At 39.4% G+C, this 57,671-nt stretch carries 54 protein-coding genes, 2 tRNA genes and 1 other RNA gene (2 of these 57 only partly in view); 33 read left to right on the plus strand and 24 right to left on the minus strand.

Annotation, left to right across the window (positions count from 1 at the left end):
- Positions 1-1,928, minus strand: the 5' portion of a protein-coding gene (locus tag KV40_RS18625) for a filamentous hemagglutinin N-terminal domain-containing protein (protein WP_036484707.1). Its footprint begins 295 nt before the window's first position; only the first 1,928 of its 2,223 coding nucleotides appear in the window; the start codon lies at positions 1,926-1,928; its stop codon lies off the left edge, out of view.
- Positions 1,929-2,194: 266 nt separating this feature from the next.
- On the opposite strand from KV40_RS18625, the gene KV40_RS18630 reads away from it, so the two are divergent.
- Together KV40_RS18630 and KV40_RS18635 are read left to right on the plus strand one after the other, a co-directional pair.
- Positions 2,195-3,532 (plus strand): Glu/Leu/Phe/Val dehydrogenase, encoded by a 1,338-nt coding sequence (locus KV40_RS18630; RefSeq protein ID WP_052055760.1) that lies wholly within the window; start codon positions 2,195-2,197, stop codon positions 3,530-3,532.
- A 79-nt stretch (positions 3,533-3,611) separates the two neighbouring features.
- Complete coding sequence (locus KV40_RS18635) at positions 3,612-4,958, plus strand: FAD-dependent oxidoreductase (RefSeq protein WP_036484710.1); 1,347 nt, start codon at positions 3,612-3,614, stop codon at positions 4,956-4,958.
- Between the two features lie 3 nt (positions 4,959-4,961).
- Here KV40_RS18635 and lepB read toward each other — a convergent pair whose 3' ends face one another.
- Complete coding sequence (gene lepB / locus KV40_RS18640; RefSeq protein WP_036484713.1) at positions 4,962-5,564, minus strand: signal peptidase I; 603 nt, start codon at positions 5,562-5,564, stop codon at positions 4,962-4,964.
- A 291-nt stretch (positions 5,565-5,855) separates the two neighbouring features.
- Here lepB and KV40_RS18645 point away from each other — a divergent pair, with 291 nt between their 5' ends.
- From KV40_RS18645 to KV40_RS18665, 5 genes are all read left to right on the plus strand, one after another.
- Positions 5,856-6,410: a hypothetical protein gene (locus KV40_RS18645; RefSeq protein WP_036484715.1), complete on the plus strand. Its 555-nt coding sequence runs from the start codon at positions 5,856-5,858 to the stop codon at positions 6,408-6,410.
- Between the two features lie 266 nt (positions 6,411-6,676).
- A complete protein-coding gene (locus KV40_RS18650) occupies positions 6,677-7,387 on the plus strand; it encodes a DUF3120 domain-containing protein (protein ID WP_036485035.1) in 711 nt (236 codons plus the stop codon).
- A gap of 169 nt (positions 7,388-7,556) precedes the next feature.
- Positions 7,557-8,411 carry an SIMPL domain-containing protein gene (locus KV40_RS18655; RefSeq protein WP_052055761.1) on the plus strand — a complete coding sequence of 285 codons (855 nt, stop codon included), beginning with the start codon at positions 7,557-7,559 and terminating at the stop codon, positions 8,409-8,411.
- Between the two features lie 131 nt (positions 8,412-8,542).
- Positions 8,543-9,595, plus strand: coding sequence for an ABC transporter permease (locus tag KV40_RS18660; protein WP_036484717.1), 1,053 nt, complete (start codon positions 8,543-8,545; stop codon positions 9,593-9,595).
- 6 nt (positions 9,596-9,601) lie between these two features.
- A complete protein-coding gene (locus KV40_RS18665; RefSeq protein WP_036484719.1) occupies positions 9,602-9,892 on the plus strand; it encodes a hypothetical protein in 291 nt (96 codons plus the stop codon).
- A gap of 61 nt (positions 9,893-9,953) precedes the next feature.
- On the opposite strand, the gene KV40_RS18670 is transcribed toward KV40_RS18665, so the two are convergent.
- Positions 9,954-10,289, minus strand: a complete 336-nt coding sequence (locus KV40_RS18670; protein ID WP_052055762.1) for a hypothetical protein — start codon at positions 10,287-10,289, stop codon at positions 9,954-9,956.
- Positions 10,290-10,467: 178 nt separating this feature from the next.
- Between KV40_RS18670 and KV40_RS18675 the strand changes: the two genes are divergently transcribed.
- The 6 genes from KV40_RS18675 to KV40_RS18700 all read left to right on the plus strand — a co-directional run bounded on the left by KV40_RS18675 (position 10,468) and on the right by KV40_RS18700 (position 14,332).
- Positions 10,468-11,337 (plus strand): Tab2/Atab2 family RNA-binding protein, encoded by an 870-nt coding sequence (locus tag KV40_RS18675; RefSeq protein WP_036484721.1) that lies wholly within the window; start codon positions 10,468-10,470, stop codon positions 11,335-11,337.
- Between the two features lie 197 nt (positions 11,338-11,534).
- Positions 11,535-11,768, plus strand: coding sequence for a hypothetical protein (locus tag KV40_RS18680; protein WP_036484724.1), 234 nt, complete (start codon positions 11,535-11,537; stop codon positions 11,766-11,768).
- 98 nt (positions 11,769-11,866) lie between these two features.
- Positions 11,867-13,375 (plus strand): threonine ammonia-lyase, biosynthetic, encoded by a 1,509-nt coding sequence (gene ilvA, locus KV40_RS18685; RefSeq protein WP_036484726.1) that lies wholly within the window; start codon positions 11,867-11,869, stop codon positions 13,373-13,375.
- Positions 13,376-13,514: 139 nt separating this feature from the next.
- Positions 13,515-13,790, plus strand: coding sequence for a type II toxin-antitoxin system Phd/YefM family antitoxin (locus KV40_RS18690; RefSeq protein ID WP_036485039.1), 276 nt, complete (start codon positions 13,515-13,517; stop codon positions 13,788-13,790).
- A gap of 6 nt (positions 13,791-13,796) precedes the next feature.
- Positions 13,797-14,051: a Txe/YoeB family addiction module toxin gene (locus KV40_RS18695; RefSeq protein WP_036484729.1), complete on the plus strand. Its 255-nt coding sequence runs from the start codon at positions 13,797-13,799 to the stop codon at positions 14,049-14,051.
- On the plus strand, positions 14,033-14,332 hold the full coding sequence (locus tag KV40_RS18700; RefSeq protein WP_156114082.1) for a hypothetical protein: 300 nt from the start codon (positions 14,033-14,035) through the stop codon (positions 14,330-14,332). Before KV40_RS18695 ends, KV40_RS18700 begins: the two co-directional genes overlap by 19 nt.
- Before the next feature lie 379 nt (positions 14,333-14,711).
- On the opposite strand, the gene KV40_RS18705 is transcribed toward KV40_RS18700, so the two are convergent.
- Positions 14,712-16,232: a TM0106 family RecB-like putative nuclease gene (locus KV40_RS18705; RefSeq protein WP_036484734.1), complete on the minus strand. Its 1,521-nt coding sequence runs from the start codon at positions 16,230-16,232 to the stop codon at positions 14,712-14,714.
- A gap of 130 nt (positions 16,233-16,362) precedes the next feature.
- Between KV40_RS18705 and KV40_RS18710 the strand changes: the two genes are divergently transcribed.
- The 3 genes from KV40_RS18710 to KV40_RS18720 all read left to right on the plus strand — a co-directional run bounded on the left by KV40_RS18710 (position 16,363) and on the right by KV40_RS18720 (position 18,522).
- Positions 16,363-17,556: an aminotransferase class V-fold PLP-dependent enzyme gene (locus KV40_RS18710; protein ID WP_036484737.1), complete on the plus strand. Its 1,194-nt coding sequence runs from the start codon at positions 16,363-16,365 to the stop codon at positions 17,554-17,556.
- A 133-nt stretch (positions 17,557-17,689) separates the two neighbouring features.
- On the plus strand, positions 17,690-18,349 hold the full coding sequence (locus KV40_RS18715; RefSeq protein WP_036484739.1) for an HAD family hydrolase: 660 nt from the start codon (positions 17,690-17,692) through the stop codon (positions 18,347-18,349).
- 91 nt (positions 18,350-18,440) lie between these two features.
- Positions 18,441-18,522: transfer RNA gene (locus tag KV40_RS18720), tRNA-Leu, on the plus strand.
- Positions 18,523-18,601: 79 nt separating this feature from the next.
- On the opposite strand, the gene KV40_RS35805 is transcribed toward KV40_RS18720, so the two are convergent.
- Positions 18,602-18,775, minus strand: a complete 174-nt coding sequence (locus KV40_RS35805) for a hypothetical protein (protein WP_172657312.1) — start codon at positions 18,773-18,775, stop codon at positions 18,602-18,604.
- Between the two features lie 165 nt (positions 18,776-18,940).
- Here KV40_RS35805 and KV40_RS18725 point away from each other — a divergent pair, with 165 nt between their 5' ends.
- Complete coding sequence (locus KV40_RS18725; RefSeq protein ID WP_036484741.1) at positions 18,941-19,378, plus strand: DoxX family protein; 438 nt, start codon at positions 18,941-18,943, stop codon at positions 19,376-19,378.
- 57 nt (positions 19,379-19,435) lie between these two features.
- Here KV40_RS18725 and KV40_RS18730 read toward each other — a convergent pair whose 3' ends face one another.
- Positions 19,436-19,831, minus strand: coding sequence for a type II toxin-antitoxin system VapC family toxin (locus KV40_RS18730; protein WP_036484744.1), 396 nt, complete (start codon positions 19,829-19,831; stop codon positions 19,436-19,438).
- Positions 19,828-20,073: a type II toxin-antitoxin system Phd/YefM family antitoxin gene (locus KV40_RS18735; RefSeq protein ID WP_036484746.1), complete on the minus strand. Its 246-nt coding sequence runs from the start codon at positions 20,071-20,073 to the stop codon at positions 19,828-19,830. Before KV40_RS18735 ends, KV40_RS18730 begins: the two co-directional genes overlap by 4 nt.
- 158 nt (positions 20,074-20,231) lie before the next feature.
- Here KV40_RS18735 and KV40_RS18740 point away from each other — a divergent pair, with 158 nt between their 5' ends.
- The 5 genes from KV40_RS18740 (at position 20,232) to KV40_RS18760 (ending at position 25,177) form a co-directional block, all read left to right on the plus strand.
- Positions 20,232-20,876, plus strand: a complete 645-nt coding sequence (locus tag KV40_RS18740) for a class I SAM-dependent methyltransferase (RefSeq protein WP_036484747.1) — start codon at positions 20,232-20,234, stop codon at positions 20,874-20,876.
- Positions 20,877-20,960: 84 nt separating this feature from the next.
- A complete protein-coding gene (locus tag KV40_RS18745) occupies positions 20,961-21,392 on the plus strand; it encodes a nucleoside deaminase (protein ID WP_156114083.1) in 432 nt (143 codons plus the stop codon).
- Positions 21,393-23,039, plus strand: a complete 1,647-nt coding sequence (locus KV40_RS18750; protein ID WP_036484750.1) for an AarF/ABC1/UbiB kinase family protein — start codon at positions 21,393-21,395, stop codon at positions 23,037-23,039.
- A 692-nt stretch (positions 23,040-23,731) separates the two neighbouring features.
- The gene (locus tag KV40_RS18755; protein WP_036485042.1) at positions 23,732-24,520 is read left to right on the plus strand and encodes a DUF1868 domain-containing protein; all 789 of its coding nucleotides are present in this window, start codon (positions 23,732-23,734) and stop codon (positions 24,518-24,520) included.
- 27 nt (positions 24,521-24,547) lie between these two features.
- The gene (locus KV40_RS18760; protein WP_036484751.1) at positions 24,548-25,177 is read left to right on the plus strand and encodes a cobalt-precorrin-8X methylmutase; all 630 of its coding nucleotides are present in this window, start codon (positions 24,548-24,550) and stop codon (positions 25,175-25,177) included.
- Between the two features lie 175 nt (positions 25,178-25,352).
- Here KV40_RS18760 and KV40_RS18765 read toward each other — a convergent pair whose 3' ends face one another.
- Positions 25,353-27,872, minus strand: a complete 2,520-nt coding sequence (locus KV40_RS18765; protein ID WP_036484752.1) for a tetratricopeptide repeat protein — start codon at positions 27,870-27,872, stop codon at positions 25,353-25,355.
- A gap of 318 nt (positions 27,873-28,190) precedes the next feature.
- Between KV40_RS18765 and KV40_RS18770 the strand changes: the two genes are divergently transcribed.
- From KV40_RS18770 to KV40_RS18785, 4 genes are all read left to right on the plus strand, one after another.
- On the plus strand, positions 28,191-28,829 hold the full coding sequence (locus KV40_RS18770) for a peroxiredoxin (RefSeq protein ID WP_036484753.1): 639 nt from the start codon (positions 28,191-28,193) through the stop codon (positions 28,827-28,829).
- Between the two features lie 203 nt (positions 28,830-29,032).
- Positions 29,033-30,007 (plus strand): cysteine synthase A, encoded by a 975-nt coding sequence (locus KV40_RS18775; RefSeq protein WP_036484754.1) that lies wholly within the window; start codon positions 29,033-29,035, stop codon positions 30,005-30,007.
- A gap of 10 nt (positions 30,008-30,017) precedes the next feature.
- On the plus strand, positions 30,018-30,314 hold the full coding sequence (locus tag KV40_RS18780) for a ferredoxin (protein WP_052055763.1): 297 nt from the start codon (positions 30,018-30,020) through the stop codon (positions 30,312-30,314).
- Positions 30,315-30,505: 191 nt separating this feature from the next.
- The gene (locus KV40_RS18785; protein ID WP_052055764.1) at positions 30,506-31,528 is read left to right on the plus strand and encodes a CsgG/HfaB family protein; all 1,023 of its coding nucleotides are present in this window, start codon (positions 30,506-30,508) and stop codon (positions 31,526-31,528) included.
- A gap of 71 nt (positions 31,529-31,599) precedes the next feature.
- On the opposite strand, the gene KV40_RS18790 is transcribed toward KV40_RS18785, so the two are convergent.
- Positions 31,600-32,034, minus strand: coding sequence for a GAF domain-containing protein (locus tag KV40_RS18790; RefSeq protein ID WP_036484756.1), 435 nt, complete (start codon positions 32,032-32,034; stop codon positions 31,600-31,602).
- Positions 32,035-32,121: 87 nt separating this feature from the next.
- Between KV40_RS18790 and ssrA the strand changes: the two genes are divergently transcribed.
- Positions 32,122-32,504, plus strand: a transfer-messenger RNA (tmRNA) gene (ssrA, locus tag KV40_RS33515).
- A gap of 116 nt (positions 32,505-32,620) precedes the next feature.
- On the opposite strand, the gene KV40_RS18795 is transcribed toward ssrA, so the two are convergent.
- Together KV40_RS18795 and KV40_RS18800 are read right to left on the minus strand one after the other, a co-directional pair.
- A complete protein-coding gene (locus KV40_RS18795; protein ID WP_216595639.1) occupies positions 32,621-34,030 on the minus strand; it encodes a hypothetical protein in 1,410 nt (469 codons plus the stop codon).
- Positions 34,031-34,045: 15 nt separating this feature from the next.
- Positions 34,046-35,461: a sodium/proline symporter gene (locus tag KV40_RS18800; protein WP_036484757.1), complete on the minus strand. Its 1,416-nt coding sequence runs from the start codon at positions 35,459-35,461 to the stop codon at positions 34,046-34,048.
- A 192-nt stretch (positions 35,462-35,653) separates the two neighbouring features.
- Between KV40_RS18800 and KV40_RS18805 the strand changes: the two genes are divergently transcribed.
- Positions 35,654-35,833, plus strand: a complete 180-nt coding sequence (locus KV40_RS18805) for a DUF4278 domain-containing protein (RefSeq protein WP_036484760.1) — start codon at positions 35,654-35,656, stop codon at positions 35,831-35,833.
- Positions 35,834-36,028: 195 nt separating this feature from the next.
- Here the strand turns inward: KV40_RS18805 and KV40_RS18810 are convergent.
- The 4 genes from KV40_RS18810 to KV40_RS18825 form a co-directional block, all read right to left on the minus strand.
- Positions 36,029-36,108: transfer RNA gene (locus tag KV40_RS18810), tRNA-Leu, on the minus strand.
- Positions 36,109-36,686: 578 nt separating this feature from the next.
- The gene (polA, locus tag KV40_RS18815) at positions 36,687-39,635 is read right to left on the minus strand and encodes a DNA polymerase I (RefSeq protein WP_052055765.1); all 2,949 of its coding nucleotides are present in this window, start codon (positions 39,633-39,635) and stop codon (positions 36,687-36,689) included.
- A gap of 733 nt (positions 39,636-40,368) precedes the next feature.
- Positions 40,369-41,028 (minus strand): YqiA/YcfP family alpha/beta fold hydrolase, encoded by a 660-nt coding sequence (locus tag KV40_RS18820; protein ID WP_036484765.1) that lies wholly within the window; start codon positions 41,026-41,028, stop codon positions 40,369-40,371.
- Positions 41,029-41,215: 187 nt separating this feature from the next.
- Positions 41,216-42,073: a sulfotransferase gene (locus KV40_RS18825; protein ID WP_036484767.1), complete on the minus strand. Its 858-nt coding sequence runs from the start codon at positions 42,071-42,073 to the stop codon at positions 41,216-41,218.
- 444 nt (positions 42,074-42,517) lie between these two features.
- Here KV40_RS18825 and KV40_RS18830 point away from each other — a divergent pair, with 444 nt between their 5' ends.
- Complete coding sequence (locus KV40_RS18830) at positions 42,518-43,957, plus strand: hypothetical protein (protein WP_036484769.1); 1,440 nt, start codon at positions 42,518-42,520, stop codon at positions 43,955-43,957.
- A gap of 156 nt (positions 43,958-44,113) precedes the next feature.
- Here the strand turns inward: KV40_RS18830 and KV40_RS18835 are convergent, their stop codons facing one another.
- The 5 genes from KV40_RS18835 to KV40_RS18855 form a co-directional block, all read right to left on the minus strand.
- Positions 44,114-45,499: a UDP-glucose/GDP-mannose dehydrogenase family protein gene (locus KV40_RS18835; protein ID WP_036484770.1), complete on the minus strand. Its 1,386-nt coding sequence runs from the start codon at positions 45,497-45,499 to the stop codon at positions 44,114-44,116.
- Between the two features lie 74 nt (positions 45,500-45,573).
- On the minus strand, positions 45,574-46,527 hold the full coding sequence (locus KV40_RS18840) for a UDP-glucuronic acid decarboxylase family protein (protein ID WP_036484771.1): 954 nt from the start codon (positions 46,525-46,527) through the stop codon (positions 45,574-45,576).
- Between the two features lie 121 nt (positions 46,528-46,648).
- Complete coding sequence (gene cofH, locus KV40_RS18845) at positions 46,649-47,815, minus strand: 7,8-didemethyl-8-hydroxy-5-deazariboflavin synthase subunit CofH (protein WP_036484772.1); 1,167 nt, start codon at positions 47,813-47,815, stop codon at positions 46,649-46,651.
- 137 nt (positions 47,816-47,952) lie between these two features.
- Entirely contained in the window at positions 47,953-48,708 is a 756-nt protein-coding gene (locus tag KV40_RS18850; RefSeq protein WP_036484773.1) for a PAP/fibrillin family protein, read from the minus strand.
- Positions 48,709-48,812: 104 nt separating this feature from the next.
- Positions 48,813-49,397 carry a hypothetical protein gene (locus KV40_RS18855; RefSeq protein WP_036484774.1) on the minus strand — a complete coding sequence of 195 codons (585 nt, stop codon included), beginning with the start codon at positions 49,395-49,397 and terminating at the stop codon, positions 48,813-48,815.
- 272 nt (positions 49,398-49,669) lie between these two features.
- On the opposite strand from KV40_RS18855, the gene KV40_RS35050 reads away from it, so the two are divergent.
- Complete coding sequence (locus KV40_RS35050) at positions 49,670-49,834, plus strand: hypothetical protein (RefSeq protein WP_172657313.1); 165 nt, start codon at positions 49,670-49,672, stop codon at positions 49,832-49,834.
- Between the two features lie 61 nt (positions 49,835-49,895).
- On the opposite strand, the gene KV40_RS18860 is transcribed toward KV40_RS35050, so the two are convergent.
- Both KV40_RS18860 and KV40_RS18865 read right to left on the minus strand, forming a co-directional pair.
- Positions 49,896-50,771 carry a ChaN family lipoprotein gene (locus tag KV40_RS18860; RefSeq protein WP_036484775.1) on the minus strand — a complete coding sequence of 292 codons (876 nt, stop codon included), beginning with the start codon at positions 50,769-50,771 and terminating at the stop codon, positions 49,896-49,898.
- 100 nt (positions 50,772-50,871) lie between these two features.
- Complete coding sequence (locus KV40_RS18865; protein WP_036484776.1) at positions 50,872-52,290, minus strand: sugar transferase; 1,419 nt, start codon at positions 52,288-52,290, stop codon at positions 50,872-50,874.
- 113 nt (positions 52,291-52,403) lie between these two features.
- Here KV40_RS18865 and KV40_RS18870 point away from each other — a divergent pair, with 113 nt between their 5' ends.
- Positions 52,404-52,928 (plus strand): PD40 domain-containing protein, encoded by a 525-nt coding sequence (locus KV40_RS18870; RefSeq protein WP_036484778.1) that lies wholly within the window; start codon positions 52,404-52,406, stop codon positions 52,926-52,928.
- Between the two features lie 189 nt (positions 52,929-53,117).
- A complete protein-coding gene (gene gloB / locus KV40_RS18875) occupies positions 53,118-53,891 on the plus strand; it encodes a hydroxyacylglutathione hydrolase (protein ID WP_036484780.1) in 774 nt (257 codons plus the stop codon).
- A 142-nt stretch (positions 53,892-54,033) separates the two neighbouring features.
- Here gloB and hemW read toward each other — a convergent pair whose 3' ends face one another.
- Entirely contained in the window at positions 54,034-55,317 is a 1,284-nt protein-coding gene (gene hemW, locus KV40_RS18880) for a radical SAM family heme chaperone HemW (RefSeq protein ID WP_036484782.1), read from the minus strand.
- A 263-nt stretch (positions 55,318-55,580) separates the two neighbouring features.
- Here hemW and KV40_RS18885 point away from each other — a divergent pair, with 263 nt between their 5' ends.
- Positions 55,581-56,675 carry a PIN/TRAM domain-containing protein gene (locus KV40_RS18885; protein ID WP_036484783.1) on the plus strand — a complete coding sequence of 365 codons (1,095 nt, stop codon included), beginning with the start codon at positions 55,581-55,583 and terminating at the stop codon, positions 56,673-56,675.
- Between the two features lie 233 nt (positions 56,676-56,908).
- Here the strand turns inward: KV40_RS18885 and fni are convergent, their stop codons facing one another.
- Positions 56,909-57,671, minus strand: partial view of a type 2 isopentenyl-diphosphate Delta-isomerase gene (fni, locus tag KV40_RS18890; RefSeq protein ID WP_036484784.1) — the 3' portion only. 266 nt of this gene lie beyond the right edge of the window; the window shows 763 of its 1,029 coding nt (coding positions 267-1,029); the start codon falls outside the window, past its right edge; the stop codon is at positions 56,909-56,911.

Below are 57,671 nucleotides of genomic sequence, written 5' to 3' on the forward strand. Positions count from 1 at the left end.
TCAGCCGTAAGCGGCGATCGCTCTAGTGGTGCGGTGGCAAAATTTGAGTCGGCATCTGGGGTAACTATTTCGACAATTCCATCGGTACCAAAGCTAGAACTAGCGGTAATTTGACTAGTTAAGTCTATAAAATAGCCGCGAGTTTCAATTTCAATATTTCCCCCCGTACCTACTTGGGCATCGGCAGCAATTTTACTTGCGTCTAACAAAACTAAATTATCGGTTACAAGCTCGATATTACCGCCGTTACCGTTACGCTCGGCATTGGTTGATATTTGCGCCTCTTGTTGTAAAATAACCAAATCTTCAGAATTAAGTGCGATCGAACCTCCTTTACCAGAGGCAGTATTAGCCACAATTTCTCCTGCTGTTGTTAGATTGATTCTGGCAGCGTTAATTCTAATATTTCCTGCATTTGCCGCGCCAAAATTGCTGACGGATATTCTGGCGCTATCGGCGATCGATAACTTTGGAGTATTGACTATTAAATCGCCGCTCTTACCGTCTGGCTGTAACTCAAAAGGTACATTTTCACTGCCAGAGGAGGCGAATAAACCACTATTAAATGTTGTTTCGCTATCGCCAATGATGCGAGAACCCGTACCCGATAATTCAACGGATTCTTTAGCATCGATCGCGATTGCACCGCCATTTCCTTGCCCTGCTAAAGCTTGAAGTTGACTACCATTGCGAACTATAAGTTTTCCCGTATTAACTGTTAATTTTCCTCCCATGCCGCTGCCTTGAGTAGATGTAGTGATAAAAGAAGGATTGTTACCAGACAACTCTACAAATTCAGTGGCTTGAATAAAAATATTGCCGCCTTTGCCCAAACTAAGGGTTCCTGAAGAAATTAACGAACCATCAATTACTTTAACTTGTGGTGCTGCAACCAGAATATCCCCACCGTTTCCAGCAATTTCACTACTGTTATTGAGAAAATTCGACCCTACCTGAGTAGCAAGAAAACTGTTCTTTATTTGAATTACATTAGTAGCTAGCAGATCGATTTTGCCACCGCTGCCTTCAGCTAAAGTAAAATTGCTAACTATAGCATCACTCAGGGCGATCGCTTCGCCACGAAGACTGACTACGCCACCCACACCGCTAGTATCGATAATCGATTGACTTAAATCTAATTGTCCGAATTTAGTTACTTCTGCATAATCCAAATTCCAATTTCCATTACTACTCAAAGTTCCGCCCGCAGTCGTTTGGATGGCTGGTGTGGGCTTGCTCAAATTAACTCTTCCCGAAGCCACACTACCAATCTGAATCTTGCCACTAATAACACTAAAGTTAGTTCCTGCTAGAGAGACATCGTTGCCGATTAAAGCTAGATTGTTGCCCGGCGTGACTTCTAGCGCGATCGCACCCCCTTCAGCACTACTGGAGATTGCCCCAGATGCCGAGCCGTACTGCAAACCAACAGGAGCACTTATAGTTAATAACGGAGTGTCAAGAGGTTGTACGGCACTGTATTGGCTGCCATCCTCAAAAATAATGCTTTCACTTGTAGTAGCAATAAACGAACCACCAAGATTTAACTGAGCATTAGCACCAAAAATAATTCCTGCTGGATTGACTATAAATAAACTAGCATTGCCATTAGCTCTAATTAGACCATCAATTTCAGAAATCGAACCGCCAGTAACACGGCTAAAAATATTTTCGATTTCAGTAGAGTTATTAAAATAAGCAGCAGCACCTTCAGAAAGGGAAAATTGCTCGAAACTGTGAAAAAGATTTTGTCCCGTTTTCGCTCCGCCAGTTATGGTAGTTAAACTTTCAGAAACATTGGTTTGAGTATTTGTCGTACCGTCACTGGCTATTTGAGCTAAAATTTCTTTCTCGCCAAGCAAGATTAACGATGTTGCCAGGGCAATTGCCGCGATCGATTCTAAGCGGTTGAAGTTAACAGCCAGCATTGATTGTAAAGATTAATGTCAGCGACCATATTAACCTATTAGTATTGGCTCTGCATTATCTCTGAAGCCATGAAAGAGCGATTTTTATTGTTCGACTGCGAAATCTCAGATATTGAGGTTGAGACAGGAACCCAATTTAAAAACGCGAAAATAAAATGTAGCGAGATATACTGTTTTTGCGTTTTAATAGAAGTATAAGCACCATAATTATTTGAGTCGCCCACATAACCGTCGGAGAAGCAAATATTTACTCTCAGGAGAGACTGATGGTTAATACAATTTCCGTACCCAACACCCAAACTTTTGTCGACAAAAACCAAACTTCGTTGTTTGCCAGCGTCAGTCAAAGATTGGAAAAAGCTTTAAAATACGTAGCAATATCCGAAGATGCGATCGCCCGTCTGCGCTATCCTAAAGCCAGTTTGAGCGTTTCAATTCCCGTGCGCATGGATGATGGTTCGCTCAGGGTATTTTCTGGCTATCGGGTTCGTTACGACGATACCAGAGGTCCTGGTAAGGGAGGAGTACGCTACCATCCCAAGGTTAGTCTAGATGAGGTGCAGTCATTGGCATTTTGGATGACTTTTAAATGTGCGTTGTTAGATTTGCCCTTTGGTGGCGCAAAAGGCGGCGTAACGGTCAATCCTAAAGAACTATCCAAATCCGAACTAGAAAGATTGAGTAGGGGTTATATCGATGCGATCGCCGATTTTATCGGTGTCGATGTAGATATACTCGCTCCCGATGTCTACACCAACTCAACCATTATGGGTTGGATGATGGATGAATACAGCACTATCAAACGTCACCTCTGTCGGGGAGTGGTAACGGGTAAACCATTGACTATAGGTGGCAGTCAGGGCAGAGATACGGCAACTGCTACAGGTGCGTTCCACGTTATGCAAACCTTTTTACCCAAGTTCGATCGCGTCCCTGAAGAAACTACTGTTGCCATCCAGGGTTTTGGTAATGCAGGTGCCACACTAGCTGAGTTGTTAGCCAAAGCAGGTTATAAAATAGTGGCTGTCAGCGACTCGCAAGGGGGAATCTATGCGCCTCAAGGTTTGGATATTCCTAGCGTTCGCGAACATAAAAACAGCCGCCGTCAAATTAAAGCAGTTTATTGTCAAGATAGCGTTTGCAGCATTGTCGAACATCAGACTATAACCAATCAAGAGTTACTGGCTTTAGATGTAGATGTTTTAATACCCGCAGCTTTAGAAAATCAAATTACGGCAGCTAATGCCGCAGATGTCAAAGCCAAATTTATTTTTGAAGTAGCTAACGGTCCCGTGACTACTGAAGCCGATCGCATCTTGCAAGCAAAAGGTGTTCGTGTCTTTCCCGATATTTTAGTCAATGCTGGCGGCGTAACGGTTAGTTACTTTGAATGGGTGCAAAATCGCAACGGTTGGTATTGGACATTAGAAGAAGTTAACCAGCGTTTGCAAACTAAAATGGAAACTGAAGCCAAAAAAACTTGGGCGATCGCGCAAGACTTACAAATAGATATACGAACCGCTGCTTATATTCACGGCTTAAACCGTTTGGGAGAAGCTTTAGATGCTAAAGGAACTAAAGATTATTTCAGCATTCGAGAGTAAGTATTTTTACAGATAGGTTAAAGAATGTTCGCTTAAATATTTATTAGAATCAAGATAGGTTGAAGTTTAGCAGTCGCTTATGAATAATTCAGAAAATTCCTACGAAGTTGTCATTATCGGTGGAGGAGTTTGCGGAACTGCTTTGCTTTATGTTTTGAGCAACTATACTAACATTAACAACATTGCTTTAATAGAAAAAGAGCCGCAGGTAGCTTTAGTTAATTCTGCCAAACATAATAATAGCCAAACGCTGCATTTTGGCGACATTGAAACTAATTACACTCTTAAAAAAGCTCGTAAAGTAAATAGTGCTGCTAGTTTAGTTAAAAACTATTTATTACAGTGCGATCGTGATAAAAATATTTATACCAAATATCACAAAATGGTTTTGGCAGTAGGTGAAAAACAAATTGCCAACCTAAAAGAAAGGTATCACGAATTCAAACAATTATTTCCCGATTTAAAATTATTAACTAGAGAAGAAATAGCTGCTGTCGAACCAAATGTTTTAACGGCAAGAGATCCAGAAGAAGAAATTTTGGCTTTGTATACTCCTGAAGGTTACACTGTAGACTATCATCAACTGGCAGTATCTTTTTTAGAAAATGCTATTAAAAATCGCCATAAAAATATCGATCTGATGATGGCAACAAAGGTCAAAAAAATCACTAGAACCAATGACCTTTATCAGATCGAAACAGGAAATAAAACTCTAATTGCTAAAACGGTTGCCGTTACTGCAGGGGCGCATAGCTTATTATTTGCCAAATCATTAGGATACGGTTTAAATTACGCTTTACTTAGCGTGGCGGGAAGTTTTTACTTTGCTCCCGAACTTTTAAACGGTAAGGTATATACAGTACAAAGAGAAAAATTACCTTTTGCTGCCATTCATGGCGATCCTGAAGTTGATAATTCAAAAATTACCAGATTTGGTCCTACAGCTAAAGTTTTACCCTTATTAGAACGTCGCAACTATTCTACATTTTTTGAATATTTACAAACCGCAGGCTTGAGTTTTAAAGCTGTTTTGAGTTTTTTAAAGATTCTTTCCGATCCAGTTATTTTTAAATATATTTTACTCAATTTTATTTATGATTTTCCCTTAGTTGGTAATAGATTGTTTATCAAAGAAGTTAAAAAAATTATTCCTGCGATTACGTTAAAGCAATTAAAGTTTGCTAAAGGATACGGTGGTGTTAGACCGCAAATCGTCAATCTCAATAACAAAGCTTTAGAAATGGGCGAAGCTAAAATTACTGGCGATAAAATTATTTTTAATATTACTCCTTCTCCTGGGGCATCGACCTGTTTGCAAAATGCCGTAGACGATACAGAAAAAATAGTTGCTTTTTTAGGAAATAAATATAAGTTCGATCGCGATAAATTAACAGAAGATATTTCTGGTAATGTTACCGTCAGCTAAAAGTTAAATCGAACCAATTCTATCTAAGGGCCAAAAACGAAAGATTGCATGACCGATAATATTTTTAGTCGGTAAAAATCCCCAAACGTGAGAGTCATTACTGTTGTTGCGGTTGTCTCCCATTACAAATAGTTCTCCTTCGGGTACGGTAACGGGAGGAAGTTCGTAAGCTGGTGATTCGGCTATATATTCTTCGGTTAGAGGCTGGTTATTAACTATAACTTTACCGTCTCTTACTGCCACCGTATCTCCTGCTTTAGCGATCGCTCTTTTAATAAAAGCTTGATTTGGTTCATAACCCAGTMCCCTTAATTTCAACGGCGGTTGAAAAACGATAATATCTCCCCTGGCAGGTGTAGTAAACTTATATGCCACCTTTTCGACTACCAGGCGATCGCCACGTTCTAAAGTTGGTAACATTGAATCAGAGGGAATATAGCGAGGTTCGGCAATAAATACCCTAATTAGAAAGGCTAAAACTATAGCTATCCCTATGGTGGTAGCGTTCTCTTTCCAAAGGCTCTTTTTTGATTTCTTTGATGGTGTTTGTGTTTTAGAAGTAGAGTTGTTCTCTACAACTTTGTAGTCTTTATTTTTTGAGGTCATAAATTTTAGACATAGCAGTCTGTTGCTAACTATACCAAAGCTTTATTCAGTTAAGCAGTAAAAACAGTGAAAGCAGAAAGATCGTTCAAACTTTTTCAGCTTCGATCGATACTTTACTTTGTTATCGAAATCGGCTTCGGTATTAATAATATGAGTTGAAACGGCAATAGCTTCCTCATCATATTGGAAGATTTTCTTAGAGAGTAACAGCTATAGTTAGAAATAAAAATCTTTTGGGTATTACTATTTTAAAGAGCGTTAGACGCGTTAGTAATCGGAGAATCAACTAAAATGACTGCTAAAGAAATTAAGCGTGCCGTCGGTACTTTTCCCACACGTACTGAAGCTAGAGAGGCTTTGCTCGAACTGCAAAATGCTGGTTTTAACATGGATAATGTTTCGGCAATTGCTCAAATTAGTGAAAACGATCCTGTAAGTGAAAATGTAGAAATAGAATCGGTTAAAGATCGCACTAAAGGTGGTGCTGGTGTAGGAGCTACTATGGGCGCAGCAACTGGCGGCATTCTGGGTTTAGTTGGTAGCTTGAGCGTTTTGGCTATTCCAGGTGTGGGACCTGCGGTAGAAGTAGGAGTATTGCTAGGTAATGCTTTATTAGGTAGTGGAGTTGGAGCAGCTGGCGGCAGTATTATCGGTGCTTTAATTGGCTGGGGTATACCAGAAGCAGAAGCCGAGCAATATCAAGATCTTTTAATTCGGGGTAGCTATATTGTTTTAGTAGAGGGAACGGAAGCAGAAGTAAACGGAGCTGAAGCGATCCTTAAAAATCGGCGGATTAGAAATTGGGCGGTTTATAGCTCTACAGAAGTGTTTCCTAGAGGATTGTAAGGCATTTCAGTTGGCAGTTTTTTGCTTAAAATGCTGAAAAAACCAAAAAAAATCTAAATAAATCGTAGATTGGATGATTTACAAAGTACACTTCTCATCTATGCGGAATTAGTCACGCTGATGTTTGCTGTCTTAGTTCTTACAGGCGATCCTCTTTTCAAAAAATTGTGGTATCGTGAATTAATGTAAAGATAAGTAACGAAAATTAAGGTATACGTTTGCTTTGCGAGCGTTTGTCTCTTTTAAGTCCAATTATTTATTTGCCAGTGACTTCTTCCACTACCGATTATTCAACTTCTTCTGTGTCTGAAAGCATTTTTAATTTTACCTCCCATCGCGATCGAGACTTAGCATGGCGAGTTTTTGGTGCTGCTTCTTTTTTGGTGTCCGTACCCGTATTTATGCAAGCACCGATAGTTAGATCTTTTCCCGCATTAAGCTTAATTGCGACTCTGCTCTGGTTGGGATTGGGTTGGAGTTTATATTGTCGTTCGCAAACCAGGTATTGGGGAGATATTATCTTAGGGTTTAGCTGGAGTTGGTTGGCAGGTTCGATCTACTGGGGCTGGCTACGTTGGGAACCTTTAGTTCATATTCCTATCGAATCGATTGGCGTACCTTTTGCTCTCTGGGGTATCTGGCGTGGTTGGGGACTAATTGGCAACTACTTTTACTTAGGTTCTCTATTAGGAACTGCAATTACCGATTTATATTTTTATTTGACCGATTTAATTCCTTATTGGCGTAAGTTAATGACGGTAGAACCCGAGTTAGCTTCGCCAATATTTAAATCAGCATTAGTTCAAATTCAAACCCTTTGGGGTGTTAGTTGGGCAATTGTTTTAGTCAATATTTTACTAGCAGTTGGCTTTTGGTCTTTGAGAAAAAAAGAGCTTCACTGGTGGGCATTTTCAGGTGCGGTATTAAGCACGATTTTGGTAGATAGTTTATTTTGGATTGCAGCGTATTTTGCTTAAAAATTGATAGTTAGCTGAAAAAATTGATTGCTCATTGCTCATTGATAAATATTATTTATTATCCATAGCTCGAAAAAAATAAATATTAGTTAATTTCGCGATCGCTTTCAACTATTTTTAGTTAATTTTAAATTAGGTAAAAATAGTTGAGATAACCTAAGCTATTGCCATGAAAGCCACAAATAAAGCAATCTTCAAAGAAACAGATATTAAAGATAAAGAAGACCTTGGCGATCGCACATTAACTAAGCCTTCTGAATTTAAAACGGCGACCGACACCGCTAATTTAGATTTGCTTACTGGAGCAAATTCTACAGATTCTTTATTTAGTAAATTAAACAGCGACCTTTTACTTGGAGATGTAACTTTCACTAAAAAAGATAACTTAAAAATCCTGGAAGTTACTGGAAAGGGAGTTGTTTCTGTTGACACTGATACGGCACAAATTCAATTAGGAATCGAAGCAGAAGGAGCTACAGCAACCAAAGTTCAGCAAAAAGTTGCCAAAAATACTGCAGCAGTAGTGAAGCAACTAGATCTACTAGAAGTAGAGGAACTTCAAACTGTTAGTATTAGCTTGGAACCCAAACTTAAATTTGACAATCAGGGTAATAGTACGGTAGTTGGTTTTACGGGACGAAATATACTGCAATTTGAAATTTCTACCGAACAAGCAGGTGAAACAATTGATGCTGCGCTGAAAGCAGGTGCAAATGTTATCGAAAATATTGATTTTATCGCTCCAGAGAGTGAATTTAACCAAGCTCGTTTGGATGCAATAGAATTAGCTGTTAAAGACGCTCAAAATCAAGCTGTTTCAGTATTCAATACTCTAGATTTAAAGCCTTTAGAAATTGTCGATATTGATGTTATGGGAGTTAGCAGCCCGTCAGCAACTTCATCTTCTCCAGAAATCAATTTTCTAAAAAATGCTGCTGCTTTTGATGTGTCAACTCCCATAATTGGTGGCTCTCAAGAAGTGGTTGCCGAAGTTGCTTTAGACATCAATTATGCTGCGTTATAGTCTGGGATAGACCCAACCCAGCGTGCAAATTTTTTTAAGGTTTTAAATGAAGACAGATTATTACTCTGTCTTCATTTCCTATTGGCGATTAAAATTAAGTCATTCGATTTAAGATTTATTTTGCTCTTTCTATGTCCAATAGCAGAAGTATCAGCAGTTCGTCCGCTCCACTTTCTGGAATCAAAAGTTTGCTGACAGGAGAAACCACCTTATATATCCTCAAGCGACTGCTACAGGCGATAATAACTTTGCTTTTAGCTTCTGCCTTATGTTTTACTATTATTCAGCTAGCACCTGGTGACTACCTCGATACTCTACGCGAAAACCCTCAAATATCGCCAGAAACTATCGAGCAACTAAATCAGCAATTTGGTTTAGATCGACCTCCAATCGTACAATACTGGCGTTGGTTGGTTAATGTGGTAACTCGCTTTGATTTTGGGACCAGTTTTGTTTATTTTCGTCCCGTTTCGTCTTTGTTGCTAACGAGAATCCCTGCTACTTTATTACTCGCCATCTCTTCTATTATTATCACCTGGGCGATCGCCATTCCTTTGGGAATTATTAGTGCAGTCCAACAGAACAGTCTACTAGATAAAGTTTTGCGAGTACTAAGCTATTTCGGTCAGGGTTTTCCTAGCTTTATTACCGCTTTGGCACTACTGATTTTTGCTCAATATACCTCGCCACTTTTTCCTGTAGGAGGTATGACCAGTATTTATCATCAACAACTATCGCTATTTGGTAAAATACTTGACATTGGCTGGCACATGATTTTACCGACGATCGCCTTGAGTATTACTAGTTTTGCAGGATTGCAGCGTCTTACCAGAGGACAGCTACTAGATGTTTTGCGACAGGAATACATTCAAACCGCTCGCGCCAAAGGATTGCCAGAAAATAAAGTTATTTACGTTCATGCTTTGCGTAATGCAATCAATCCCCTGATTACCATTATCGGTTTTGAATTTGCCAGTTTGTTAGGCGGTTCGTTTATTGCTGAGTTTTTCTTTAATTGGCCTGGATTGGGTACTTTGACTCTGCAAGCAGTTACCGCTCAAGACAAGTATTTAGTCATGGCTAGTTTGATGATGGGTGCGGCAATGCTAATTATTGGCAATCTGTTAGCAGATTTACTGCTTAAAGCGGTCGATCCTCGCATTAAACTTGAAGATTTGAAGTAATTAGAAATGTTATTACAAATTAATTATCTGATTCGTTCCAAACAAGACGGTAAATATTTAGTCGCTCGCGTGCCGAGCGATCGCGCCGAGGAAGTCAGTTACTTGCTTTTATTTCAGGCAGATCATGAGGCTTTAAGCTATATCAACACTCATGGTAAATCGATGAGCGATCGCCTAACGGTAGAATCGGTTTCTCCTCCTCAAGTCAAACAAGTTTTACAGCGTTGGGGCTATCAGGGAATTGGCATAGTAAAAGATCCTCTAATTCCAGAGATCCAGTTTATGTTATGCAATTAGAGGATCTTTAATTGTTCGAGCATTTACTAATGAGCAGTGAGCAGTTGAAAATGCTAAATGCTTATACTCTATTAGGATTAAAGAAATTTCTAATTGCCGTAACAAAGTTGCTCGGTCTTTCTTCGATAGCTAATTTATCTTTAGATGGCTGTGGATTTTGGCTGGCATTGCATTTAGTCAAAAATTCTTCTAGCTTCTGTAAATCGCCCAAATTGTTTTGACGTGCTTCGCTAGCGTATCTTGCAAGATCGGTTTTGCCAATATAAGTCAGCCAGTTTTCAAAATCTCCGCTAACCAAGTATCGGCTGCTATCTTCAGGAAATTGCTGACACAATTTAATCAAATCTTCTGCGCTATCAGCGCGTTGTCCGTTGGAAAACCAAAATGGTTCGTTCATAATAAATATTTTTATAAAAAGATTAAAACAGCGATCTTAATCTTGGCATACGTCAGTCATTATTGACATCCATAGAATGATTTAAATGTCAATAGTCGAACAAAATCAAATGAAGGCTTCGCCCTGTTAATATACTCAATACTAGGAAATAACAAGCGATCTAGAGTAATTCATCAACATGAGCAAAACTACTTGGGAACTAGATTTTTATTCCCGTCCAGTTTTAGATGACGAAGGGAAAAAACTCTGGGAAATATTAATTTGCGAGAGTCCGACAGATACAAAGCGATCGCCTGATGACTTATTTAGATACTCCGAATATTGTTCGAGTAAGTCAGTTAACTCAATTCAATTGCGAGAAGCCATTGAAAAAGCGATCTCCGAAGCCGAAACCCCCCCCAAAAAGATCCGTTTCTTTCGCCGCCAAATGAACAACATGATCGTTAAAGCCTGTGAAGATGCCAATCTCGTTCCCGTTCCCAGTCGTCGTACTTATGCTTTGCAAAGCTGGATTGAAGAGAGAATGAATAAGGTATATCCCAAGCAAGAGGGATACGACGAACGAGCGGCTAGTTCCATCTCGGTGCAGTATCCCGCATCTAATGCCGTTCGACTGCCCGACGCAGTAAGAGGTGACAGGGATGATAAATGGATGTTTGTCAGTTTAGAAGCAGTCGCTTTTGACGAGATGAATGAGTGGGACATTGCCTTTGAAGAATCTTTTTCCCTATCTCTAGCCAATATTTCTCCCGATACCAAAATTCCTGGTTTGATTATTTTTTCGCCTCGCGCTATACCCTTAGCTGCCTGGATGTCTGGTTTGGAAATGGGTTTTTTACATCTAGAAACCGATATTCGTCCTCAACTACAGTTAGAAACTGGTTTAAGTGACAGTTGGACATTACTCAATTTAACTAATACTGCCACCGTTGATGAAGGTAAAAAATTTGAAGCAGCAAAGCAACAGGCTAACGGAGTACATTTTTTAGCAGTCCAGTCTTCTCCCGACTCAGAATCCTTTGCAGGTTTTTGGTTGATGAAAGGTTAAGTTACAGTAAATTACAGAGGCATACAATACAATTTGTTTAGCAATCAACTAAATTACTTCAACAGGCGATCGCTAAGCGAGTTGAAAGATAAGTAAGTCTGGCAAACGCGCTTTAATGTTATGACAAATAATCAATAGGATAATTTAGCTATTTTAATACGGCAAAAAGTTTTGAAGAGTTAAACTTTGAATAGCCAATGAGTGCAAAACAGGAGGAAGCTTGGATAGAGAAATGGAACGAACTATACGAAAAAGTAGAGCAGAAGCCAAGTTTGCTCTTTTTAACCTGCGACTGGTACGAAATTAGTTTAGATAAAGCATTAGGCTTCATACAAGAAGAGGCATATCAAGACTATCAAGTAGAATATGAAGAAACTTGGTACAAAGGTAAGAAGGCACTGCGATTTTTTCGTGGAACAATGATTGACTAATCTTTGCAAAATTAAGTTTCGATCGGGCGCGATCGCACATAACGTCCTTTATAGTAAAATTAAATTTCTAGCTTCTATCTTTAAAACCCTTTCCGCCAATGAACTCCGACTATTTGGAGAGAATCCTTACCGCCCGTGTTTATGAAGTAGCGCAAGAATCTCCTCTAGAATACGCACCAAATTTATCGGCGAGACTAGACAACAAACTGTTGCTCAAACGGGAAGATATGCAGTCGGTGTTTTCTTTTAAACTGCGGGGTGCTTACAACAAAATGGCACATTTACCTGCCGATCTTTTAAAACAGGGAGTAATTGCCGCTTCAGCAGGAAACCACGCTCAGGGAGTTGCCCTGGCAGCAAAAAAATTAGGAACTACTGCAATTATTGTCATGCCCGTAACTACACCCCAGGTAAAAGTGAAGGCGGTAATTGCTAGAGGTGGCAACGTAGTTTTACATGGCGATACATACGATCATGCCTGTGCTTACGCCAAACAGCTATGCCAAGAAAAAAATTTAACTTTTATCCATCCTTTTGACGATCCCGACGTAATTGCAGGACAAGGGACAATTGGCATGGAAATCTTACGGCAATATCAAAAACCGATCGAGGCAATTTTTGTCGCTATTGGTGGCGGTGGTTTGATTAGTGGCATTGCGGCTTACATTAAAAGATTGCGTCCAGAAATCAAGATTATTGGTGTCGAACCCGTAGATGCAGATGCTATGTCTCGTTCTCTACAACTAGGACAAAGAATCGGCTTGCCGCAAGTAGGTTTGTTTGCCGATGGTGTAGCGGTAAGAGAAGTAGGAGAAGAAACTTTTCGTCTCTGCCAACAGTATGTAGACGAGATTATTTTGGTAGACACAGATGATACTTGTGCGGCAATTAAAGACGTTTTTGAAGATACTCGTTCTATTTTAGAACCAGCGGGAGCATTGGCGATCGCAGCAGCCAAAGCCTATGTGGAACGAGAGCAAATTAAAAATAAGACTTTAGTGGCAATTGCCTGTGGGGCGAACATGAACTTCGATCGCCTGCGGTTTGTCGCCGAAAGGGCGGAGTTAGGCGAACGACGCGAAGCAATTTTTGCCGTCACCATCCCCGAAGCGCGGGGTAGTTTCCGTAAATTTTGTCAGTGTCTCGGCAAACACAATCTGACTGAGTTTAATTACCGCATTGCCGACGAGCGACAGGCGCATATTTTTGTCGGCGTTCAAATTGAAAACCGTGCTGATGCCGATAGCATTGCCGCTACTTTTGCTGCCAACGATTTTGAGGCGATCGATCTAACCGATGACGAACTAGCTAAAATGCATTTGCGTCACATGGTCGGCGGACGTTCGACTTTAGCAGACAACGAGTTATTATACCGTTTTGAGTTTCCCGAACGACCAGGGGCATTGATTCAGTTTCTCAACCGTATGAGTCCTAATTGGAATATCAGTTTATTCCATTACCGTAACAATGGTGCCGACTACGGACGAATTGCGATTGGCGTACAGGTATCTCCTGAAGAAATTCCTGACTGGCAAACTTTTCTCGATCGCATGGGTTATCGTTATTGGGATGAAAGCCAAAACCCAGCTTACAAATTATTTTTGTAATGTAATTGCGTAATGTCATAAAAAACCATTAAGTAGGGAATGATGGAGGAATTGCTAACTGGCAAGACAAGATTAGTAGATGATTGACTGTTTACGTACTCAAACGGTTACAATAAATAAAATCATCAAAATCATAATTATGGATGCGATTACCTATACTCAAGCCCGTAAAAACTTTACCTCAGTAATGAATCAAGTTTGTGACGATCATAGTCCAATTATTATTACTCGTCAGTCAGAAAGCCCAGTGGTCATGATGTCTCTAGAAGATTACAACGCCATTGAAGAAACCATGTACTTACTGAGAAGCCCTAAAAACGCCCAACGTCTTTATAAAGGATTAGAACAATTAAAAGAAGGTAAATATCAACAACGAGAATTAATTGATGAAGATAAGAATGAGAGTGCTAAGTAAATATCTATGGACATTATGTTTCTAGATGATGCTTGGCAAGACTATTTGTATTGGCAGAAAGCAGATAAAAAAATACTCAAACGCATCAACCAATTAATTAAAGATACACAAAGAACTCCTTTTAAAGGAATCGGTAAACCAGAACCCCTTAAATTTGATATGTCGGGGCTGTGGTCGCGTCGCATCAATCAAGAACATCGCCTAATTTACCAAGTCAAAGACAACTGTATTATTATCGTTCAATGCCGTTATCATTATTAAGCGATCGCCCTTCGCAATGGATGATTGAATTATCAACAATTACAAGTAAACATCCTCTAAATATCATTCATCTATTAGATACGGTTTCAGGTTCTAAAAATATAGAAATTTCGTTGCGGCTTGTAATTGCCAAGTTAGCAAAAGTACACCCGACTCTTTTGCCCGAACAGGGAAGATTTGTACAACCCAAACACAGCAAATTATTCAGCGAGTTATATTTTCTCGTGAGAAAGTATGACGAGCTTTCAGATGATGTGCGAGGTAATATTTTTCAGATATAGCATTACGTATTAAAGTTAGGACATTTTAATTGCTACTTACTACCTACTACCTACTACCTACGAGGTAATAACTGATATGTCCTAACATAACTTTGTACGGCTATATATCTCGATCTTGATGGCGTTGAGCAAGGTTACAGTGATTGGACAACTGTTCGAGAAGACTACAAACAACTGCTAACTGCGGGTAGTAATTACAAAAAATGGCTCGATTTTTTGGCGTTGGTGAATCAAGGTATGATTTTTAAGTAACGAGTTGATTTAATTGAATTGAACAAGCTTAAAGCTTAGAGCTTAGAGCTACGAACAAAAACATTTTGTGTGTCATACATTCAATTACCAACGCCGATTTTTTAAATTAAGTAGCTTGGTATTGCTATCAATAAATTTTTGTCTGCAAAGCTAAAAAATTTACCACCCAGTCTTTAAGCCGATAGGTAGCCAGACAGTCATCTTCGTTGTAACGTAAAATAAGCTCTAACCAAGCGCGATCGCCCGTAGCCAACCAACTATCATACCAACAGACACTAATATCGCCACTAGCTTCAGTGTCACGCCAGTCAAACCCAATCCAGTTGGCTAAAGATTTTAAAGAATAACTTTCTACGGGAAAAACTACCGAGTTCATAATTTGCTGATGTAAATCGACAAAGCGAGACAGTAAAGCTTTAGATTCTGTTTTCGGCGTTCCATATAGTCTCGCCAGACGTTTGACGGTATCTACTTCATATTCGGAATAATGAAAGATCGGTGCATCTGGATATAAAGAGACAAAATCCCAAAACTGCTGCCAAATTTTTCCTTCGTCTTGAGTAGTTTCAGCTAAAAAAGCGTGAAATTGCTGTTGGTTTCGATCGCGATCGACTATTAACACTCCCAATAAATAGTCAATTTGGCGTTCTGGTTCGGCTTCGATATCGAAATACAGTTCGATCTCTGCTGTAGGAAGCAAAAGCTGGTGACGATTGTAGCTAGATTTAACTATCGCTTGCCCTTCGATAATCGCTCTTACCTGTTGTCTTAGGCGATCGGCAATATCGCTACCGACTATCTCTTGAAGTTGATGTTGTGAAACTGTAGCTAAAGATTCTAAATTATTGACCCCAAACTCTTTTAGATCTTGATAGCGTTTGGGAGTAATGCCAGGAACTAGAGATAAATGCTGTTGAGCTTGAGCCGTAGCGTAACAGTAGCTATACCAATGACAGAGATTACATTTTTGTCGGGATATAAATACTTCTGGTTTGGCTTTTTCGGCTAATACTTGCAAACAATCAGCTACGGTCATCTGCATTTTTGGTTGCCAAAACTCTAAACTGACGTTGTATTCATCACCTTGGCGCAAAATTAATCGAGATTCAGTAGGAATCGCTTCTTGTATAGCTGCTAAAATTTGTCCGTTAAAAGCAGCAATTAGCTTATATTCTGGTTTAGGACGACGACCGAGTTTTATATTTACTGGTATATATTGCCAATCACCAAATTTTGAGTATCCAGGCTGTTTGAGCAATAGAGAAGGAGCAGCTAAAAAAGTTAAACTGCCAAATATGCTTTCCCAATCGATAGTGAATCTTGCTTCACGATTGGTTCTAATGGTAATATCCTGCCACTCCAACCAATTAAGAGCCAACATACCACCATAAATACAATCTGCTCCTTGTGCCATTAAAGCAACCGTTTGTTGAAAGTTGAGTTGCCAATTATGCCGCGATACTTCGGGTTGTCGATAGGTTTGCGATCGCGCCGCTAAGATCTGACGTATGTGAGCTTGATTTTCTCTTTTTAGTTTGAGTAAAAATTCTTTTTCGGGATCGCGAACAGCAAAATCGCCATAAATATCTAAAAAAGTACGGCGGCTACAGCGTTTGTAATTGAGCAGAAGATAATCTGTTAGCAGCATTGTTTTACCTATCGATACCAAGCACAATGTTGCCACGTCAATGTTTTATCTTTTACCTGTCGATGATTAACTGCTGTTGTCTTCTCCAAGTCGAGATATACTAACAAGGGTTCGCTACCACGCTACTTTTATGATTAATAGTTTAGCCAAAATAGATTTAAAAAAACACCGAGAGCAATTTCCAGGACTAAAAAATAAATCTTATTTTAATTTTGGCGGTCAGGGTACAATGCCTCAAGCTGCGATCGAGGCGATTTTAGAAACCCATCAATACATTCAGGAAGTAGGACCTTTTTCGGGCAAAATTAATGCCTGGCTGATTCAAAGATCGACATGGTTGCGCGAATCATTAGCTGAGGAATTAGGAACTACAGCCGCAACTATTACCCTTACCGAAAACGTTACCGCAGGCTGTAATATCGCTCTGTGGGGTATCGATTGGCAGCCTGGCGATCGCCTGTTAATGACTGACTGCGAACACCCTGGAGTTATCGCTACGGTTGAAGAAATTGCGCGGCGTTTTCAAGTAGAAGTTGCTATTTGTCCGATTTTAGACACTCTCAACCGAGGTAACGCTACAGAAGTTATCGAGCAGTATTTAACTGCCAATACTCGTTTGGTGGTGTTGAGCCATTTACTGTGGAATACGGGACAGGTATTACCCCTAAAAGAAATAGTCGAAGTTTGTCACAACTATCAGACTAACAATAAACCAATTAGAGTATTAGCAGATGCCGCTCAGTCTGCTGGCTCTTTGGCTTTAAATTTACCAGAATCGGGGGTAGATTATTACGCTTTTACAGGTCATAAATGGTTTTGCGGCGCTGCTGGCGTTGGTGGACTGTATATTAGTGAAGCGGCATTTGACAGCTTACAGCCGACGTTTATTGGCTGGCGCGGGGTAAAACTTGACTCACAAGGACAACCCCAAGCTTGGAAAAGCGACGGACAAAAGTTTGAAGTAGCTACTTCGGCATATCCCGAATATGAAGGATTGCGTTCTGCGATCGCCGTTCATCAAGCCTGGGGTACTACCCAACAGCGTTACCAGACGATCTGCGAACTCAGTCAATACTTGTGGTCGAGTCTACAGCAAATCGACAGAGTTGAATGTTTAAAAGATACCGCTCCCGAAGCAGGATTAGTTTCTTTTCAAATAGCCGACATCAAACATCAACAGCTAGTTGAGACTTTAGAAAAGCAAGGATTTTTCTTAAGAACCATTGCTAAACCCGACTGCATACGTGCCTGCGTTCACTATTTAACTCTACCAGAGGAAATAGAGCGCTTAGTTGAAGCAATAAGTAATTCGCTCTCTCACTAGTCTTCTGTCAACTAATTAATGAAAATCCTATATTGTAACATCCAACAAAAACTTAATCTCTGGCTATTAGGCGATGAATAAACAAGAAAATTGAGTTGTAATCGAAAATGAACTGATATAAATAAAAAATTTAATGATTAAAGCAGTAATTTTTGATTTAGATGGCACCTTAGTTAATTCGGTTGACTACCACGCCCAAGCTTGGGTAGAGGCATTTAAAAAACACGGTTACGATTTTTCTTTTGAAAAGCTACGCCAGCAAATTGGTAAAGGTAGCGAATTTATTATTGGTGAGCTTCTTTCAGAATCAGAGTACGAAAAGTATTACGATGATATTTCTAATTATCGCAAACAATACTACCAGGAAAATCTTTTAGAGAAGGTGCAACCTTTCCCTAAAGTTAGAGAGTTATTTGAGAAGATCGAACAAGACGGCAAAGAAATTGTTTTGGCATCTTCGGCAAGAAAAGAAACTATCGAACATTATAAACAACTACTAAATATTGAAGATCTAATTAAACATGCCACCTCTACAGACGACGTAGAAAAGTCCAAACCAGAACCAGATATTTTTAATGCCGCACTGGATAAATTAACAGGTATGGACAAAGAAGAGGTAATCGTAGTTGGCGACAGTCCTTACGATGCGATCGCCGCCTCTAAAATTCCTCTCTACACTATTGGCGTTCTCTGTGGTGGCTTTGACGAAAAGGAATTAAGAGAAGCAGGATGTTCGGAGATTTTTAAAGATCCAGCAGATATGTTGGCAAATTATTCTAAGCTGCCATTTTAAACCAGTATTTTTGTTTTCTTATTTTGAGCGATCGCTCAGAAAAAGTTTAGCGCGAGACTAAATTATATGATAGATTAGAAATCGCCAGGATGCGGATGTGGTGGAATTGGTAGACACGCACGCTTGAGGGGCGTGTGGCTCACGCCTTGCGAGTTCGATTCTCGCCATCCGCACTTGTCGTTACAGTCGGCAAAACCAAGATATTAGTCGCTAAAAGCAAAGTACACTACGGCACAATTATTCGTTTTTTGCTCAATCTTTGCTATTACTGTTGTTTAACTGACGAACTGTTCCTCCATGTATTTTTGCCATAGTCTCTGCCATCTGTAGCGAGCTAAATTTATTAGCTTTTTCTTTTCCAGGTTGCAGCTTACCTGAAGCGGTTAGATAGTGAGTAAATATACCTACTTTTTTTCTACTATCCACACAAGTTAATCATCTCCTAAGCTCGATAAGAAATTAGTGATGTCATAATTTTATGAGAAACCCTTGCCGTTGAGAATAGTAATGTTAAGTAAATATACTCAGTTTTTATTTTCTTCAACGCTCTGTTTTAAATAAATTTGTATTTCAATTGATTTTTTGACCGTAATGAAAAACTTAATCTTATCTAACAAAGAACTGCTTAGAGTTATTTTGGCTGTTTGCCTTTTAGTGGTTGGAATCTTACACTTTGTCCTACCCGAACCATTCATTAAAATAGTTCCACCCGTTTTTCTCTATCCAGCCGCTATGGTGTATATTAGTGGCTTTTTTGAAATTTTGGGTGCAATAGGGCTATTGTTTCCACCAGTTAGCAGATTAGCAGCCTGGGGTTTGGTGTCATTATTTATTGCGGTTTATCCTGCCAATCTCTACATGGCAATCCATCATATTCATATTCCCAATATTCCCGTTAGTAACACGTTTCAGGCTATTAGACTACCATTACAATTTGTTTTAATTGCCTGGGCTTGGTGGTATACTCGCCCCGATGATAATCCTAACCAGGCTTCGATTATTCCTGGTTATCCCAAGGTTAATGAATGATGTAAAATCGTATTACTAAACTCATCGCCTAGAGTTTTTTAGTAGAGAGAGAGCTTTTTAGTCGAAACCCCATAGTAGATTGAGACTATAACTGCGAAATTGTTCGTCGGCACTAATTAAATAAAAATTTTCTGCGATCGCTTGGGCAATCAAGATGCGATCGAAAGGATCGCGATGATGTAGGGGTAGAGAAAAAACTTTGAAAGTATGATGGTGTTCGATGTTGAGGGGCAAAATTGTAAGCTCCATCATTCTGCTTGGAATATGAATATCTGGCGTTTCTGGCAAAGGTAGTTTACCTAAGCCTGCTTTGATAGAAATTTCCCAAGAACTAGCAGCAGACAAATAAAGCTGATTATTTCTGTTTTTTAACATTGACTGAGCTTGTTTTCCCAATCGTTTGGGTTCTGTTAACGCCCAAAGAGAGATTTGCGTGTCAAGCAAAATTTTCATTCCATTGTACCACCTTCAAAGGCAGATAAAATATCTTCTGGTAAAGGAGCGTTGAAATCTTCAGGAACAGTAAATAGTCCTTCATCTTGACCTAAAACACGGTCTTCAAGTGGTTTCTCAATAGGTACGAGACGTACAATAGGTTTGCCAGCTTTAGCAATAATTATATCTTCACCTAAAACAGCACGAAACAGTAACTGAGACAAATGAGTCTTGGCTTCGTGAATATTAATTTGGGTCATGTCCAAAATATTAAACTAAGCTATTAGCTAAGTCTATGATAATTTCTCGATTTTTCTTTCGGCAGTGGCAATTAAGAGCAATTTCTCGTATAACTCAAAAATATGCTTAATAGTTCGTCATAATCAAATAATAGATAGTTAGACAATTGCCATAAAAAATGATGCTAAGACCAGAGCAAAGGTCTAAATTAGACGATACAAACGACAATGATTTTTATGCCCTTCCTCGCTTTGTCACTCACGTTGATGACAGTTTTATCGATCGCCTGACCGATTTATATCGCCAAAGATTGCAACCTAATACGTGTATTCTAGATTTGATGAGTAGCTGGGTATCTCATCTGCCATCAGAAATGCAGTTCGAGCATGTTGAAGGTCATGGATTAAATAAAGAGGAATTAGCTAAAAATCCTCGTTTAGATAGCTATTTCGTGCAAAATTTAAATAAAAACCCCAAACTACCTTTAGAAGATGCCAGTTTTGATGCGGTCTTAATTGCAGTTTCCGTACAGTATATTCAGTATCCAGAGGCAGTGTTTTCAGAAATACTCCGCATTCTCAAGCCAGGGGGAATTGTTATTATTAGCTTTTCCAATCGCATGTTCTATCAAAAAGCGATCGCTGCTTGGCGAGACAGTACGGAAACTAAACGAATTGGATTAGTAGAGCAATATTTTCGAGCCGCTCCTGGCTTTAGCAATCCAGAAACAGTAGTACATAAGTCATCAGTTCCTAGTCTTTGGCAAATGTTAGGGGTTATGGGCGGCGATCCTTTTTATGCGGTTATTGCCAGCAAAATCTAAATAAAAACCGATTGCCAAAAACTAGTTTAAAATAAGCTAGGATTTAGTAAATTTTTGTAAACATGGAATGAAGCTAGAAAGATCGTGAAACATGAAGATTTTATGCGTATAGCGCTTGAAGAGGCAAAAAAAGGCGATATGCCCTACGGTGCAGTGTTAGTAAAAGACGGAGAGATTATTCTTCAGGGACATAATACTTCCCAAACCGACAATGATGTCTTGGCTCATGCAGAAAGTAATGTTTTGCGAAGCTTTACCAAAAAAAACTCTTATTCATTGGATGCCTTAAAAGGCTATACCCTTTATACTACTTGTGAACCCTGTCCGATGTGTGCTGCGGCTTGCGTTTGGGCGGGTTTATCGGAAATTGTTTTTGGGGCTTCGATAAAAGAATTAATCGGTATTGGGTCAAAACAAATCGATATTGCTTGCGAAGAAATAGTTGCCAAAGGCTTTCAAAACATCAAAGTAACCAAAGGTATTTTAGCTCAAGAGTGTTTGGAACTCTTTAAATAAATGTTTGCTCTTACCAAAAACACTTCTCGCCAGAGAGAAATTGCTGAAGTAGTATTTCGTAACGGTTGGGACTATGCGCGGAGGCTGTTAACTGGCAATAATGCTGACGAGCCTCGTTTACCTTCTCCTGAAGTGCTGCGAAATATCTTAATTGAGTTAGGACCTGTATATGTCAAACTCGGACAGTTACTTTCTACTCGTCCCGATATTTTACCAGGACGCTATGTAGATAAGCTAACCGACCTACAGGCAAATGTTCCTCCCGCACCTTGGATTGAGGTAGAAAATCTCATCCGACAGCAGCTATCTCAACCGATAGAAGCAGTATTTGCATCTATCGATCGCGAACCAGTAGCGGCAGCTTCCATCGGGCAGGTATATCGCGCTACTTTGGTAGGCGGACAACAAGTAGCAATCAAAGTTCAGCGTCCTGGGATCGAAACAGTAGTAGATCGCGATATTTCTTTGATTAAAAGTCTGGCAGAGTTGGTTTCTTTTACCGAATTTGGTAAAGATTTTGATATTGTCGCTCTAGCTAACGAATTTACCGATGCAATTAAGAAAGAGTTGAATTTTACTACTGAAGCCGAACATACAGAACAGTTAAGACGCATTTTGTCAGAGAGCAACTGGTTTGATGCCAGCCAGATCATCGTTCCCAAAGTCTATTTCGATCTAACTACGCCAAAGTTGATGACCCTCGAATGGCTAGAGGGAAAGCCTATTTTACAAGCTAAAATAACGCCGACAGAGAAAAAAGACGAAGCGACCAGACGGGACGAAATTACCACGCTTTTGTTTCGGGCTTTCTTCAAGCAAATTTATATCGATGGTTTTTTTCATGCCGATCCCCATCCAGGAAATGTTTTTTATTTAGAGGATGGACGGGTAGCAATACTCGACTGTGGGATGATTGGCAGATTAGATCCCCGTACCCAACAGATTTTAACCGAAATGCTGCTGGCGATCGTAGATTTGGATGCCAAAAGATGTAGCCAGTTGACTTTAGAATTAGCCGAAGGCGGACAGCCAGTTAGTTTAGAACGCTTGAGCAATGATTACGATCGCATGTTGCGTAAATATTATAATCGCAGCATATCGCAAATAAATTTTAGCCAGGCTTTCTATGAAGTTTTGCAGGTATCGCGCAACAACAAAATTCGCCTGCCCAGCAATATGGGTTTGTATGCCAAAACTCTAGCCAACTTAGAAGGTTTAGCTCGTGGCTTCGATCCAGAGGTTAACTTTCTCGATCAGATTAAACCTTTAATGGTAGATTTATTCCGCCGTCAGCTGTTTGGCGAGCGTCCTTTGGAAACCTTACTGCGTATTGGTTTAGATCTTAAAAGCCTGTCTTTGCGATCGCCCAGGCAAGTAGAATTATTATTAGACCGTTTATCTTCAGAAACACTCAAATGGAATCTAAAAATTCGCGAAATCGATTTGCTGTCTTTAAGTATTGAAGATTCGGCTAACCGACTTTCTTTTAGTATTTTAGTTGGCTCATTAATTATGGGCGCAGCAATTATTTCTACTGGTTCGGCGACGACTCAAGTATCGATTGTCAGCAATGTTTTGTTTGCCGCAGCGAGTTTGTTGGGTTTGTGGTTAGTGTTTAGTATTTTGCGATCGGGAAGGTTGAGATAGAAGACTTTTGGGGTCAGGTGGCAGGGAAAATCCAGCTTCAAAATTAGCTTGCATTTCAGCGATATTATCACCCCAATGCAAGCACATAGCTTGTTAATAGTATCGAGTTCTCTTTGACTCATAGTTTTCTTAGTTCGGTCGCGGATTAAACTCTAACCATCGACCAACTAATTTACCATCGAGTTTTTGGCAACTAGCTATATTTGAAGTTATCCATATTGTTCTCAAATAACCGATGTTTGCTTCAATGCTTAACTGTAACGCTAGAAACTTCTAGAGATTAAAGAAGCCATAAGTCCGAAGGCATACGCTTCGCAATCGCACCAGTTTCAAACGTTTTAAACGCAGCAATCGGGTAAAATAACTTAAATAAACAATATTCTTAAAGAGGAAATCCCATCCCATGACTGCCGTAATCTATTTCACGACTATCTTGCTTCTGTATACAGGTATTGCTCTCGGACTATATTTCGGTCTACGTAAATTTAATATTATTTAACTACTGCACTTACTTAGTATTGAGTTGGGTTAGATTAGCCGATCGACCCAGCTTTTGAGTAATTTAATCGTTCGATTACTGTCTTGCAAGGCACAATAGTATAAGTATAAAAAGCATAATTGACAACAGAGCCAATGGTTCAAACCCTATAAAGTTGTTGATATTGGTTAACTTAACTAAAGAGAGGCTAGTTTTGGACGAGTCATATCAAGATTACATCAATCGGGTAGCTAGGCTAACTCTTCCAGCTACTTGTTCGTTACAGCTGGAGACTATTCAGCAGTCACCCAAATTTGTTGAGGGCAAGGCTACTTCTTTTCCTGGCTACAGTATTATCACCCCTCCAGGTCAAGAAGATGGTGCTAATGAAAGTTTTTACCGACAAATAGAAATCTTACAGCAACAATTATCGTTATCTTTAGAATCAAATTTGTTTGTTCCCCTGCCGCCCGATAGTTTTCACGTCACAATAGCAGATTTAATTTGGGAAAATAATTATCTTCAAGCGGTAGCAGAAAATGCTGATTTTGAATCGCAGTTAAGAAAACAGGTTGAGTTTAGTTTTCAACAATATAAAGACTCAACCTCAGTAAAAACTTCTTCTCAGTGGCAGTTATGGGGAGTTGCAATTCGCCCTCGCGCAATTATGGCTTGTTTGGTACCTAAAGACCGCGATAGCTACCAGCAAATAATTGACTTACGTAGTTCCCTGTATCAAAACTCTGGTTTAATTGGATTGGGAATCGAACAACAATACGATTTTACCGCCCATGTTACTTTAGGCTATTTTGACAAGATTCCCACAAGTTTCAATCGTAGCCAACTGTGTATAATTCTGTCCCAGATGAACGATCGCCTGTTAGATAAGATCGAGCCATCAATTTTTGACATCAAACGGATAGAGCTACGTAAATTCGATACTATGATAGATTACTATCGCGAGTCTGATTGGGCAGCAGTTACCATGAACGGTAAACCTTAAACTAAATAGTTAGCAGCAAAAAAACGGTTGAGATTATCTAAAAACACCTTAAACCATCCCATACTAGAACAAAGTTTTGCCATTATCGATCGCGAAATTGGCAAACACAATCTCAACCCGCAAGAATATGCGATCGCTAGGCGGGTAATTCATGCTACGGCAGATTTTGAATTTCTCAATTTACTAAAATTCAGTCACGGAGCGATCGCCTCTGGTATTGAGGCTATTTCTGGGCAAGCACCGATTGTTACCGATGTAACAATGGTAAAACAGGGAATACAGACTTTGGTTAGCAAGACTTTTAATAATCCGATTGTTAGCGCGATCGAACTAGCACCTACTGCGATCGCCGGTCGAACTCGAACCGAAACTGGTTTACTCAAATGTTGGCAAGAGTATCCCCAAGCTATTTATATTATTGGTAACGCACCTACGGCTCTATTAGCTTTGTGCGAACAATTATCTAACTTACAAACCGTACCGCCACTAATTATTGGCGTACCTGTAGGCTTTGTATCTGTAATAGAGTCCAAACGTACCTTAGCCGAACTAAAAGTTCCTCAGATTCTTACTACAGGTAGAAAAGGCGGTTCTGCCGTTGCTGCTTCCATCCTTAATGCCTTAGTGATTTTAGCTACTGAAACCTTTAAAGGATAAATAATAGAGCTTACTTATCCTTTGGCATTGAGTAAAAGCACTAGAACAAAACTATGCGTCTAGGCATTGTAAGCAATACCGCGATATTTAAGAATGGCTGCTTTGGCATTGACGGTAAAAGAGAATAATGGAGTAGAAGCAGGACAAAATTAAATCAACAGCAAAACAATTTAGTTTAAAAAATGCTGTTAAATACTTCGTTTTGAGCAAGACTCTTAAAATAGGGATCGCTTTGAGCTTGTTGGCGATATTTAGCATCAAGAGCGATCGCCTGCTTTAAATTATCTACTGCCTCTGAGGCTCTATCTAAAGCAGCGTAACAGATTGCTTTGTTGTAGTAAGCTACGGCATAATCAGAACGGATTTTTAAGGCGCGATCGCAACTGGCTATAGCTTCTTCATATTGCTGTTGCTCGATTAAAATTCTGGCTTTATAGTTCCAAGGCTTGATTAATTGGGGATTTAACTCTACCGCTTTATCAAAAGAAGCCAGCGCATCTTCATAGCGTTCTAGCATCTCTAAAGCCATACCGCGATTCATCCAGGCTACAGCACTATCTGGCTGGATTTGTACTGCCCGATCGAAAGATTGGAAAGCTGGTTCGTGTTTAAGCAACATACCTAATGCTACCCCCCGATCTACCCAAGCCTGATAGTATTCGGGATCGCTCGCTACTGCTCGATCGTAACTGGCGATCGCCTCCTGGTAGCGTTTCATTCGACTTAAGGTAATACCGCGATTGCACCAAGCTTCTGGTAAATTTGGTTCGATTCTACCTGCTTTGTTAAAAGCAGAAATTGCTCCTTCATATCTTTGTAACTCTCTCAAGGCAATACCGCGCTGATTCCAGGCAGTGTAGCTGTCTGGCTTGAGTTCTAAAGCGCGATCGAATAGGGCGATCGCTTCTTGATATTCATTTTGCTCTAATAGCTGGTTTCCTTGTTGAATAAACTCATCGGGATCGACAAATAGTTGAGGATGATTTTGTTGCAGTCGTTCTAATGGTTCACTCAAAGTTTGTAAGTTTTGTTGGATTTCTGTTAGGGCAGAGGCAGCAATATCCTGGGGATTAATCTCGGCTAAATCTGCCAGAATTTTTTCTTTTTGAGTTTGAGCATCGGAGTATAGTTGCGAAAACTGCTTGGTATTGTCGGTTTGTAACGTTTCCAAATTTCGCGCTATCGATTCTTGCTGCTGTTGTATTTGCGATCGCGCTGCCGTAAATTGTTCTTTCAGTTCGGTTTGCAATTTTCCTAAATTCTTTAGTATTTCCTCTTTTCGAGCCTTAATTTCCGAGTCTTCTCGATTCAGGCGATCGCTAAATTGCCTTTCTTGTTGCTGTAAATTGGCTAAACTCCGGTCGATCTGGCGAGTGATTTGGGATTGTGAATTTGATAGTTTAGCAGCCAGTTCTGTCCCCAAATTTTCGAGATTTTTGGTTGCGGCTTCTTGCTGTTGACGAACTTTTTGTTCGCTACTAATTTGTAGTTCGGAAAGTTGTCGGGCAAATTTAGATTCTAATTGATTGAGACTTTCTACGAGAGTATCTTTTTGTTGACGTGCTGTTGCTTGCAGTTTTGATAATTGATTGGTAAATTCCGTTTTTGAACTTTGTAGATTTATCCGAAACTGCTGCTTTTGTTCCTGCAAATCGGTTTGTAGTTTGGTAAGCTGAGGTGCTAATTGAGAACTAAACTGTTTGAGTTTTTGTGCTAGTTCATCTTTTTGCTGTCTTGCCGATAATTGCAGTTTGGATAACTGTTCTGTAAAAGTAGTTTGTGCTTGCTGTAGCTCTTGTAAGATAGTAGCTTGCTGTTGACGAACTTCTGTTTGCAAATCGGCAAGTTGAGGCGCGAACTCAGAGGCTTGACTAGTCAGGTTCTCAAGAATAGAATTTTGTTTTTCCTCAGCTGCCTTTTGAAACTGCATGAGTCGTTCGGCAAACTCACTGGCTGATGTTTCTAAATCCCGAACTAATGTTTGTTGTTTTTCTTTAACCTCTGCCTGAATCAAATCGAGCTTGGGAGAAAATTCGGAACTCAAGTTGGCTAAGTTTTGCAGCAGCAGATCTCTTTGTTCTTCAGTATGGGTTTGTAATTCTTTTAACTGGCGATCGCTTTCAGTTTCTAGCTGTGCTAGTGTTTGACGATAAGAGCCAAGTTCGCCGTCGATAGTTGTTAATCCCTGTTGATGAGTTTCAGAGAATTTTGCGAGTAGTTCTGAAATAGCTTCTCGTTCTTGATTTAGTTCTTGGTGAAAATTTTCTACCTCGCCTTCCAACCGAGTATTAGTTTGACGAGCATTTTCTAAAATCTGTTGTAAATCTTTAGTAACGCCGTTGAGTTGAGTCTTAGCGGCATCTAGTTCCTCAAGATTGGTACTAACAAGATGTGCCACCTCTCTAATTACTGCTCTTCGCAACAGCCATAAAGATATAATCGCTCCTGTTAACAATAACGCTAAAGTAACTAAAATAATTAGATTAAATTGAGCTATGGTTCGGCTAAAAAAGCGGTCGGCTTCAGCTTCTATTTGTTCTCTAGTTGGACTGTTTGGTGGTAGTTGTTCTACTTGCGATGTTTGTGCTATTGCAGTGTCGGGAGTGATAGTCCAACCTATAGGTAATAGTAAGGTTAGCAAAATCAGACTATTCTGCGATCGCCAGAGCGAAAATTTGGGATATTTATTACTCATCACAACTACCTCTGTCTATTAATGACATTATTCCAGTATTTACTTCAGGGTAAACAAAATCGCTCTTTCTTTTAGAGTAATATTCTAGTTTTTGTCTTCCTCGTTATTGTCTGGTATATTTATTGATCTGCTCGACTTGAAAACAAAGTTAAGTAGATAAAATCATTAGTAGAAGCTAAATTTTAAATTTTACTGCATCTGTTAAGTATTTTAAATTGCTATATCGGGTTAATAGAAGAATTAAGCCCATAGGCTAGCAACATAGTTTTGTGGGAAAATAAAAGACTGCTTCTCAAATATTAATGGAGGAAACTAATTATGGTTCAACTTAGATTAGGCGATACAGTACCTGATTTTACTCAAGCTTCCAGTATGGGAGATATCTCATTTCACGAATGGGCGGGAGATAGCTGGGTAGTTCTGTTCTCTCACCCGGCAGATTACACTCCAGTTTGCACCACCGAATTGGGTGAAGTAGCAAAATTAAAATCTGAATTTGACAAGCGTAATGTCAAAGTAATTGCCCTAAGCGTTGACGATACCGACTCTCATCAAGGCTGGATTAACGATATTAACGAAACCCAAACTACTAACGTTAACTATCCGATTTTGGCTGATTCGGATAAAAAAGTGTCAGATTTATATGACATGATTCATCCTAATGCTAATGCTAAGGTAACGGTTCGTACCGTTTTTGTAATCGATCCTCAAAAGAAACTGCGTCTAACACTAACTTATCCTCCTAGTACGGGGCGTAATTTTGATGAAGTTTTGCGCGTAATTGATTCTTTGCAGCTAACTGATAACTATCAGGTGGCTACTCCTGCTAACTGGGAAGAAGGAGAAGATGTAGTTGTCGCCCCCACTATTCCTACCGAGGAAGCCAAACAAAAATTTCCCAAAGGTGTTACTGAAATTAAACCTTATCTACGGATGACTCCCCAACCAGACAAGTAACTTTGTTTGTCTGTCAGCAAAAAAAGCGGACAGAATAAATAAGCAATTGGGGTGGGTATTACCTACCCTTTGCTTTTTGGTATTGTTATACAGTATGCGAGCATACATATTATATTTCGATCTTAGCCACACTCAGTCTCTCGCCCTAGTAACCGATCGCCAAATTCAGGTAATCTGAAAATTAAGTAGTTAAATTTTTAGATATGGATATTAAAAACGGTTTTGTTGCCACAGTAGGTAACACGCCTCTGATTCGCCTCAATAGCTTTAGTGAAGAGACGGGATGCGAAATTCTCGGTAAAGCTGAATTTCTCAATCCAGGCGGTTCGGTAAAAGACCGTGCGGCATTGTTTATTATTGAAGATGCCGAAGCCAAAGGATTGTTAAAGCCTGGAGGGACTGTAGTCGAAGGAACTGCTGGTAATACTGGAATTGGTTTGGCGCATATTTGTAATGCTAAGGGTTATAAGTGTCTGATTATTATTCCCGAAACTCAATCTCAAGAAAAGATTGACATGCTCAGAACTTTAGGGGCTGAGGTGCGTTTAGTACCTGCCGTACCTTATAAAAATCCCGATAATTACGTCAAAGTATCGGGGCGTTTGGCAGCAGAAATGGAAAATGCTATTTGGGCAAACCAGTTTGATAATTTAGCCAATCGTCAGGCGCATTATGAAACTACGGGCAAAGAAATCTGGCAGCAAACCGATGGACAAATAGATGCTTGGGTAGCAGCAACGGGAACGGGGGGGACTTATGCAGGCGTATCTTTGTTTCTCAAAGAAAAAAATCCCGATATACGCTGCGTGGTAGCCGATCCTATGGGTAGTGGTCTTTATAGCTATGTCAAAACAGGAGAAATTAATAGCGAAGGTAAATCGATTACCGAAGGCATTGGCAATAGCAGAATTACCGCTAACATGGAAAATGTACCCATTGATGATGCTATTCAAATAGATGATAAAGAATGTATTCGCGTTCTCTATCAGCTATTACAAAAAGACGGATTATTTATGGGCGGTTCGGTTGGTATTAACGTCGGCGCAGCAGTAGCCCTGGCTAAAGAAATGGGTCCTGGTCATACTATTGTTACAGTTCTCTGTGATGGTGGAGGGCGATATCAATCTCGCATTTATAATCCTCAATGGCTAGCAGAAAAGGGTTTGTCGCTAGATTGAGTATAAATTTATGAATAAATCGCCAAAGCGAGTGGTAATTTGCTTGGGGCGAAGCTGTCGCAAGTATAATTCTCAAAAAGTTTTAGCTGCTTTCAAACAGAATCAAGATTTATTAGCAGAAATAGAATTAGATACTGTTAAATGTTTGGGACAATGCGGCAATGGTCCGATGGTTTCGATCGAGCCAGATGGAGTTTGGTACTCTCAGGTTAGACCGAAAGAAGTTCCGCTAGTTATCGAACAGCATTTAATCGGTCAATCTCCAGTAAGAGAAATGCTGTATCCTAAATTTCATTCAAAAAAGTAGATGATTTTAAAAGTCAAAAGCTAATTTAATTAAAAATTTTGTCTGAGTATATTTGAAGAAGAATAAACTTTTATCTGTTATTACGTAACCTTAATTCTAGTTAAGTAATATTAGCGATGCTATATCTAAAGTCTATCGTTTACTTTTAAAAAGGTATAAACAATTAGACTTTATTCACAAACAAAGATTTTATGCGTCATTTTTCTGGTCTGTCCAAACATATCTTATTAAATCGCAATGTTATAAGTATTACTGTGGTTGCGTTAAGTTTTAACTTAGTTAATCTTCCTGTAACACAAGCTTTTGAGAGCAATAACAAATTTAACGCTTCTCCTCTAATAATTGCGCAGAACCAAGAAAAATTAAAAGTAGCAGTTTTAGATTTCGATTTTAGTAGCGTTAGCGATCCTGGGTTGTTATCGATTTTTTCAGGAGGATCTAAAGGAGTTAGCGATATTTTAGTTAATAAGTTAGTTTTAAATGATAACTACAAAGTCATAGAACGAAGTCAAATTGACGCTGTTTTAAGAGAGCAAAATTTAGGTGCATCTGGCAGAGTTGATGCTAGTAGTGCTGCTAAAATCGGTCAAATTTTAGGAGTACAGGCTGTCATTATTGGTTCGGTAACGCAATTTGACCTAGAACAAAAAAATTCTGGTGTTAATGTATTCGGAATTGGTACTGGAGGTAAAAAAACTAATGCCTACGTTCGATTAAATGTTAGAGTTATCGATACTAATACAGCAGAAATTATTATGGTAGCTGATGGTGCTGGTACGGCAAATCAATCAGACAAAAGTATTAACATTTTGGGTGTAAGCAGCAGTTCCAATACTAGTAATGAAGGTAAATTATTGACTGTTGCTACCGACCAAGCAGTAGATGAAGTCGTTAAATCATTAGATGCCAATTCAGCAAAGCTAGCTACTTCACGTACAACCAATTCTACCGTTCCAGCTTTAGTAGCTGATATTAGCGGCAGCACAGTTGTTTTAAATAAAGGAACTGTCAATGGTTACAAACCAGGAATGAAATTAACAATCGAGCGAGTAAGTAAAGAAATTAAAGATCCCGAAACAGGAACAGTCATTCGCCGACTCACAGAAACAATAGGTACAATAGAATTATTAGAGGTAGATAATAGTTCTAGTATTGCTAAAGTTATTTCTGGTTCAGAATTTGAAATTGGCGATATAGCTAAACCAAGTAATTAGATTAATGGAAAATTAATCAGTAGTTGTTGTAAGGAGCGATCGCAAATATGCTTTTAATTTAAGTTTGGTCTTTAGCAATCGCGATAAAGTAAAGGAGTTACTTTAGCAACATAATTGACAAGTAATTGTTCGGCTCGTTCGTCAAACAAACTGCCATCAACTCGATTTAAAACCATTATCGCTCCTAATAGCTTGTCTCGATCCTGAAAGGGAACCGCCAGCGCAGTCTCGATTCCCAAGCTTTTAACGTAATCTTGCCGCACGCGAGGATCGCCTGAAGTTTTAGCAACTAATACGGGACAATTACTATTCATTGCCGTACCGCATAAACCAGAAGTAGCAGTCGCGCCTCGTTTATCTTTAATCGCTGCTGCGTGTTTGCCGGCAGCAGCAGCATAGTAAAGTACCTCTCCGTTTGATTCGGCTACTGCCACAACTGCCGTTTCAGCTTGCAGCAGTTCTAAAACTTCGCTTGCTATCTTATCTAGATCGTTTGGCTCGCTCATAAAGGAATTTATAACTATTCGGATATCTCTACCAAAGCTTTGAGTGGCAGGTATTGACGAAAATAATTATAATATAAGTAATTACAAGGGGCCGTAATGGTTTCGACAGGTTAGTGAAAGCTAACCCGTGATACAGGTCGAGAGTGAGTATTCTCTCGTAAATCAAGACTCAAACTTAAATATAGATGCAAACAACATCGTAAAATTTGAGCGTCAGGCTGTAGTAGCCTAAGTCAAACTCTGACTTGCTCGTCTTTAGTTTGACTCCGTTAAGAGCTAAAGACAAAACCCCAACGGATGCTCCGATTGGTCTTCTCTGGTAGACCGATTGGCTAAGACTTTACCAGTGCATCCCACCGTCAGGGATAAGTGACGGTTCCCGCTCCGAGGATAAGAGGAGATAAGCCTGTGAACGAGCGGATCGTCAATAGCTAGTCTGGACAGCAGTTCGACTCTGCTCGGCTCCATTTTTTTAAGTAGCGAGTAAAAAGTAAAAAGTTTTACATAAGCTTTTATTTTTAAGCAATCAGATTTTTTGTTTTCACTGTTCAATCGAGTTAAACTTGCTACTCGCTACTTTCTACTTTCAAGTAACATCGCTGCTTTCCAACTCCTCGGCTTCGGCTAGAGTAGCTTCGGCATTACTATTACTCGTACCGCGAACGTATCTAGATTTGAGCTTTTCTAGTAGTTGTGATAATAATAACTGCATTTCGCTTTGAGTGGCGCGATCGCGCAATTCTTGACGTAAAGTTTGGGTAAAATTCTGACTGAGACTATCAAACAAAGCTCTACCTTGGGCATCTCCGTAAGAATTTGCCAAAACATCATAAGTAGCTTTTGCTAAATAGTCTCCTAAATTTTGAGTCATTTCATCGGGAAGATTGGCAATACCTGGAACTTGCTGTAATGTCCGATAAAAATCTGATTCTTGTATGGCTTCTCTCAGGCTATGTTGCAGTAAAGCTTCGACATCTGGCTGTACTTGAGGTAAAACCTTGTAGATTGTCAAACCAATAAGCCGATCCAAGATCCGATCTATTTCACTATCGTCTTTAGTATTGGGCTTTGATTCTAATAATTCTGCCACTAGTTCACCGCCAGTTATAGCCTCCTGACTTTGATTGAGTAACTGTACTACGGCAAACATCGAAGCTTTATTAGATAGATAAGCTACGGGTTCGTGAGTAATCTGAGCTAAAATACCGCCCAAATTTATTAATTTAGATTTGTGTAAGCGTATTCCTACAGGAATTACTCGCAGCCAACGCCAGAAAGGAAGTAAAAAAATCGCATCATACCAGTGACGTAGTAACATATTGCCCCAACCAATATTTTCGCGCTGCCGCGCTAGCCACCAAGTTCCACTGAGATAATCGATCGCCAGACAAATTACGAAAAATAGATCGATGTGCCAGAAATTATCTATATAAGTCCCGTTTGCGTCGATATGACGATAGAAATTGCTTTTTAGTAAAGGTTCGATCTTATGTTCCCAGAAGCTTATAGCAGGTTCAAAACCAAAGTCAGCTAAATATTCTTTGCTCCAAAACTCCGTAAAAGCATCTATAGACGAACGAGTATTCATCTGATATTCCATACGTCGCTTCAGTTTGGCAAAAGTAGCGGGTTTGTCTGCATCTAAAAAGGGATTTTCGGCAATGAGAGTCAGGCTTTGTTCTTGTAAGGAATTTAACAGTTTGGCGGTAGAATCTGACTTTAAGCCAGCTTGCGGTAATGCTGTTTTTAGCTGTTCTACTGTAGCTAGATAAGTTTCGGTATCGGGATGAGGCTCGATCGCCTTTACTGGATCGTATAGCTTTACTAAAGTGGGAGTATATTGCAAATAAGTATCTCTTAGAGGTAAGTAGCTGAGATTGAATAATACTAATATTAGATTTAGTAATGCGATCGCTGCTGGTAACTTACGCCACCAACTCTGACGATAGTTTTCGATTATTTCTTGTTTGCTATGTTGATGTTTTTTGATATTCACAACTGAAGCTGAAATTTAATTAAACTTTTTTTGGAAAGTAAATAGTCGGGCAATGCCATAAACGGCAAAGCTGGCGATCGCTCCAGGCAGCACTTCATAAATAGAACCCGATAGTCCGAGAACGCCATTCCAAATAGCAGCAGTAGCAATACCGACTACCATCATAGTTACGCCTACTACAGAATTAACGGAAAATTGCCAGACTCTGAGCATCAATAAGGGAGCCAATCCACAGGCTAATGCCGACCAGGCAAATACACCCAAAGCGAACATATTTTTATTACTAGTTAGAGCGATCGCCACAATAATTGCCGTCACGATTAGCGTTCCCACTTTAACCAATTTATATGACCCTGACATTTTGGGAAACAAATCTTGAGTTAGAGCGGCAGAACAAGAGAGTATTTGCGAGTCAGCAGTAGAAATTACGGCAGAAAATATTCCCGCTAAAATTACGCCTACTAACAAGGCTGGTAATAATTCTGTTGCCATTTGCGGTAGTGCCAGTTCGGGATCGCCACCATCAATTAACCCAGGAAGTAATACTCTGGCACTCAAACCAACCAAAACCGCAGCCGTAGAAAAAACTACATAGGAAACAGCATAGATATTGCGAGTAATGCCAATGTTTTCTGCATTATCTAAAACCATCGCTCGCACCATAATATGAGGTTGACCTACTACACCTACACCAGCAGCCAACCAACTGAGCATAAATAAGGCAAAACCAAACTTTAGATTGGGTGGAATGGGATTAACTAAAGTAGGATCGATCGCTGCTAACTGTTGCCACATTCCTGTTATTCCGCCACAAGCACTTATTGCCACAAATAGTAGCATCATCATGGCAAACACCATCAGCACTGACTGCACCGCATCCGTCCAGATAGAGGCGCGAATACCACCAGAAAAGCAATAACTGACGACAATAACCGCACCAAGAAAAATCCCCCAACTGTAGTTCCAGCCAAAAACTGCATAGAGTGCTTTGCTGCCTGCCAACAGTTGCGCCGCAGCATAAGCTCCTAAAAAGGCAATAGTTACTAGTGCTGAAATAATGGGTATAGAGCGATCTTGATTATTTTGCCCCAGAAATGCTCCAATTGTCTCCGAACCAGTTGCTTCAGAGGATATTCTTAAAGGTTTGTGAACAAAAAACCAAGCCAGATAATCGCCTAAAAACCAACCGACAAGCAACCATACCGAAGAAATTCCTACCTGATAAGTCCAGCCAATAGTGCTGATAAACATCCCACCGCTGTGAGCCGTAGCAAAAGCCGATAGACCAGTAAGCCAGGGGTTGACGCTACGACTGGCTAGTAAATAATCGGTTGTATTGTTTTGTTTTTGCGATGCAGAATAAATTCCTACCCCGACAAATAAGAGTAAAAACAGAATAAAGCTGAGAGCAATTACAACTTGACTCGACATTATCGGTAATTTCTATGCTTATAGAGTTCAACGGATTTTAACTTATCTTAATTGCGTTTGATCTTTTAAGACATAGTTGATTTTTATCCCTACTTATTCCCGATTTTTCTTTTTAATGTAGATAACTCAGAAAACTGCATAAGTTTTAACCCTCACATCTATTAATTATTAACAACAAAAGGAGATCGAATTATGAAATTACGTTTTTTAGGACAAGCTTATTCTGCTACTCACAATTGTATTGAAACAACTCCCGCTCAATACACCGCTCATTTCTTAGGACGTAGCTATACCCCCTCTCTTCCTCAAATCAAGAGCGATCCTCAACTGGGTCTAATCAAGAAATATCGTGGTGTTGCTTACAATGCCTAACTGCATAACTTTCTTTATTCAGTTGTATAAATAACCAAACAAAAACAATGATTAGTGCAAATAGAGTTGCTACTAAATGTGAGTTCGACAGGGTCAAAAAACAGTAATTAGTCTAGTTTTGGACGTTTCTTATTATTAGAGACCAAAACTAGACTAATTGCTTAAATTTCTAAAATCAATACTGGAAGAAGATTATGGGCAAAGTCGGACTCGAACCGACACGTATTGCTACGGCACATTTTGAGTGTGGTGCGTTTACCAATTTCGCCATTCGCGAGAAAGTTGCAACCTAAAAATTGACAGTACTCAAACCATTACGGTGTAAAGGGTGTAGATAAAGAACAGTAGCCAGATATGCTCTCTTGATATTGAGATGATTTAGGATTTTCCATCAATAAAATCGAAAAAATTGGGTAAAACTTGGGTAATCGATAATTACCCGAATGTACGTATACGATAAAAAGTCAAAAATAGGTAAAGTATCTATCGAGCAGCATTATAGTAGGATGAGTAATTTTGGTCACTCTCAAAATTCCTCTGATACTCATGCCATTGAGATATATTTCAATGCACGTTTGTTTGATTTGTGAAGAGTATGTTTTGAAACAAGGATAAGCTACATATTGAGTACCACAATTTTTTACACCTATATGACTGTTTCCCTCACCAAAAACCATTTTTCTTGCTTTGAAACGACTTACATTTTGGACATTCCATTAGCCAAAAACTAATAATCTTAACTACTCGATTTTAAATCCAATAGCATTACACATCTACCAACGCCTCTAATATATAACGTTCTCAGCTATTTTCTGCTTCTAGTTTTTCCCGATCAAAGTTTCAAAAACCGACTTTATTTAGCTTCCATCCAGTTTTTACCTGCATGAACTTCCACGAGTAAAGGAATACTTAAGCTAACAGCATCTTCCATCGCCGAAATAATTAGTGGCTGCAATTCCAACCATTCGTCAGGTGGAACTTCTAACACTAGTTCGTCGTGAACCTGTAATAGCAAACGCGCCTTATACTTGGCTAAAGTGTCGTGCAGTTTTATCATCGCAATTTTGATAATATCAGCACTAGAACCTTGAATGGGTGCGTTGGCTGCAGCTCTTAGTATTTGCATATCGGAGTAGCCATAGTTAAGATTAACTAAATCGATCGCTTGCGGATCGCTACCTTTAAGTTTTCTCAAACTATCGCTAGTTAGATTGACATATCGCCTTCTACCCAGAATAGTCGTAACATATCCTAATGCGATCGCCTGTTTTTTCACTCCTTCTAGATAAGCAAAAACTTTGCCGTATTTCTGGCGATATTTTTCAATAAACTGTTTGCCGACTTCGGCTTTAAAACCAGACTCTCTAGCAAATCTTTGCGCTCCCATGCCGTAGATTACGCCAAAGTTTATTATTTTACCCAAGCGTCTTTCTTCGGCAGTTATTTTTTCTTTTTCAAATAACAGTTGAGCGGTGACGCTGTGAACGTCGCGACTGTTGCGATAAGCTTCTACTAATACGGGTTCTTGACTTAAATGAGCCAAAATTCTTAACTCTATTTGCGAGTAGTCTGCGGCAACTAATAGCCAGTCATCTTGTGGAATAAAAGCCTTGCGAATCTGGCGAGAAAACTCAGTACGAATGGGAATATTTTGTAGGTTGGGATTAGAAGAAGAAAGCCTTCCCGTAGCAGTAACCGCCTGATTAAAATCTGTATGCACGCGGTTGGTATCTTGGCGTACTAAAGCAGGCAAGGCATCGACATAGGTAGATTTAAGCTTAGCTAAAGTCCGATACTCTAACATAGTATCGATAATTGGATGATCGCCTTTAAGCTTTTCTAATACTGCCTGGTTAGTAGAATAACCCGTCTTAGTTTTACGGGATTTTTTACGATCTAAATTGAGGCGATCGAACAGAATTTCGCTTAGTTGTTTGGGAGAACCTAAATTAAATTCTTCCCCCGCATAGTCATAGGTTTTAGCTTCGATTTCCTGTAAATCTTTATCTAGCTTTTGAGAAAATTCTTTTAAATATTCAATATCCAAGCGAACGCCAGTAGTTTCCATTTTTGCCAATACTGGTTCTAAAGGCTGTTCGATATCTAATAGTAGTTTTTCTAAATCGGGATACTGTTTTAGTTCGGCTTTTAATTTCCCGACTAAATAATAAGTGGCATAAGTATCCAATCCACAGTAATCTGCTACTTTGGCTATATCTAAATTAGCAATAGTTTGTCCTTTGCCAATGCCTAAATCTTTATAGCTAGTTGCAGCAATTTCCAAACCATAACGTTCTGATAGATCTCCCAAATTATGAGTAGTTTCGGGATTTAGTACATAGCTAGCCAGCATGGTATCAAAAACTACCCCCGCTAGTTCGATTCCCTGATGGTGTAATACTAAGCGATCGAATTTAGCATTTTGTAAGGCTTTGGGATAGTCGGTACTTTCTAATATGGGTTTTAAAGCCGATAATACTTGCTGTTTGTCTAACTGCTTGCCTTCTGTATGGTTGAGGGGAATATATGCCACTTGCGAATCAGTTTCTCCCCAGCAACAGCCAATACCGACTAATTCTGCATCGCGGGTATCTAAAGCAGTGGTTTCGGTATCCCAAGCCACAGGGTGTTCGATATCTGTATACTTTTCTAAAGTGGCAATTAGCTCTTGCAGTTTGGTTTCAGTGTCGATAACTTGAGTATTTAACTTGGGTTTAAAAACTTCTGGCTTAACTGGTTCTGTTTCTGCTACTGTATCTTCATCACCAAATAAAGATAGCTGACCGTTACTATTACCACTAGGCTGACAAGTAATAATTACTTTCTGGCGATCGCTCGAAGCCTCTCCCCCCAATCTGGTTTGCAAACGGTCTATACTGGCGATCGCTTTATTTAACTCTAATTCTTTTAGCAGGGGAATCACTAAATCGGCATCGAACCCCTTTAATTTACATTCTTCTAAGGTAATATTTACAGGAGTGTCTAAATGAATTTGGGCTAAATATTGCGAATGTAGCGCATCGTCTTTGCCAGTCTCTAGCTTCTTTTTTACCGCGCCTTTAATTTTATCGATGTTTTGATAGATAGCTTCTAAACTGCCGTATTCATTTAATAATTTGACCGCCGTTTTATCCCCAATTCCCTTAACTCCAGGAATACAGTCTGAAGGATCGCCGCACAAAGCTTTATAGTCTACTATTTGTTCTGGGGTAATGTTCATCTTGGCTACTACCGCAGCGCGATCGAACTCTAAATAGTTTTTAGAACTGCTTTTTAAGGCTTTGTTATCTAAATAGAGTACGCCGATATTTTTATTATCGTCTACTAACTGAAATAAATCGCGATCGCCACTGACAATTTTAACCCTGTACCCTGCTTCGCTAGCCTGTCTGGCTAACGTCCCTAAAATATCGTCGGCTTCGTATTCGGCTTTAGTGGCTATAGTTAAATTCAATGCCGTCAATAGCTGCTGCAAATTTAGAATGTCGGGAATAAAATCTTCTGGCGTTTCGGTACGATTGCTTTTATAGTTAGGATCTGCCTGATGGCGAAAAGTTGGTTCGCTGCGATCGAAAGCTACCGCCATTAACTGCGGTTGTTCGGCATCTAACACCTGTAATAAGGAATTGAGAAACCCAAAACAAATACTGGTGGGAACTCCTGCCGAAGTAATCAAAGGTCCACTGCGAGAATTGCTAAAAGCATAATAAGCGCGAAAAGCTAACGAGTGACCGTCAAGCAAAATAAATAGTGGTGCTTCTCGATCTGAAATGCTTAAATTGTTGGAAGTGGCTTGAGACATAAAAATATCTATTGTAACTAGTTATAAAGCTGTTCTAATATCGGTGGAATAAAATTTTGTATTTTAAAAAGGCTAAAGTCACTTGAATTCTAAAGTCTGAAGCCTCCAAAAACCTCCAAAAAATTGATATCCCCTATGTGACCGAGGATTATCATAAATGTATCAAAATAATAAGGAATGTTTCTATAGATCGATAACCGTAAACAATAGTAAAATTGCTGGAAATAGTTTTGGGTTGATGTTAACTTGTATTCAGGTACAGAGAAGTACACCAAACTTCTTCCCAAGATTGATTGTAGCGCGTACCTCCTGCTTCAATCTACACGATAACTTCCTTCGAGAAAGCAAAAAATTAGGCGATTCCTAATTTGTTTTGTTAATAAAGGGTAAGCAAATTAGGAACGCAATCATAGCCAGAATTGGTAAGTTGCTAATCTGTTGTTAATATAGTTATTGTGCAATACTTGTAAACTTTATTATTACTTTTCAAGCTTTTAATTGTTTAAATTACAAACGTCTCATTGGGAATTCTTCATCAAATTGATGACACAAGAGAGAGCAGACTAAAATAGTTTAGTTGTGTTGTAAAAGGATGGATTTTTAATCGATTCGAGTCTGTTTCTCTCTTCCCAAAATTTTTCTCTTTCCGAAATTCAAGCAAAATACATATACATAATAGTAGAACGATTAATGATAAGAAGGTCATAGTCGTTTTTTCGCATTTTTGATGTTATTACAAACTACAAAAAACCTCAATTGCCTGCCAAATCTCCTGTTTCATATCAGCCAAACTATGATCGCTGTCTAGTTCGATTAATTTAACTTCAGAATGCTGACTAGCATCAGAATGCTGACTAGCATAATTACGGCTGGCAGCAATAGGAATCACTTCATCATCAGTACCATGAAGAATTAAAGTAGGTAGCGATCGCGCTAATTGAGTTTCATCATAACTTTCGGCATCGCTTACAAAGCCATAGTGTAGGGGCAGCAATTTATCTTCTCCGTAATGATAGACAGATAGATAACCAGTTTTTTGCCATAGGTTTAATTGCGTCTTTCCCAATCTTGGCAGCCAGTGAGCTAAAAAATTGAAGGCTGGTGCGAGAAGTACCAAACGTTGCACTTGAGGATATTTTTCTGCCAGCCATACCGCAGTTAAACCACCGAAGCTAGAACCGATGAGAGTTACGGAAGTATTGATGGGAGGAAAAACCGCAGCAGTTTGCTCTAGTTGCCTGGTGAGAGTAAGGTGTGAAAAATCTCCCCGATTGAGATCGAGAACTTTTAAATCTAAATTTAATTCGGCAAAGCGATCGCGCAAGTAACAAGCTTTGTTAGATTGGGGACTAGAAGCAAAACCATGTAGATAAATGTATGCCGTTTGGTTCATGATTGGCTACAAAACTGTTGCATCATCATGGGATAGTTTAGGTTGACTTGCGGTGCGACCCCGCGTCACGTTGCGAAGCTTCTCTGAAAGAGTAAGGCGCAAGGGAACGCGCACCGTTGGGGACCTGGGGAAGTTTCTAGTAGAGTTAAATCTCCTAGTCTCCCCGTCTTCTAATCTCCCCTCTGTCTTACTCCCATGAATAGCCAAGTTCGATCATAGTAGGTTCCATAATTTCTTTGATTTCATCGAGAATATTTTGATTCAAAGATTTTTTCCACTTGTTGATTCTGTTGGGATCGCCAGTCGTTTTAGCAAAATCTATAATTGGACTGGGATTTTCTATGTCTAGAAAATTTATTAGTTTGGTAAATTCCTCTTGAGGATTATTAATCAAATCTTCATATCTAACTTCTATATAGCGATCGCTCGGTAATTTCCTACCTTCTTTAATACCGATTGTCATGGTTGCTGCCCACTGCTTGGCGAGTAAAGTTTGAGTAGAATATTTGTCAATCCACTCACTCCATCCTGGCGGTCTGGCACCCCAAAAATCTAATTCAACTCCTAGCATTGACTTAAGCCGAGAAGATACACGGGGAATTAAGGTATACCATTCCCAAAACGATACGTTTTTCAAGCGATTTCTAATTTCTATCCAGGGTATGCCTTTGGGTTTGTTTAATTCCTTTTTAGTAGAGTTAATAACCGATCTCCCGTCCCTGATTAACATAATAACTTTGGCATCTGGAAAAACTGCATGTAGAAACGGAATTCTCAGACAGTTTCTAGGAGTTTTATCAACGATGTATTTTTTGCCAGATTTTTCTAAGCGTTTGGCAAACCTTTTTTTAATGTAGCTTTTTATTTTAGGGGTAAGATTTTGTTCGGTCAAAACATCATTGGCATTACGAGAATTACCCCAACTCCATACAGCATTGTTTTCATACCAGCAATCAATATCTGGATGTTGCTCGAAAGTTTTCCCCAACCAAGTCGTACCAGATCTGGGTGCGCCAAGAATAAAAATGGGTTTATCAGCTGCCATTGCTAAATTAGTTTGTTCTCTATAGACAAAGAAATTATAGCCAACTATATCATAAGCTCAATAGCATTCCAATAAATTTGGCAATAAATAACTATCTAAAATCATTAATACAGATCGACAAAATAGTATTTTGTTTCTCTACAAAAATTATTGTTGTATTTAGACTTTTTAAGGTTTTTTTGTTTAAAACTAATAAAAAATAAATTTTTAATAAAGTTATCGACAAAGACAATCGTATTACTGTGACTATTATTATCGCAAGCTTATTGGCAAGGCTTTTAAGCATCGTCAACTCAGTACAAAATACAAAACCCAACCAAATTTCCTGGTAGTTATAACGATTTTGTAGTGTTATCAAGTCAGATCGAAATCACACTTATTTTTGCCAAATAAATTTATAAAAAAGATGGATTAAGTAATATATGTTTTGGCAAAAAATTTAATATGAGAAGTTTGTTTATATTTTTAAAATCTTTAGACAATAAAATCAAAGCTTCGATTGAGCAGCGACCCTGCGGACGGAACGTCCGCCAAAGAACGCGCTGCTTTGGATATGCTGAGGGAACCTCAGCATCCCTCTCGCTCAACGTAGTTCTGTTGAGTCTGACTATGCTGGCTAGCAGTCTGGCTTTATTTGCTCCAGCTACTAATGCCGAAGAAAAAAAAGCTCGCAGTACAGATTCTTTTATCGACTCAATTGGAGTAGTAGCTCACATAGGTTATTACGGTACTTCCTACAGTCAATTTGACACAATTGTCAAACCCAGATTACAAGAGTTAGGAGTGCGCCATGTGAGAACCAATGTCGATCCTGGTGCTAGAGCTGCTGCTAAAACTGTTTCCAGGCTTAAAGAATTAGCCAACATGGGAATCAAATTCAATCTCGTTATGGATCCTACGGAATTGAGTTTAACTGAAACCATGAAAGTTTTAAAAACTTTCGGTGATGCCATAGAATCCGTTGAAGGACCAAATGAATGGAATGCTCCTAAGTTAGCAAAAACAAAATCCTACAAAGGCAAGTACTTTCCCGAAGGACTAAAGCTCTATCAGGCAGATTTATATAAAGCTGTTAAAAGCGATCCCGCTACCGCTAGAATACCAGTTATTTCGCCCGCCCTGTCTAATGAAACTGGACTGGCAAAAACTACAGCTAGAATGGGAAAAGTAGCCTGTGATATTAACAACGCCCACGAATATCCAGGGGGAAGACATCCCAACAATGCAGGTTTACCATACCATATACCCAATTATCTTTCAGTTTGTGGTAAAGATAAGCCCTTAATATCTACAGAAACTGGCTACAACAACGCTAGAAAACTATCCAAAACTGTATCGGAGCAAGCTGCTGCTAAATATTTACCACGACTACTGTTTGAATTTTACAATCAAGGATTCGATCGCTCGATTATTTATGAATTAATGGACAAACAGCCCAACCCTAGTTACGACAAAAGGCATTTGCACTGGGGACTTCTTAGAGCTGATGGTTCGAGAAAACCAGCTTTTAGAGCAGTTAGAAACGTAATTGATATTTTAGATAACTCCGATCTTACGACAACTACCCAAGTTCCCCTCGGTACTTTAGACTACGACATAAAAGGAGACATGACCGACGTTCATCAAACCCTGCTACAGAAACAAGATGGACGATTTTATCTGGTTTTATGGCAAGAAGTAAACAGCTACGATCTAAAATCAAAAATAGATCTTAAGGTGCCAATTCGCACTTTAAATATACTTTTTAATACTGACATTAGCCAGTTAAAAGTATACAAACCTAACTGGAAAGCAGGTGCTGTTAGAACTGTTACCAATCCCAGAAGGTACACTTTAGGCATACCAGATCGCGTAATTATTCTTGAGTTGACACCAGATCGCTAACAAGTAACAAAACATAATAGTCTCACCCTTATTAATGTAATCTTGCAGCAGACAAATGACGCTTGCAATCGGTAATTTTCCTTCAGACCCAACCCAAACGCGCACCCACTTTTAGATCGGGTGCGCGTATTATTAGGCTTGAAAACAAAATTTCCTTTAGCGACCTACACCTACATAACGGAAACCAGCTTCTATTAACTTATCGCGATCTAGGAAATTACGACCATCAATAACTATCGGGTTAATCATCAAGTTACCCATTTTGACATAGTCTAGTTTTAGAAATTCTTGCCAGTCTGTTACTAAAACTAAGGCATCACATCCATCAGCTAGCATTTCGGCATTGGTTTCGATAATTACCCCCGAAAGACCATGACTCAAGCCAGATTGAGAAACAATTGGGTCGTAGGCTTTAACTCTAGCACCCAATCTATTTAGCTGTTCGATTAAATCTAAAGCAGGAGCATCACGCATATCGTCGGTATCTGGTTTGAAAGTCAATCCCAGTAAACCAACAGTTTTGCCTTTAAGAATTTTTAGTTCGTGCTGTAGCTTTTCTAAAGTTATCAAACGCTGACGCTGGTTGACTCGAACCGCAGCCTTAAGTAATTCTGATTCATAACCATAGTCATCTGCAGTATGAATTAATGCCGAGACATCTTTGGGAAAACAAGAGCCTCCCCAACCAATACCTGCTTGTAAAAACTTACTGCCAATGCGAGAATCCAAACCAATACCTCTAGCAACTTGAGTCACATCGGCACCAACGCGATCGCAAATATTAGCAACTTCGTTGATAAAACTAATTTTAGTAGCGAGAAAAGAGTTGGCAGCATATTTGATCATTTCTGCCGAACTTAAATCGGTAACTACAACTGGTACGGGTGGTAAAGTTTTATCTTCGGCAAATTCCCTGGTTACGAGTGGCTGATAGAGTTCTTGCATCATGGAAATTGCTTTTTCGCTGTTACTTCCCAAAACGATGCGATCGGGATTAAAAGTATCGTAGACTGCCGAACCTTCTCTTAAAAACTCAGGATTACTGACAACATCAAAGTTAGCTTCGATATTTTTTTCTAGTTCGCTACCGCCCACCGTAGTTATGGGAGTTTTTTCTCTTTCGACTACTCCTTCCAAAGCAATCATACGTACCCAGTCACCAGAACCGATTGGTACGGTCGATTTATTGACAATTACTTTATAGTCGCCATTTAGATTAGCTCCAATACCTCTTGCTACTGCTTCAACATAGCGAGTATCGCTTTCTCCAGTAGGTAGCGGTGGTGTGCCTACAGCAATAAACAAAATTTCTCCGTGAGCTACTCCTTTGGCTAAATCTGAAGTAAAAACTAACTTACCAGCCGCTGCCGAGGATTTCATTAGTTCCGATAAGCCTGGTTCGTAAATTGGAGACTGTCCCGACTGCATCAATTTAACTTTTTCTTCGTTGTTATCGACACAAATTACTTCGTGTCCGATATGAGATAGACAAACGCCCGTAACCAAACCTACATATCCAGTACCAATCACGCAAACGCGCATAATATTCACCCCTGTCAACTTAAATTAATTTTATGTGGCTCTAATCAAATCTTTCCCCAAAAGAGATGGGAACTTTACTTTGTATGTATTAAAGGTTTTTCATTTTCAATGCGAGAGCGAAAATCTTCTATAGTCAGTTTTAGACCTTCTCGCAAGGGAATTGTCGGTTCCCAACCCAGTAAATTTTTAGCTTTGGTAATATCTGGCTGTCTTTGTTTGGGATCGTCTTGTGGTAGTGGTTTGAAGGTTAATTCGGCATCGGGATTAACCATTTCTTGAATAGTTTTGGCAAGCTCCAAAATCGTGTATTCTCCAGGATTGCCAATGTTGATAGGTCCAATATAATCGTTATTCATCAGACGCATCATGCCTTCTACTAAGTCAGATACATAACAAAAGCTACGAGTCTGCGAGCCGTCACCGTATATGGTCAACGGTATTCTCTGTAGTGCCTGCACGATGAAATTGCTGACTACGCGACCGTCATTTTCCAACATTCTCGGACCATAAGTATTAAAAATTCTCATTACCCGAATATCGACTTGATTTTGTCGATGATAGTCAAATGCTAGAGTTTCGGCAACTCGCTTACCCTCGTCATAGCAACTGCGAATGCCAATACAGTTTACATTTCCGCGATATTCTTCTGGTTGGGGATGAACGTCTGGATCGCCATAAACTTCTGAAGTGGATGCCAGCAAAAATCTGGCTTTGACTCGTTTGGCTAAACCCAACATGTTTAACGTTCCCATGACGTTAGTTTTAATTGTCTTTACGGGATTGTATTGATAATGTACTGGAGAAGCAGGGCAAGCAAGATGATAAATTTGGTCTGCTTCTAAGCGAATTGGCTCGGTAATATCGTGGCGAATCAGTTCAAAGTAGGGATTGTCAAGCCATTTGATAATATTTCGTTTGTGTCCCGTAAAGAAGTTATCCAAACAGAGAACTTCATGTCCTTGGTTCATCAAGCGATCGATCAAATGGGAACCAATAAAACCAGCACCACCAGTTACTAATATTCTCATTTACTAGTTAGTTTTACTTAATTTTTTTTCTAGCTGACTTACGATACTTAACTAAAGTCAATAATAAGTTAACTTTGTATTTTAAGTATGTCTAGTAGTGACTTATAGCAAATATTAGCTTTTATTTAGGTTTACTCGATCCGACATACTCATAAATAGTATTTCTTTGACGATGGGGACGATTGAGAGCGGCGATCGCGCTTTGCAGTGTGGGGACATCCATACAGGTGCCTCCTTTAGCTCCTGCCATAGTAGTAATATGTTCTTCCATTAAAGTTCCCCCCAGATCGTTACAGCCCAAGTTGAGAGCTTGTTTTGCTCCTGACAAACCGAGTTTGACCCAACTAGGTTGATGATTGACGATCCAGTTACCGAGAAAAATACGCGCCACTGCAGTAAGATGCAGGGCATCGGCTAAGATGGGTTGATCTCTGCCTACTCGACGGCGGATTGGCTTTGGTGCTTCTTGTCCGACAAAGGGTAAAATAATAAATTCGGTAATTTTGGCAGGATAATTATTGTTTACTGCCTGTTGTTGGAGCGATCGCAGTTTGCCTAAATGTTCTACTTGCTGTTGTGGAGTTTCGATATGACCCGATAGCATGGTGCTAGTAGTGGGTATTCCCAAACGATGGGCGGTACTAATTATTTCTAACCAGGTAGCGGTATTAATTTTTTCAGGACAAATAACCTGTCTGACAACATCATTTAGTATTTCAGCAGCCGTACCAGGCATAGAACCGAGTCCTACTTTCTTTAAAGCTTTTAAAACTGTTTCGTAACTAATATTGTCTTCTCTGGCAATAAACTGAATTTCTTGTGGTGAAAAGGCATGAAGGTGTAGTTGGGGAAAGTTATCTTTAATTTCAGTTATTAACTGTAAATAATAGTTTAAAGATGTGCCGTCGAGCTTGGCTTGTGGATTTAAGCCACCTTGCATACAAATTTCGGTCGCTCCCAACTCCACTGCTTCGGTAGCTTTAGCAACAATTTGTTCTCTATCGAGCCAAAATGCACCTTCGTCTTCAGCATCACGGCGAAAAGCGCAAAAACTACAGTGCTGTTCGCAAATGTTGGTAAAGTTTATATTGCGATTGATAACGTATGTAACTACGTCTCCTATCTGTCTTTGACGCAAGCGATCTGCAGTTTTGCCAATAGCCGCAATGTCTTCAGGAGTTTTAGCTTCAATTAGACATAAAGCTTCAGCTTCAGAAATATCTGAGCCTGTTTCTGCTTTGTTTAAAATAGCCTCAACATTATTCAGTTTTTTTGTTTGATATACCACGTTTAAATTAAATATACTTTTAATAAATAATAAATATTATTACTTATAATATAATGCTCTAGAGCGATCGCACCAAAACTAATGCAGCTTTAGAAGGTAAGTAGAAAGCCTGAAAACAGTTAGTATTATTTGTTTTGTCACTGTCGCTGGCAAACTAATACTGTTTCCCGATTTCCTTTGGTAATTCGTAATTCTTCGTCTAGATAAAGTATTTGCAACTTGCCTTTTGGCGATTTGTTCATTTTAAAAGCTCTCGTACCCGTTTGAGTATTTATAGCTGATGTCTTTTTAATGCCAAATATTTGCTTAATAAACCAAGTTTTTATCCGTTCGCCAATACTAAGCGGAGAGTTTGCTTCAGAGTTGCCAAATACTGCCAGCCACTGCTCTATGTTCTTATTTTCTATACGGGGTATAAGTTCTCCCTCCACAAACTGTACTTGCAATGTATTTTCATCTCTCGGAATACAAACAGCGAGATTTTTGACTATTCCTCTTAATTCAGGAAAGCGAGCGTCAATAACTTTAAACTCAACTACAATATCGTGGGTACGCTCGTTATCTTTTCCTGTTGCAAAAACTGGTTGTAAGACGCGCTCTATTTCTAGCTTAAGATCGACAGGCTCGAACATATTAAATGCCAGCCTACCAAGTGTATAGATATATCTGCCTCGTTCGTCGGGTAGGCGGTTGGGAAAAATTGGCGCATTAATCAACAACCAATTACCCTCTAAAAGTTCTCCCGCTTTAGTAGGTGCAGTAGTAGGGTTTAGAGAGGCTAATTCTTCAATAGCTGTTAAAACTTCTGAATTTTTGGTATCGCCATGATGAACGGCAAGTTTTTCTAGCAAAGCTGATTTAGCAATATCTCTCGATGTCTTGACTGGATTCATTGCTACGATGGCGATCGATGTACTTACAGTTTTATCTTGACATATTTTATTGATCTTCCCTAAAAACTAGTTAAAAGAAGAACCAAACACACTGCTTGAATAGATCAAAATTCGTCTTCTAACGGCAGAACGTCATGAGGCGGATCGTAGGTTCGAGAGCTTAAAATCGTTCCGCCATCTGCCCAAGGAATTCCTACTAAAGATAGAGTTGCCCGACGCTTGGCTTTAGTTTCGGCAGCCATCATTTTATCGGCGCGTCTTTGACCTAATAGTTGTTTGCCGTATTTGTCTGTCAGAGCCACAATGGCGGTTGATTCTTCGCTTCTACCATTAGCATCAACAGCAACTGCCGTTACGTAATGCAGGTGTTGAGCATCGGTAGTTCTATTAGTTATTTTGGTACTAATACCGTGAATTGCTCTCAATCCAGATACACCATTAGCGTTAATGTACGGTGTCATTTTGCCCTCGTTGACTAGATAATCAATTGGGTTGGTTAGCGGATTTAGTCCCAAACTGCGACATAAAGCAAAATTATACTGAACTCTCTCGATTTCGGTAAGCGATCGCAAATCGCGATTGAGAATGACTCTTTCTATAGCTGCCTGGGTGGTATTGCGCTGGGTTAAAGCTTCACGGGCTGTAAGCTCTCGCGAACTTAATGGTTTGGCTAATTTACTATGTTGCATTTAAGTTTATTTTCTTTATTTATATAGTACAAAAATACCATACAAGGGTTTGATTAGCAATGTTCAAGTGCGATCGCTACTGTACAAATTATGGTAGAGAATAAATTGATGTAATTTATAGTTGTTGACTGTAGTTATTGGGCGTGGAAGTAAACTAAATTAAAAAATTATTCCGAACTGATTTGACTCAACGCTATGATTCAGCAGTTTTCAATCAATGGAACTAAATGACAGCAGCAAGTAAAATAGTCAATTATCTGCATTAATGTAGTATGTTTTATATAACGTTCATCCTATTGTTAATCGGCAATTGGTTGCTCTCATCGTTTTTAGTATTTATTCCTAGCGGCATCATCGATCGCTTGAATAATCTCAGTTGGTGGGGCATGACTTTTATCGGCTTAGTATTTTTAGCCTGGTGTTTGGGAGATGAATAACGACAAGTACACAAGTACAAAAGAGCAAATCGTTATTAGGGTCTAAATGCGATCGCGCATGCTAAAAACTCCAAACAAAATCAGTAGGTTCACCTTCGCCAGTTAAAAAAGAATCATCCGCTTCACCTAGCCTTACCGAATGCTGCTGAAAAGATTTATCATTCATTCTTCTGGCTACGCGATCTGGAATGCCATAGTTGTAAAGTATGTGACCTTCCCCTACTAAGACGACAATTTGAGTATTAGGGTTAGTCTGATAGTATTGAGCGATCGCCTGTGCCATAGTTTCATCCCATAGCACTTGAGCGGCGAAAAAGTTCTCAAAGCCATCGCTATTGCCCTGTCCTTGATGGGCGTGAGCCTGATATATTTGGGCGATCGCGTCTCGATAGTCTTGGTTGTTGGTGTCAATTTCGGTAATCGATGGAATATAGCGAAAATCTGATTCAGACAAACTTTCCAAACCAGTTTGAGCGACTTTACGAGTTATTTCTGTGGGGGTATTTAAAGCTAATAAAGGTAAATTGTGAGCTTTGGCAAAGCGCAGAATTGGAGCATAATATTCCCAGTCAAAACCCCAGCGCGTATCGTATTCTGTTTGCTCTCTCAGTTGAGTTTCGTCGATCTCGCCAGCCAGATAGCGGTCTAGGACAGGTTGAAAGGGACGTTGAAACATTTCCAGCGCGATCGCTACATCTCGATCTTGGCGATACAGTTCTAAGATAATTTCCAACTGTGCTTGATGATCTCGAACGCTGTCATGATTTTCTCCCAGATAAACCACGTCAGCTTTAGTTAATTCGGCAATAATATTTGAATTATTTGGCGTTTGTTCTGTCGAAGAATTTGTCTGTGCTATCAGGGCGGTAGGTAAACCAGACCATAAAATAAATCCTAACGAGAGAGCGCAAAATTGGGTTAGAGGCTTATGGTTCATTATCTATTTTTGTGTGTGCTTTTAAAGCCAATCGACTCTCTCCGTGTCTCCGCGTCTCCGCATCATCCCTAACCTGAATTTGTTAATCTCCACTTACTTACTACCTTCCTTTTCCCAAAACAATTACTTGTATAGTTTTTAAGACAATCGCTGCATCTAGAAACAGCGAGTAATTTTTAATATAGTAAAGGTCGTAAGCTACTTTTTGATAGGCATCTTCTACCGAAGCACCATAAGGATAAGATACTTGCGCCCAACCAGTGATTCCTGGCTTAACTAAATAGCGAACATCATAATAAGGAATTTCTTTTCTTAATTGAAGGTCAAATTCAGGACGTTCGGGGCGAGGTCCAATTAAGCTCATGTCTCCTTTTAATACATTCCAGATTTGCGGTAGTTCGTCAATTCTGGTCATCCGCAAAAAACTACCAACTCTGGTGATGCGAGGATCTTTTTCTGCTGCCCACTGGACTCCCCTTTGTTCTGCGTTTTGATACATCGAGCGAAATTTATGGACTCTAAATCTTTTACCATTGTGTCCAGTTCTCACTTGACTGTAAAAAATCGGTCCTTGACTATCTAATTTAATTAGAATTGCTACCACAACAATAATTGGTAAAGTCAGGCATAATAGTAAACTTGCTGCTAAAAAATCGATTAACTGTTTGAGCTTAATATTGACCCTGTCATGCAAAATACTGAACCCAGAAGTAAAAGCAAACCAGTCATCTTGAATATAAGCAGGAGGAATTTTTTGCCAAAATTGCTCGCAAAAGTCAGCCAAACTGTAAACGTATATGCCTCGCAGTCGCATATCCATCAATTCTCTGACCATAGTTTCCGATAGCCTTTCACTGCGATCGTCAATTAAAATGCCAGACCAATATTGATATTTCCAAGTTACAAAGTTATCGATACTGTCTAGCAAGATACTGTTGCTAACACTATTAGCATTAGTTTGAACTGGTCGATCGCTTAAAAAAACAAATTCGCTATCTGGGCTCAGCTTTTGATGCTCTTCGCTAAAAGCCAACATTTTATTATCATTGCCAAAAATCAAAAAACGACCTTGTTCTTGATTGACTTTAATCCATTTGCCAGCAATAATTCTCCAAGCTATTGCCCAAATTGAAAAAAAGCTAACGCTAATTAATAATATTCCCCTACCGACAACTCGATAACTTCCCCACAACCCAGTTAAATATATAACCGAAGTAATTGCCGTTACCGTACCTAAAATACCAAATAGTACTCGTTCGGAAGTCCAAAGACCAGAGACTTGCTTTTGTAGCTTGTATGTATCTGCTAGATATAACCCAAACAAATACATCGCCATTAAGGCATAGATAATAGGCGATCGCAAATCTAAAGCTGTTTGGAAACGTAGCAAAAAGGCTAAATTAAAACAAAGCAGTAGTCCGACAACGTCACTCAGTAATAAGAACCACATAACAGTGGTACGAGCGGTACGGCTGTCAATCGGTAATCTCTGGCGAGAAGATATTTGGCTAGACGACATCAAATACTGTAGCTAGATAAATCTACGGAAATAAAAAGTTAGATTTTATTCTACAGGAGAAATTGTAAAACTACGGCTAAGAGTAAGATAAAAGTACAGATTTAGCAAGATAAATGAAGTTAGTTAAATCTATTTGGCTGAAACTCTTATATTTTGCGGTCGTTACTTCGATAGGTGGTTGCGATCGCGCTTTATTTGTTGAAACCCAGGTAATTCCAGGTGGGATTAACAGTAATTCTATTGAAGAACATCCTGCTTATAGTAGTAACGGTCGTTATCTAGCCTTTGCCAGCGATCGCCGAGGACATCGAGATATTTTTCTCTACGATCTGCAACAACGTAATTTGGTATCATTGCCCAATCTCAATCGGCGTAATTCCAGACAGGATTCACCATCTTTAAATGCTGACGGTAACTATATTGCCTATGTTTCGACAGAAAGAGGCAAGACAGATATTATGCTTTACGATCGCGCCAAACAAAGATCTCAGTTATTAAGCGTTAACGTTCGTGGTTCTGTTAGCAATCCTACTATTAATGGTGATGGTAGTAAAGTTGCTTTTCAAACCAGTCAGTTAGGACAGTGGAAGATAGCAATCGTAGATACTAATGTTGTTAGCGACGGTAGTGAAGAATGAAGTAGCACGTAGCAAGTAGCAAGTATAAAATTTAGAGGCGAGATGCTTACTTGTGTTTGAATGCAGTAAAGTAACTGTCTAGATTAACTAGAGGTGCCTTAGTATCTGGTGATTAGACCCTTATTTTCCGTCTTTGACTAAGATGAAAAAAAGAGTTAGTAGAATTTCGATAGCTTACGATTAAAGAATATGGAAATTAAACGCATTCCAGTTTTATCTGATAATTATATTTTTGTCTTATACAATCCCCAGGAAAAAATTGCCGCGGTAGTAGATCCTGCTGTAGCCGAACCCGTGTTAGATTTTCTGAAAAGTTTGGATTTGGAACTAGTCAAAATTTTTAATACCCACCACCATTCGGATCACGTGGGAGGAAACAGAAAATTAAAACAAAAATTCCCAGATCTCTGTGTTTATGGTGGCGCTGAAGATCGCGGTAGAATTCCCCATCAAGAAGTATTTTTAAACGAAGGGGATACGGTAGAATTTTTGGGACGCATAGGGCAAGTGTTTTTCGTACCAGGACATACTTACGCCCATATTGCCTATTACTTTCCGCCGACAAATGACGGTGAAACAGGAGAATTATTTTGTGGCGATACAATTTTTGCTGGAGGCTGCGGCAGACTATTTGAAGGAACACCCGCGCAGATGGTTAATTCTATAGGTAAATTGCGAGAGCTTCCCGACAATACTCGCATTTGGTGCGCTCACGAATATACCCTGAAAAATCTCAAATTTGCTCTAACTGTAGACGAAAACAATTCCGAATTGCAAACTAGGTTTGAGCAAGTCAAACAAGAACGAAGTAAAGGTATCGCTACCGTTCCTTCTCTTTTAGGTTTAGAAAAACAAACCAATCCTTTTTTACGCTGGGATGCACCAGCTTTAAAAACAGTCGCCAAAATGGATGAACCAGCTAGAGTATTTGGACGCATTAGAGGCATGAAAGATCGATTTTAAAAGCTTCTAGCCGTTAGCCTTTAGCTGTAAGAGTTTTAGGTGGCGAGTTTGTAGCTCGTTAGTCAGAGGTTATCTAAAAAGTCTAATTCTCAGATGTTCTCTCAGTAAGCTAAAATCGCCTCGCGCTTAAAGCTTATAGCTTTTAAACTAAAGCCTCAAACAGATCGCTCAAAATAGTATTAGAAAATAAAAAGCCTTCAGGATCGCTTAAGCGTAGTCTGGTTTCTGTATTGAGATTTAATGCGGTTAAATTTCCACTATTGAGGGCAATTTTTTGACTGTATTTATCCTTCACCTCTATCCAACCTTTAGCAATGTAAGGCTGCATAGCAACTGCAATTTTATCTAAAATCGGGCGCTCGAACTGAGAAATATTTACTCCTTCTGCTAGTCGCAAACCTAACATCAGAGTTTCTAGTAACCAGTCGTCAGTAGATATAACTGGAGTATCGATCTCTGCACCTTTCTTTACCCAGGTATAATACTCTTTTCTAGTACGAGGACGAATAAATCTTTTGCCGTTAATAAAACTTGCCGCACCCATACCAAATCCGTAAAAGGGAAGATTTTTCCAGTAGACTCGATTGTGGCGACATTGATAACCAGCTAGAGCATAGTTTGAGATTTCATAATGCTGATATTCTGCCTTGGTTAGTGTCTGTTGAGTCAGACGATACATTTCGGCTGCGGTTTCATCGTCAGGAAGTGGTTTTTTCCCTGGCTGATATTGCTTGCCAAAAGCAGTAACGGGTTCGAGTACCAAATCGTAGCAAGATAAATGCTTGGGACCAATGGCGACCGCTGTATCCAAAGCATCTTGGCATTGTGACAAACTTTGATAGGGTAAACCAGAAATTAAATCTAAGCTAAAGTTGTTTACTCCTACCTGCCTAATTATCTCGATCGCCTGAAAAACTTCTGTTCGAGAATGAGAGCGCCCACAAACTTGTAATAGTTTATCATCAAAGGTTTGAACTCCCAAACTCAGGCGATTGATTCCTGCTTGCAGATATCCTAAAAGCTGTTCTTTATTAAAGGTGCCTGGATCGATTTCCATAGAAATTTCTGCATCTGAAGCAATTCCAAACTGCTTGTCAAGACAGGTAATAACTGTTGCTAACTGTTTGGCAGATAAAATTGAAGGGGTGCCACCGCCAAAAAAAACTGTGGTCAACGGCTTTTTATGAAAATTATTAGAAAATAGCCGAATTTCTGCGGTTAAAGCTTCGAGATACTCCACCACCATAGTTGAAGCATTGCTGGAAGGGCGGTTTCCTACTATTGAAACTGGAAAATCGCAATAATAGCAGCGGCGGCGACAAAAAGGAATATGAATGTAGGCATTTACAGGAACTGTGTCAATTAATTTGTTTAAGTAGCGATCGAGACAATAACTAACATTTACCAAAGATGTATTTTGCTTCATTAAATAGTCGTTGTAGCCCTCACAAAAGTAACTCGCTTTAACGTAATTTAGCTTAATTTAATTTATCTATAACAATTTTAAATAATATTAGAGAAGTTTCTAATCTCTATTTCTCATGCTCTTCGCCAAGCAGATACTCTCTCAACTACAAACGAATTGCCGTACAGAATCTATATTAAGAATCAAAGCTGGCTGCATCAATTTACTGTTTAAATTTATTACAGTAGAGAAGAACATATTATTTATTCATTTCAACTAAAACAATGGTTGATGCCATCATAATTATCATTTGCATTATTGCAGCAGTAAATGTCAGCCAAGATAGCTTACAATTGCTGCCTCCTGATATTCTTGAGGGAGTATCAAACGTCAAAGCTTTACGCTTTGTTATAGCTGGTTTTGCCGCCTTAATTGGGTTGGGAGTTGGCGTAGCAGTTCAAACCACCTATCGCCGTTTGGAAAAGCAAATACGCAATACCAAAATTGAAATTTTAATTACTAGAGCGATCGGGCTGGTTGTAGGATTACTAGTAGCTAATTTAATGCTAGCACCTTTATTTTTGCTGCCGATTCCCAAAGAGCTAAGTTTTGTTAAACCTAGCTTTGCAATTCTTGGTAGCGTTATGTTTTCCTATCTGGGTATTAGTCTGGCGGACACTCACGGTCGAACTTTTTTGCGATTAATTAACCCTAGCAGCATTGAAACGATGTTAGTAGCAGAGGGAACTTTAGAAGCAATTTCGACTAAAATTGTCGATACTAGCTGTATTATCGACGGTAGAATTGAAGAACTGCTAAAGACCGGCTTTCTCGAAGGGCAAATACTAGTTCCTCGGTTTGTCTTGCAAGAACTGCAAAATCTTGCCGATGCCAGTAGTTCGCAAAAGCGTATTCGCGGACGCAGGGGGCTAGATATACTCAATCAAATGCAGGAACAATTTCCCGATCGCATTGTAATTAGTAATGCCGACTATGAAGAAATTGACACCGTAGATGCTAAATTAGTTCATCTGGCGCAAGAATTAAGTGCTACCTTACTTACCAATGACTATAACCTAAGTAAAGTCGCCAATTTACAAAAAGTCTCGATTCTCAATGTTAACGATCTTGCCCGTTCTCTCAGACCTATTTATCTTCCTGGCGATAGTTTAGAACTGAAAATTCTTAAAGAAGGCAAAGAACCCGAACAGGGTATTGGTTATCTAGAGGACGGTACGATGGTAGTAGTAGAAGAGGGCAACGAATACGTTGGCGGTGAAATAGAAGTAACGGTAACATCTTCGTTGCAGACATCGGCAGGCAGAATGATTTTTGCCAAACCCAATTCTGAGGCTGAGAATTATTCTAGAGTTAGTTAGAGTTAGTGACGCTCTAGTCAATAATTAGATTGACTATATAGATATCGCAGTACGTTTATTAGTTAGGACGAGTTTAATGAGTAATGGGTAATGAGTGTCCTAATCTGAGTGCGTACTGCTGTACATAGCGTTCGAGGAAGTAGTATAAATTTGCTTCCTCATTTTTATGGCGATCGCTATTTTGTTTTTAATTGGCGAATTAAAAGCAAAATAGAGCCTTTGTCTTGTAACTGCTAAGTAATTTTTTTCAGCATTCTCGACTGTCGCAGTTCGGATAGGTTGGCATTACCCGTACAAAATAAAACCGTCTCAACTTCTGCAAGAGATAACCTTACCAGTTCGTCTAAGGCTTGAGGCGATTCTGAAGCCGCTTGTAAAAAAGGAAAAGCCATACCTGCTAGATCGGCACCGAGAGCGATCGCTTTAGCTACTTCTAAACCATCACGCAAACCACCAGAGGCAATCAAAGGAATATGGGGATACTGCTGGCGAATACTAACTATACATTCAGCAGTAGGAATTCCCCAGTCGGCAAAGGTTTTACCGAGTCGGCGTTGTAAATTATTTTCGGCTCTTTCGCTTTCTACTTTTGCCCAGGAAGTTCCACCAGCACCAGCTACATCGATCGCTGCTACACCTGCTTCAATTAGTTTTTTTGCCATAGCTGCCGAGATGCCATTACCTACTTCTTTAACAATTACAGGAATCTCAAGCTGTTGACATAAGCGGTCAATTTTATCTAACAAACCCTTAAAATTAGTATCTCCGTGAGGCTGAATGCACTCTTGTAAGGGATTGAGATGGAGAATCAGAGCATCAGCCTCTAAAATATCTACAGCTTGCAAACATTGCTCTATACCGTAAGTGTAGTTAAGCTGTACCGCACCGAGGTTGGCGAACAAAACCGCATCGGGAGCGAGCGATCGCACGGCAAAGGTATGAGCGACATCGGGATTTTCCACGGCAATTCTTTGAGAACCCACACCCATCGCCAAA

It is taken from the genome of Myxosarcina sp. GI1 (genome assembly GCF_000756305.1).
In the GTDB taxonomy this organism is placed as follows: Bacteria; Cyanobacteriota; Cyanobacteriia; order Cyanobacteriales; family Xenococcaceae; genus Myxosarcina.

What these genes read in the sequence shown, in the direction of transcription:
- KV40_RS18765 (WP_036484752.1), bottom strand. Translation starts at nt 27,872, where the DNA reads ATGAGTAATAAATATCCCAAATTTTCGCTCTGGCGATCGCAGAATAGT.
- KV40_RS18800 (WP_036484757.1), bottom strand. Translation starts at nt 35,461, where the DNA reads ATGTCGAGTCAAGTTGTAATTGCTCTCAGCTTTATTCTGTTTTTACTC.
- KV40_RS18750 (WP_036484750.1), top strand. Translation starts at nt 21,393, where the DNA reads ATGTTTGCTCTTACCAAAAACACTTCTCGCCAGAGAGAAATTGCTGAA.
- KV40_RS18740 (WP_036484747.1), top strand. Translation starts at nt 20,232, where the DNA reads ATGATGCTAAGACCAGAGCAAAGGTCTAAATTAGACGATACAAACGAC.
- KV40_RS18630 (WP_052055760.1), top strand. Translation starts at nt 2,195, where the DNA reads ATGGTTAATACAATTTCCGTACCCAACACCCAAACTTTTGTCGACAAA.
- KV40_RS18665 (WP_036484719.1), top strand. Translation starts at nt 9,602, where the DNA reads ATGTTATTACAAATTAATTATCTGATTCGTTCCAAACAAGACGGTAAA.
- KV40_RS18655 (WP_052055761.1), top strand. Translation starts at nt 7,557, where the DNA reads ATGAAAGCCACAAATAAAGCAATCTTCAAAGAAACAGATATTAAAGAT.
- KV40_RS18825 (WP_036484767.1), bottom strand. Translation starts at nt 42,073, where the DNA reads ATGGCAGCTGATAAACCCATTTTTATTCTTGGCGCACCCAGATCTGGT.
- KV40_RS18835 (WP_036484770.1), bottom strand. Translation starts at nt 45,499, where the DNA reads ATGCGCGTTTGCGTGATTGGTACTGGATATGTAGGTTTGGTTACGGGC.
- KV40_RS18710 (WP_036484737.1), top strand. Translation starts at nt 16,363, where the DNA reads ATGATTAATAGTTTAGCCAAAATAGATTTAAAAAAACACCGAGAGCAA.
- KV40_RS18775 (WP_036484754.1), top strand. Translation starts at nt 29,033, where the DNA reads ATGGATATTAAAAACGGTTTTGTTGCCACAGTAGGTAACACGCCTCTG.
- KV40_RS18645 (WP_036484715.1), top strand. Translation starts at nt 5,856, where the DNA reads ATGACTGCTAAAGAAATTAAGCGTGCCGTCGGTACTTTTCCCACACGT.
- KV40_RS18780 (WP_052055763.1), top strand. Translation starts at nt 30,018, where the DNA reads ATGAATAAATCGCCAAAGCGAGTGGTAATTTGCTTGGGGCGAAGCTGT.
- KV40_RS18770 (WP_036484753.1), top strand. Translation starts at nt 28,191, where the DNA reads ATGGTTCAACTTAGATTAGGCGATACAGTACCTGATTTTACTCAAGCT.
- KV40_RS18850 (WP_036484773.1), bottom strand. Translation starts at nt 48,708, where the DNA reads ATGAATCCAGTCAAGACATCGAGAGATATTGCTAAATCAGCTTTGCTA.
- KV40_RS18785 (WP_052055764.1), top strand. Translation starts at nt 30,506, where the DNA reads ATGCGTCATTTTTCTGGTCTGTCCAAACATATCTTATTAAATCGCAAT.
- KV40_RS18635 (WP_036484710.1), top strand. Translation starts at nt 3,612, where the DNA reads ATGAATAATTCAGAAAATTCCTACGAAGTTGTCATTATCGGTGGAGGA.
- KV40_RS18855 (WP_036484774.1), bottom strand. Translation starts at nt 49,397, where the DNA reads ATGCAACATAGTAAATTAGCCAAACCATTAAGTTCGCGAGAGCTTACA.
- KV40_RS18730 (WP_036484744.1), bottom strand. Translation starts at nt 19,831, where the DNA reads ATGAAAATTTTGCTTGACACGCAAATCTCTCTTTGGGCGTTAACAGAA.
- polA (WP_052055765.1), bottom strand. Translation starts at nt 39,635, where the DNA reads ATGTCTCAAGCCACTTCCAACAATTTAAGCATTTCAGATCGAGAAGCA.
- ilvA (WP_036484726.1), top strand. Translation starts at nt 11,867, where the DNA reads ATGAACTCCGACTATTTGGAGAGAATCCTTACCGCCCGTGTTTATGAA.
- KV40_RS18660 (WP_036484717.1), top strand. Translation starts at nt 8,543, where the DNA reads ATGTCCAATAGCAGAAGTATCAGCAGTTCGTCCGCTCCACTTTCTGGA.
- KV40_RS35050 (WP_172657313.1), top strand. Translation starts at nt 49,670, where the DNA reads ATGTTTTATATAACGTTCATCCTATTGTTAATCGGCAATTGGTTGCTC.
- KV40_RS18695 (WP_036484729.1), top strand. Translation starts at nt 13,797, where the DNA reads ATGGACATTATGTTTCTAGATGATGCTTGGCAAGACTATTTGTATTGG.
- KV40_RS18680 (WP_036484724.1), top strand. Translation starts at nt 11,535, where the DNA reads ATGAGTGCAAAACAGGAGGAAGCTTGGATAGAGAAATGGAACGAACTA.
- KV40_RS18865 (WP_036484776.1), bottom strand. Translation starts at nt 52,290, where the DNA reads ATGTCGTCTAGCCAAATATCTTCTCGCCAGAGATTACCGATTGACAGC.
- KV40_RS18700 (WP_156114082.1), top strand. Translation starts at nt 14,033, where the DNA reads ATGCCGTTATCATTATTAAGCGATCGCCCTTCGCAATGGATGATTGAA.
- KV40_RS18790 (WP_036484756.1), bottom strand. Translation starts at nt 32,034, where the DNA reads ATGAGCGAGCCAAACGATCTAGATAAGATAGCAAGCGAAGTTTTAGAA.
- hemW (WP_036484782.1), bottom strand. Translation starts at nt 55,317, where the DNA reads ATGAAGCAAAATACATCTTTGGTAAATGTTAGTTATTGTCTCGATCGC.
- KV40_RS18840 (WP_036484771.1), bottom strand. Translation starts at nt 46,527, where the DNA reads ATGAGAATATTAGTAACTGGTGGTGCTGGTTTTATTGGTTCCCATTTG.
- KV40_RS18735 (WP_036484746.1), bottom strand. Translation starts at nt 20,073, where the DNA reads ATGACCCAAATTAATATTCACGAAGCCAAGACTCATTTGTCTCAGTTA.
- KV40_RS18820 (WP_036484765.1), bottom strand. Translation starts at nt 41,028, where the DNA reads ATGAACCAAACGGCATACATTTATCTACATGGTTTTGCTTCTAGTCCC.
- KV40_RS18860 (WP_036484775.1), bottom strand. Translation starts at nt 50,771, where the DNA reads ATGAACCATAAGCCTCTAACCCAATTTTGCGCTCTCTCGTTAGGATTT.
- KV40_RS18725 (WP_036484741.1), top strand. Translation starts at nt 18,941, where the DNA reads ATGAAAAACTTAATCTTATCTAACAAAGAACTGCTTAGAGTTATTTTG.
- KV40_RS18885 (WP_036484783.1), top strand. Translation starts at nt 55,581, where the DNA reads ATGGTTGATGCCATCATAATTATCATTTGCATTATTGCAGCAGTAAAT.
- KV40_RS18805 (WP_036484760.1), top strand. Translation starts at nt 35,654, where the DNA reads ATGAAATTACGTTTTTTAGGACAAGCTTATTCTGCTACTCACAATTGT.
- KV40_RS18705 (WP_036484734.1), bottom strand. Translation starts at nt 16,232, where the DNA reads ATGCTGCTAACAGATTATCTTCTGCTCAATTACAAACGCTGTAGCCGC.
- gloB (WP_036484780.1), top strand. Translation starts at nt 53,118, where the DNA reads ATGGAAATTAAACGCATTCCAGTTTTATCTGATAATTATATTTTTGTC.
- KV40_RS18675 (WP_036484721.1), top strand. Translation starts at nt 10,468, where the DNA reads ATGAGCAAAACTACTTGGGAACTAGATTTTTATTCCCGTCCAGTTTTA.
- KV40_RS18830 (WP_036484769.1), top strand. Translation starts at nt 42,518, where the DNA reads ATGAGAAGTTTGTTTATATTTTTAAAATCTTTAGACAATAAAATCAAA.
- KV40_RS18715 (WP_036484739.1), top strand. Translation starts at nt 17,690, where the DNA reads ATGATTAAAGCAGTAATTTTTGATTTAGATGGCACCTTAGTTAATTCG.
- KV40_RS18670 (WP_052055762.1), bottom strand. Translation starts at nt 10,289, where the DNA reads ATGAACGAACCATTTTGGTTTTCCAACGGACAACGCGCTGATAGCGCA.
- KV40_RS18870 (WP_036484778.1), top strand. Translation starts at nt 52,404, where the DNA reads ATGAAGTTAGTTAAATCTATTTGGCTGAAACTCTTATATTTTGCGGTC.
- KV40_RS18690 (WP_036485039.1), top strand. Translation starts at nt 13,515, where the DNA reads ATGGATGCGATTACCTATACTCAAGCCCGTAAAAACTTTACCTCAGTA.